57 protein-coding genes and 1 pseudogene (1 of these 58 running past the window's edge) are annotated in these 57,671 nt (G+C 41.3%); 28 read left to right on the forward strand and 30 right to left on the reverse strand.

What is annotated here, in order from left to right; genetic code table 11:
• Positions 1 to 201: 201 nt before the first annotated feature.
• The gene (locus LGZ99_RS04415; RefSeq protein ID WP_081858264.1) at positions 202 to 2,058 is read right to left on the reverse strand and encodes a M60 family metallopeptidase; all 1,857 of its coding nucleotides are present in this window, start codon (positions 2,056 to 2,058) and stop codon (positions 202 to 204) included.
• 695 nt (positions 2,059 to 2,753) lie between these two features.
• Between LGZ99_RS04415 and LGZ99_RS04420 the strand changes: the two genes are divergently transcribed.
• Together LGZ99_RS04420 and LGZ99_RS04425 are read left to right on the forward strand one after the other, a co-directional pair.
• Entirely contained in the window at positions 2,754 to 3,083 is a 330-nt protein-coding gene (locus LGZ99_RS04420) for a hypothetical protein (RefSeq protein ID WP_036837249.1), read from the forward strand.
• Between the two features lie 220 nt (positions 3,084 to 3,303).
• Complete coding sequence (locus LGZ99_RS04425) at positions 3,304 to 3,618, forward strand: hypothetical protein (RefSeq protein WP_021323700.1); 315 nt, start codon at positions 3,304 to 3,306, stop codon at positions 3,616 to 3,618.
• A 124-nt stretch (positions 3,619 to 3,742) separates the two neighbouring features.
• Here the strand turns inward: LGZ99_RS04425 and LGZ99_RS04430 are convergent, their stop codons facing one another.
• From LGZ99_RS04430 to LGZ99_RS04455, 6 genes are all read right to left on the reverse strand, one after another.
• Positions 3,743 to 4,183, reverse strand: coding sequence for an OsmC family protein (locus tag LGZ99_RS04430; RefSeq protein WP_023045747.1), 441 nt, complete (start codon positions 4,181 to 4,183; stop codon positions 3,743 to 3,745).
• A gap of 120 nt (positions 4,184 to 4,303) precedes the next feature.
• Positions 4,304 to 4,738, reverse strand: a complete 435-nt coding sequence (locus tag LGZ99_RS04435; RefSeq protein WP_036837260.1) for a DUF29 domain-containing protein — start codon at positions 4,736 to 4,738, stop codon at positions 4,304 to 4,306.
• A 102-nt stretch (positions 4,739 to 4,840) separates the two neighbouring features.
• Positions 4,841 to 6,049 carry a tyrosine transporter TyrP gene (tyrP, locus tag LGZ99_RS04440; protein WP_036837247.1) on the reverse strand — a complete coding sequence of 403 codons (1,209 nt, stop codon included), beginning with the start codon at positions 6,047 to 6,049 and terminating at the stop codon, positions 4,841 to 4,843.
• 44 nt (positions 6,050 to 6,093) lie between these two features.
• Positions 6,094 to 8,004 (reverse strand): pyridoxal phosphate-dependent decarboxylase family protein, encoded by a 1,911-nt coding sequence (locus LGZ99_RS04445; protein ID WP_262978888.1) that lies wholly within the window; start codon positions 8,002 to 8,004, stop codon positions 6,094 to 6,096.
• A gap of 454 nt (positions 8,005 to 8,458) precedes the next feature.
• A complete protein-coding gene (locus tag LGZ99_RS04450) occupies positions 8,459 to 9,475 on the reverse strand; it encodes an NAD(P)H-quinone oxidoreductase (protein ID WP_262978889.1) in 1,017 nt (338 codons plus the stop codon).
• Between the two features lie 164 nt (positions 9,476 to 9,639).
• Positions 9,640 to 10,572 (reverse strand): LysR family transcriptional regulator, encoded by a 933-nt coding sequence (locus LGZ99_RS04455; protein WP_021323706.1) that lies wholly within the window; start codon positions 10,570 to 10,572, stop codon positions 9,640 to 9,642.
• A 109-nt stretch (positions 10,573 to 10,681) separates the two neighbouring features.
• Here LGZ99_RS04455 and LGZ99_RS04460 point away from each other — a divergent pair, with 109 nt between their 5' ends.
• The 11 genes from LGZ99_RS04460 (at position 10,682) to LGZ99_RS04515 (ending at position 20,723) form a co-directional block, all read left to right on the forward strand.
• Complete coding sequence (locus LGZ99_RS04460) at positions 10,682 to 11,788, forward strand: muconate/chloromuconate family cycloisomerase (protein ID WP_023045751.1); 1,107 nt, start codon at positions 10,682 to 10,684, stop codon at positions 11,786 to 11,788.
• Positions 11,789 to 11,812: 24 nt separating this feature from the next.
• Entirely contained in the window at positions 11,813 to 12,103 is a 291-nt protein-coding gene (gene catC / locus LGZ99_RS04465; protein WP_023045752.1) for a muconolactone Delta-isomerase, read from the forward strand.
• Between the two features lie 129 nt (positions 12,104 to 12,232).
• On the forward strand, positions 12,233 to 13,153 hold the full coding sequence (catA, locus tag LGZ99_RS04470) for a catechol 1,2-dioxygenase (RefSeq protein ID WP_036837243.1): 921 nt from the start codon (positions 12,233 to 12,235) through the stop codon (positions 13,151 to 13,153).
• A gap of 80 nt (positions 13,154 to 13,233) precedes the next feature.
• Entirely contained in the window at positions 13,234 to 14,616 is a 1,383-nt protein-coding gene (gene benA, locus LGZ99_RS04475) for a benzoate 1,2-dioxygenase large subunit (RefSeq protein WP_021323709.1), read from the forward strand.
• Entirely contained in the window at positions 14,613 to 15,113 is a 501-nt protein-coding gene (gene benB, locus LGZ99_RS04480; RefSeq protein WP_036837242.1) for a benzoate 1,2-dioxygenase small subunit, read from the forward strand. The genes benA and benB overlap by 4 nt, the downstream gene beginning before the upstream one ends.
• 72 nt (positions 15,114 to 15,185) lie before the next feature.
• A complete protein-coding gene (gene benC, locus LGZ99_RS04485) occupies positions 15,186 to 16,202 on the forward strand; it encodes a benzoate 1,2-dioxygenase electron transfer component BenC (RefSeq protein WP_023045753.1) in 1,017 nt (338 codons plus the stop codon).
• 25 nt (positions 16,203 to 16,227) lie between these two features.
• The gene (gene benD, locus LGZ99_RS04490; protein WP_262978890.1) at positions 16,228 to 17,013 is read left to right on the forward strand and encodes a benzoate diol dehydrogenase BenD; all 786 of its coding nucleotides are present in this window, start codon (positions 16,228 to 16,230) and stop codon (positions 17,011 to 17,013) included.
• A 28-nt stretch (positions 17,014 to 17,041) separates the two neighbouring features.
• Positions 17,042 to 17,713, forward strand: coding sequence for a 3-oxoacid CoA-transferase subunit A (locus LGZ99_RS04495; RefSeq protein WP_262978891.1), 672 nt, complete (start codon positions 17,042 to 17,044; stop codon positions 17,711 to 17,713).
• 18 nt (positions 17,714 to 17,731) lie between these two features.
• Positions 17,732 to 18,385, forward strand: a complete 654-nt coding sequence (locus tag LGZ99_RS04500) for a 3-oxoacid CoA-transferase subunit B (RefSeq protein ID WP_036837237.1) — start codon at positions 17,732 to 17,734, stop codon at positions 18,383 to 18,385.
• Positions 18,386 to 18,405: 20 nt separating this feature from the next.
• Complete coding sequence (locus tag LGZ99_RS24655) at positions 18,406 to 19,806, forward strand: acetyl-CoA C-acyltransferase (RefSeq protein ID WP_315903461.1); 1,401 nt, start codon at positions 18,406 to 18,408, stop codon at positions 19,804 to 19,806.
• Positions 19,807 to 20,036: 230 nt separating this feature from the next.
• Complete coding sequence (locus LGZ99_RS04515) at positions 20,037 to 20,723, forward strand: hypothetical protein (RefSeq protein WP_262978892.1); 687 nt, start codon at positions 20,037 to 20,039, stop codon at positions 20,721 to 20,723.
• A gap of 46 nt (positions 20,724 to 20,769) precedes the next feature.
• Here LGZ99_RS04515 and LGZ99_RS04520 read toward each other — a convergent pair whose 3' ends face one another.
• The 6 genes from LGZ99_RS04520 to LGZ99_RS04545 form a co-directional block, all read right to left on the reverse strand.
• Positions 20,770 to 21,540, reverse strand: a complete 771-nt coding sequence (locus LGZ99_RS04520) for a glucose 1-dehydrogenase (RefSeq protein ID WP_021323719.1) — start codon at positions 21,538 to 21,540, stop codon at positions 20,770 to 20,772.
• A gap of 142 nt (positions 21,541 to 21,682) precedes the next feature.
• Positions 21,683 to 21,826: a CopG family ribbon-helix-helix protein gene (locus LGZ99_RS04525; protein ID WP_235184649.1), complete on the reverse strand. Its 144-nt coding sequence runs from the start codon at positions 21,824 to 21,826 to the stop codon at positions 21,683 to 21,685.
• Between the two features lie 206 nt (positions 21,827 to 22,032).
• Positions 22,033 to 23,523: a M60 family metallopeptidase gene (locus LGZ99_RS04530; protein WP_051769162.1), complete on the reverse strand. Its 1,491-nt coding sequence runs from the start codon at positions 23,521 to 23,523 to the stop codon at positions 22,033 to 22,035.
• Between the two features lie 325 nt (positions 23,524 to 23,848).
• Entirely contained in the window at positions 23,849 to 24,349 is a 501-nt protein-coding gene (locus LGZ99_RS04535; RefSeq protein ID WP_036837231.1) for a GNAT family N-acetyltransferase, read from the reverse strand.
• Complete coding sequence (locus tag LGZ99_RS04540) at positions 24,346 to 24,633, reverse strand: type II toxin-antitoxin system TacA family antitoxin (RefSeq protein ID WP_036837230.1); 288 nt, start codon at positions 24,631 to 24,633, stop codon at positions 24,346 to 24,348. Before LGZ99_RS04540 ends, LGZ99_RS04535 begins: the two co-directional genes overlap by 4 nt.
• A gap of 83 nt (positions 24,634 to 24,716) precedes the next feature.
• Positions 24,717 to 27,107: a DMSO/selenate family reductase complex A subunit gene (locus tag LGZ99_RS04545; protein ID WP_081858263.1), complete on the reverse strand. Its 2,391-nt coding sequence runs from the start codon at positions 27,105 to 27,107 to the stop codon at positions 24,717 to 24,719.
• A gap of 207 nt (positions 27,108 to 27,314) precedes the next feature.
• Here LGZ99_RS04545 and LGZ99_RS04550 point away from each other — a divergent pair, with 207 nt between their 5' ends.
• A complete protein-coding gene (locus tag LGZ99_RS04550) occupies positions 27,315 to 27,527 on the forward strand; it encodes a hypothetical protein (protein WP_036837227.1) in 213 nt (70 codons plus the stop codon).
• 178 nt (positions 27,528 to 27,705) lie between these two features.
• Positions 27,706 to 29,313 (forward strand): ABC transporter substrate-binding protein, encoded by a 1,608-nt coding sequence (locus LGZ99_RS04555; protein ID WP_036837225.1) that lies wholly within the window; start codon positions 27,706 to 27,708, stop codon positions 29,311 to 29,313.
• 137 nt (positions 29,314 to 29,450) lie between these two features.
• On the opposite strand, the gene LGZ99_RS04560 is transcribed toward LGZ99_RS04555, so the two are convergent.
• A complete protein-coding gene (locus tag LGZ99_RS04560) occupies positions 29,451 to 29,690 on the reverse strand; it encodes a hypothetical protein (RefSeq protein ID WP_021323724.1) in 240 nt (79 codons plus the stop codon).
• Positions 29,691 to 30,029: 339 nt separating this feature from the next.
• Positions 30,030 to 31,274, reverse strand: coding sequence for a hypothetical protein (locus tag LGZ99_RS04565; RefSeq protein WP_036837223.1), 1,245 nt, complete (start codon positions 31,272 to 31,274; stop codon positions 30,030 to 30,032).
• Between the two features lie 576 nt (positions 31,275 to 31,850).
• Here LGZ99_RS04565 and LGZ99_RS04570 point away from each other — a divergent pair.
• Positions 31,851 to 32,450: a lytic polysaccharide monooxygenase gene (locus LGZ99_RS04570; protein ID WP_021323726.1), complete on the forward strand. Its 600-nt coding sequence runs from the start codon at positions 31,851 to 31,853 to the stop codon at positions 32,448 to 32,450.
• A gap of 120 nt (positions 32,451 to 32,570) precedes the next feature.
• On the opposite strand, the gene LGZ99_RS04575 is transcribed toward LGZ99_RS04570, so the two are convergent.
• The 8 genes from LGZ99_RS04575 to LGZ99_RS04610 form a co-directional block, all read right to left on the reverse strand.
• Positions 32,571 to 33,737, reverse strand: coding sequence for a glutathionylspermidine synthase family protein (locus LGZ99_RS04575; protein ID WP_036837222.1), 1,167 nt, complete (start codon positions 33,735 to 33,737; stop codon positions 32,571 to 32,573).
• Between the two features lie 52 nt (positions 33,738 to 33,789).
• The gene (locus LGZ99_RS04580; protein WP_036837221.1) at positions 33,790 to 34,707 is read right to left on the reverse strand and encodes a DUF1190 domain-containing protein; all 918 of its coding nucleotides are present in this window, start codon (positions 34,705 to 34,707) and stop codon (positions 33,790 to 33,792) included.
• A gap of 12 nt (positions 34,708 to 34,719) precedes the next feature.
• On the reverse strand, positions 34,720 to 35,157 hold the full coding sequence (locus LGZ99_RS04585; RefSeq protein WP_023045766.1) for a DUF350 domain-containing protein: 438 nt from the start codon (positions 35,155 to 35,157) through the stop codon (positions 34,720 to 34,722).
• The gene (locus tag LGZ99_RS04590; protein WP_081858261.1) at positions 35,158 to 35,820 is read right to left on the reverse strand and encodes a YjfK family protein; all 663 of its coding nucleotides are present in this window, start codon (positions 35,818 to 35,820) and stop codon (positions 35,158 to 35,160) included. It abuts the gene before it with no gap.
• A gap of 72 nt (positions 35,821 to 35,892) precedes the next feature.
• The gene (locus tag LGZ99_RS04595; protein ID WP_036837220.1) at positions 35,893 to 36,579 is read right to left on the reverse strand and encodes a PspA/IM30 family protein; all 687 of its coding nucleotides are present in this window, start codon (positions 36,577 to 36,579) and stop codon (positions 35,893 to 35,895) included.
• A 19-nt stretch (positions 36,580 to 36,598) separates the two neighbouring features.
• Complete coding sequence (locus tag LGZ99_RS04600; RefSeq protein ID WP_200875267.1) at positions 36,599 to 36,985, reverse strand: DUF2170 family protein; 387 nt, start codon at positions 36,983 to 36,985, stop codon at positions 36,599 to 36,601.
• Positions 36,986 to 37,162: 177 nt separating this feature from the next.
• Positions 37,163 to 37,780, reverse strand: a complete 618-nt coding sequence (locus LGZ99_RS04605) for a LysE/ArgO family amino acid transporter (protein ID WP_021323731.1) — start codon at positions 37,778 to 37,780, stop codon at positions 37,163 to 37,165.
• Entirely contained in the window at positions 37,764 to 38,912 is a 1,149-nt protein-coding gene (locus tag LGZ99_RS04610; protein WP_081858260.1) for a radical SAM protein, read from the reverse strand. Before LGZ99_RS04610 ends, LGZ99_RS04605 begins: the two co-directional genes overlap by 17 nt.
• 772 nt (positions 38,913 to 39,684) lie before the next feature.
• Here LGZ99_RS04610 and LGZ99_RS04615 point away from each other — a divergent pair.
• Positions 39,685 to 40,371, forward strand: coding sequence for a hypothetical protein (locus LGZ99_RS04615; protein ID WP_262978893.1), 687 nt, complete (start codon positions 39,685 to 39,687; stop codon positions 40,369 to 40,371).
• 532 nt (positions 40,372 to 40,903) lie between these two features.
• Positions 40,904 to 42,127, forward strand: coding sequence for a hypothetical protein (locus tag LGZ99_RS04620; RefSeq protein WP_036837197.1), 1,224 nt, complete (start codon positions 40,904 to 40,906; stop codon positions 42,125 to 42,127).
• 231 nt (positions 42,128 to 42,358) lie between these two features.
• Here LGZ99_RS04620 and LGZ99_RS04625 read toward each other — a convergent pair whose 3' ends face one another.
• Complete coding sequence (locus LGZ99_RS04625) at positions 42,359 to 42,673, reverse strand: type II TA system antitoxin, ParD family (protein WP_200875266.1); 315 nt, start codon at positions 42,671 to 42,673, stop codon at positions 42,359 to 42,361.
• Between the two features lie 137 nt (positions 42,674 to 42,810).
• Here LGZ99_RS04625 and tus point away from each other — a divergent pair, with 137 nt between their 5' ends.
• The gene (tus, locus tag LGZ99_RS04630) at positions 42,811 to 43,737 is read left to right on the forward strand and encodes a DNA replication terminus site-binding protein (RefSeq protein ID WP_036837193.1); all 927 of its coding nucleotides are present in this window, start codon (positions 42,811 to 42,813) and stop codon (positions 43,735 to 43,737) included.
• A 165-nt stretch (positions 43,738 to 43,902) separates the two neighbouring features.
• Here tus and LGZ99_RS04635 read toward each other — a convergent pair whose 3' ends face one another.
• Together LGZ99_RS04635 and fumC are read right to left on the reverse strand one after the other, a co-directional pair.
• Positions 43,903 to 44,148, reverse strand: a complete 246-nt coding sequence (locus LGZ99_RS04635) for a type II toxin-antitoxin system Phd/YefM family antitoxin (protein ID WP_036837191.1) — start codon at positions 44,146 to 44,148, stop codon at positions 43,903 to 43,905.
• 172 nt (positions 44,149 to 44,320) lie between these two features.
• Entirely contained in the window at positions 44,321 to 45,715 is a 1,395-nt protein-coding gene (gene fumC / locus LGZ99_RS04640) for a class II fumarate hydratase (RefSeq protein ID WP_036837189.1), read from the reverse strand.
• A 179-nt stretch (positions 45,716 to 45,894) separates the two neighbouring features.
• On the opposite strand from fumC, the gene manA reads away from it, so the two are divergent.
• From manA to LGZ99_RS04660, 4 genes are all read left to right on the forward strand, one after another.
• Complete coding sequence (gene manA, locus LGZ99_RS04645; RefSeq protein ID WP_023045774.1) at positions 45,895 to 47,070, forward strand: mannose-6-phosphate isomerase; 1,176 nt, start codon at positions 45,895 to 45,897, stop codon at positions 47,068 to 47,070.
• A gap of 134 nt (positions 47,071 to 47,204) precedes the next feature.
• Positions 47,205 to 48,740, forward strand: a complete 1,536-nt coding sequence (locus LGZ99_RS04650) for a YdgA family protein (RefSeq protein ID WP_262978894.1) — start codon at positions 47,205 to 47,207, stop codon at positions 48,738 to 48,740.
• Positions 48,741 to 48,817: 77 nt separating this feature from the next.
• Positions 48,818 to 49,819, forward strand: coding sequence for an adenosine deaminase (gene add, locus LGZ99_RS04655; protein ID WP_023045775.1), 1,002 nt, complete (start codon positions 48,818 to 48,820; stop codon positions 49,817 to 49,819).
• A gap of 195 nt (positions 49,820 to 50,014) precedes the next feature.
• A complete protein-coding gene (locus tag LGZ99_RS04660) occupies positions 50,015 to 50,446 on the forward strand; it encodes a hypothetical protein (protein ID WP_262978895.1) in 432 nt (143 codons plus the stop codon).
• A 69-nt stretch (positions 50,447 to 50,515) separates the two neighbouring features.
• Here the strand turns inward: LGZ99_RS04660 and LGZ99_RS04665 are convergent.
• A pseudogene (locus LGZ99_RS04665) lies at positions 50,516 to 50,671 on the reverse strand (bile acid:sodium symporter); the annotation flags it as partial.
• A gap of 376 nt (positions 50,672 to 51,047) precedes the next feature.
• Here LGZ99_RS04665 and LGZ99_RS04670 point away from each other — a divergent pair.
• On the forward strand, positions 51,048 to 51,317 hold the full coding sequence (locus LGZ99_RS04670) for a CCDC90 family protein (protein ID WP_023045779.1): 270 nt from the start codon (positions 51,048 to 51,050) through the stop codon (positions 51,315 to 51,317).
• A 120-nt stretch (positions 51,318 to 51,437) separates the two neighbouring features.
• On the opposite strand, the gene LGZ99_RS04675 is transcribed toward LGZ99_RS04670, so the two are convergent.
• From LGZ99_RS04675 to LGZ99_RS04685, 3 genes are all read right to left on the reverse strand, one after another.
• A complete protein-coding gene (locus LGZ99_RS04675; RefSeq protein WP_262978896.1) occupies positions 51,438 to 52,415 on the reverse strand; it encodes a bile acid:sodium symporter family protein in 978 nt (325 codons plus the stop codon).
• A 104-nt stretch (positions 52,416 to 52,519) separates the two neighbouring features.
• A complete protein-coding gene (locus tag LGZ99_RS04680) occupies positions 52,520 to 53,167 on the reverse strand; it encodes a Qnr family pentapeptide repeat protein (protein ID WP_023045781.1) in 648 nt (215 codons plus the stop codon).
• Positions 53,164 to 54,201, reverse strand: a complete 1,038-nt coding sequence (locus tag LGZ99_RS04685; RefSeq protein ID WP_262978897.1) for an oxidoreductase — start codon at positions 54,199 to 54,201, stop codon at positions 53,164 to 53,166. The genes LGZ99_RS04680 and LGZ99_RS04685 overlap by 4 nt, the downstream gene beginning before the upstream one ends.
• Positions 54,202 to 54,362: 161 nt before the next feature.
• Here LGZ99_RS04685 and LGZ99_RS04690 point away from each other — a divergent pair, with 161 nt between their 5' ends.
• The 4 genes from LGZ99_RS04690 to rsxC all read left to right on the forward strand — a co-directional run.
• On the forward strand, positions 54,363 to 54,803 hold the full coding sequence (locus tag LGZ99_RS04690; protein ID WP_021325411.1) for a DUF2569 domain-containing protein: 441 nt from the start codon (positions 54,363 to 54,365) through the stop codon (positions 54,801 to 54,803).
• A gap of 106 nt (positions 54,804 to 54,909) precedes the next feature.
• Complete coding sequence (gene rsxA, locus LGZ99_RS04695; protein WP_011146612.1) at positions 54,910 to 55,491, forward strand: electron transport complex subunit RsxA; 582 nt, start codon at positions 54,910 to 54,912, stop codon at positions 55,489 to 55,491.
• Positions 55,491 to 56,123 carry an electron transport complex subunit RsxB gene (gene rsxB / locus LGZ99_RS04700; RefSeq protein ID WP_036837183.1) on the forward strand — a complete coding sequence of 211 codons (633 nt, stop codon included), beginning with the start codon at positions 55,491 to 55,493 and terminating at the stop codon, positions 56,121 to 56,123. Before rsxA ends, rsxB begins: the two co-directional genes overlap by 1 nt.
• Positions 56,116 to 57,671, forward strand: partial view of an electron transport complex subunit RsxC gene (gene rsxC / locus LGZ99_RS04705; RefSeq protein WP_036837182.1) — the 5' portion only. The gene runs 457 nt beyond the window's last position; the window shows 1,556 of its 2,013 coding nt (coding positions 1–1,556); it begins with the start codon at positions 56,116 to 56,118; the stop codon falls past the right edge of the window. Before rsxB ends, rsxC begins: the two co-directional genes overlap by 8 nt.

Here is a 57,671-nt window from a genome sequence, read left to right on the forward strand (position 1 = left end):
GGTAAATTCACCAAGTGTATTTATATGATTATTTAGGGAATTCATAAACGCCCGGTGGGCCGTCGCTGGCGCATGGATGAAACGTATAGCGACAGAGCCATCTTACATCCCCAACGTCAGTTCCCCACTCCGCTGAAGAACTTCCGGCTTCCAGCCGGAAGTTCTTCAGCGACTAAATCCGATTTATGCACCAACGCTAAGTTAATGCGCAAGGTCTGTATATGGCTGTATATCGGTTAGGGCCATCGGTGGGTATGGCAAACCAAGTGCATTGACAGCCTGCCAGATTGCGATATCAGCACCAGTGGTTTTAAGTACTCCCCAATCGGCAAAGAACTCCGTAAGGTTATAATTGGAGACAACCGATGCGCTTAAAATAAAACCTTTTAAGTCAGACGACAAAGAGGAGGTGGCCCTAATGTAGCGGTCCCATGAAGGTAAAAACTGAGGCCCCAATCCCAAACGAAGTTGTTCAAAAATAGACATCGGATCGGGAGCGTTTGTCTCGAAGTCCTTCTGTTCACGTGGACGTGCCAACCATTGTTTCGTGGCGGGCCATCGGGTCGGAAGTTCATATGTATACTCGTTCGGCGTTACACGAGCAACGGCTAAAGAATAGAGGTTTACGCTGATTTCCCCAAACCCTTTGCAGTTATTCACGCGGTTTTGATGATGATGCCCATATTCGTGTAATGTCACCCACCGGTTAGCGGCTAATCCTCCAACAAGAGCTTCAGCATTATAGCCTTCGCCATTTGAGTATGGAATTGAAATATAGCCAGTGGTCGCATGAGGATTAGCATTCGCCGCGCCTTCGACAGCATAAATCAGAAGATTTGATCTAGTATTGATGGACGAGGATCCATCAAGCCCGCTAATCTCGTCCTCCACCTGAAGAACACGCTCGTGCGATGTTACCACTTTTGCAGGGTCTGCTTTCGATAAGTTCTTTAATGCTGTGGTTTTAAAAGCAACAATCACAGCATAGTCACCAACCCATTCAACTTCTGGAGCGGTAGTCCTATGCAACATCTGCTCCCATGAAGCAGAAGATGTAACGCCATGGATATAATAGGCAATAGGTATTGCTCCCGCGCCCAAAATTACTCGGGACGGACTGTCAAATCTTGTATTCAAATTACGTATGTGAATAATACCTCCTAACATATCTTTAATAACGTTTTTTCCCCGCACAAGACGTGTAGCGCGCATAGATTCAGACTGATTAGAAGGATTACCCCTATCAGCCAAGCCTTGCGTACCGACAAGCAAGGTCAGATAGTCAACATTTCCAGAAACCCAAATTTCTATCTCTTGATTTGCAGGAGCGAAATAGCCGGTCGGTTGATAGTCGGCTTTTTGCATCGATAAACTATATTTTTGTTGATCTTGCGCTCCACTCATTTTGGACTGGATCAGCACTGACCGAGAATGTGGGAAGCCCAAGGTTGAATCAACGACCTGAGAAATGATGTCTCCGCTTCGTATTCGAATACGCATGGTATTCGAATTGATACGATAATTTTCTGGTATGCTAGGGTTGCTGAGGTTGCCATATTGATCGGCATCGCCTATTGATGCCCAAACACTATTTGACCATTGAGCCTCCCAACGGGCATTCGGAAGTGTCCCCGCCCCATTAATGCTCACTCTATTATCTGTATTGAGATTTGAAGAGAGGCTGGTTATTGATGGACGTACCGGGTATGTATTCACTGTTTCTGGGAAACCTGTCACACGAATCTTAATGTAGCTCGGATTTATGCAATAATAATTTGGCACTGCAGGATTGTTGAAGATCCCGCTACGGTCGACATTGCCAATTGAGGCCCAAACACCATTTGGCCATTGAGCCTCAATTTGAGCATTCGGGTAGTTTTCGACAACGGCCCACACGGCAATTTGGGTAAATGAAACCGCATCCACCCCCACTTGAGAGAATGGTATTGCTGCGGTTACATGCTGCTTTTCATAAACTAATGCAGTGTCACAGCAAGAGCATCGCGTAGTCGTGCTCAACAAGGTAGCAGGTATATTGTTATCATTTTCATTTTTCATAAGAATAACCCCTATTTATAATTTTATACTACAAATATAATTTTGCTACTATCACGTGGCGTATAATATTAATATCTGACACTGAGCGAAGGGCTCTGTCGCATTAAGAAGAGATCGGGTAACCTACACGCTTTTGCAGAGTGAGTTGCCTGTGTCTTTAATTAAAGTCTGAAGTCCAACGGTACGAAAAATTACTCTAATGAACAACATTTTCCAGAACCGTCAGCCTATTATCTGGGGGAATAAAACCATGCCCTTTGCGGCTGACACATTAATATACTTTAATCAAAATTAAGAAAGTATGTTGCAGAGTAAAATAAATATAGTATTAAACGAAAATTAGTCAAGATTATCACCTTTCATAAAACATAAAATCTTCAATATAATTTATTTTTCTAGAATTTATATCATATCATTAACCTAAAAATATCATTTCAATAAACAAAGTAATTATTGTTACAGTATTAAAGATACTATTTTAATTTCACAAGGATATAATTTTTATTTAATATGTTTTTTTACAATTGCAAACTTAGGTAAATCTGCCAACAATGTTAATATTAACGAGAAAATATTATTATATTATTTATCAAGAAGAGTTGCTTTTATTTTAACAAAAGCTTGATGCAAAGACTATTTTCATAACCTACACTTCAAATACACCCAGCTTTTTAATTATTAATCAGGAGTAAATTTTGAGAAAAATTATATCCATGCTATTTATCTGTATTGGCATGATTAGCGCCCCTGCATTCTCAGCGGAGACAAATAGCGGTGTTGTCAGAGTTGCAGAGATTAAGGCTGATTGGAAAGTCGATACAAATAACCCTTTACTTTATTATTATACATTTAACGGGGTTTTAGCCAGTAATTGTGGAAAACCAGGTTATCTGTGGGCAAAATCAAGCGATGAAAATATTAATAAACTCTTGAATCAGGCTTATACACAGAGTTTAGATATTAAAGTTGGAGTAGAAAGTGGAAGCTGTATTATCACAACAGTTTATATTATCAGACCACGATAAAGAGTAGGATAAGTAAGAAGTAACCTGTCTCTATAATAAAACCCTCTATTCTAAAAAAGAGGGTTTTTAAAGTTAATTTCAATAAGGTTAACGAAAAAGCATTATTATATTATTTATTAAAACAAATATCTTTTATATTGGCAGTAAATTGGTGCAAAGATTATTCGCATAATCTACACTTCAAAACACCAAATTCTTTATTATTATCCAGGAGTTGAACATGAAAAAATTAATATCTATGCTATTTATTTTCATTGGTATGATTAGTGCCCCGGCATTTTCAGCAGAAACGAATAGTGGCGTTGTTAGAGTTGCAGAAATTAAAGCCGATTGGGACAATCCTGCACATTATCTTTATACATTCAGCGGAAGTTTAGTCGGTAATTGTGGAAAACCAGGTTATATTTGGTCAGGCTCAAGCTCTGAAAACATTAATAAACTATTAAGCCAAGCTTATACACAGGGTTTAAATATTAAAGTTGGTATAGAGAATGTCAGTTGTAATATAACTACCGTTTACGTTATTAAACAATAGAAATTAACTATCACATTATTATCAACAGCATAAAGAGTTAAAAAATCCTCCACTTCATAGTAGAGGATTTTTAAATTAGCTTAAACAACCTTTCCTCTGTATAATTATTTCAACACGAAGCCTATTATTCACAATATATTTCAGTGGCGAAACTTGGCGTATTCTCAATGGTGTCATGAACCGGGCAAGTTTTGTTAATAAAATCGACAAAAGCGTGAATTTCTTCTTCGCTATTATCGGCTTTAATATAAAATTTTGTTACTATTTTAGAAAAACCTAATTTCGCTTGTTTATTTCTACCAGTGAAACCATCAGTATCAAGCTCGCCTTCCAGATCAATGTGAATATCAATTAAATTAATTTTATGCAGTTTAGCAAAAGCTTTTGCTACGATACATTTACAAGCCCCCAAGGAACAGAGCAGAGCCTCAACAGGATTCATCCCTTGGTCAGTGCCGCCTAAATGACGCGGTTCATCTAAACAAAAGGAGAAATCTTTTGATGTACATTCAACTTTCAATCCAGCTACAGATTTTGCTGTGGCAGTAAATAGTTCTTTCGCCATGATCCAACTCCTTATAATCAACATTCGTTTTTCTTAAGGTCAAACACTGATTGTTATCATAACTTTTAATTTTTCTTTTTTGTTTTTAAAATGCTTATCTTGCTTTCAACATCACAAATCTTAATCAGGGTAAAACTCAGAAGACAGAATTTGGGAAATACTCCAAATACATACATCAGGAAACACATCCAACCCCGTTTCATTCATTGCTGAGGCAACGGCTTTCGACCAAACAACATCAATCCAATCTGAATCGCTTAATTTCGTCTTTAAACTGGGTGATTCTTTTAAGCCATAAAGAATTTCTTTTCTTTGCGCTTTAATTGTTCTTTCCCAACTTGTTCCTCTATAACTTGGTTGATATTTCCATTTCAGTAAATGAGCAATTAATACTCCCATGCGGCTAGCCAACTCACGCTGCTCACTCTTACCCACGTCTTCGATCTCCTCAGCAATGTTGACTATGTCAATCTCAGAAAATTTACCGGCACGCAATAATGCCGCCTGCTCATTTGCCCAGGCGACTACATCAGTTTCGTAACGTGTATGATTCATAACTGCCCCCACTAATAGGCCTGCCATACAGATAATTCATATGGCAGTTTGTCAGAGAATACATTCTGGGTCAAAAAAGAACTTATCTTCAAAGCAGAATGTTCATCCCACTTTCGGCAGCATCCCACTCACAAGCGCGATCTGAATTGCTATCACTGCAACACCACAGGCAAATATCAGCGCCAATACTGGTTTACCGCCTAATACCCGATACCGGCGTTCATTGTGCTGGCGAGATTTAAATGCCAGCAGGCTGGGTAATACCAGCGCCAAAATGGATAAAGCAACAGCGGCATATCCCAAAGCCATCACAAAACCTTTTGGATAAAACAGAGCAAAAACCAATGGTGGAATGAAAGTCAGCAAACCGGTCTGCATACGTCCTGTTATATTATTTTTGCGTTTAAACAGATCACCCAGAAAATCAAACAGACCAAGTGCAACACCAAGAAATGAGGTAGTGAGCGACAGATTAGCAAACATTTGTACTGAAATTTCCGTTTTCGGTGAAGCAACAACTTCACGAATACTGTGTAATAAGCCATTCAGTCCTGAGTTTTCAGCTAAAATACCAACAAACGTGACGGAATTGATGCTGCCCAGCGTCGCTAATTGCCAGAAAATATAAGCGAGTAGCGGAATAGCGCTACCGATAATAAACACCCAGCGTAATTTACGTATATCTCCACCCATATATTTGACAATGCTGGGAATACTGCCGTGAAAACCAAACGAGGTGAAAATCACAGGAATTGAGGATAACACTAATCCTTGTTGTAATGGCATAGTCAATAAGTTGGTATGCTGAACATGCGGCATCATCAGCCCCAGCATTAATATCAGGAAAATAATTTTTGCACTGAAAAGTACCCGGTTAACCATATCTACTGAACTGGTACCAATGCAAACAATTCCACCGCCAATCACAGTAAACAGTGCAACACCGATTGAAGCAGGCCAGGATAAATCAAACCACTTATTGAGGTTGGTTGTCAGTAATTCCCCTGCACCACTGATATATGCTGATGTCAGCGCATACATCAGAAACATCATACTGAAACCTGCTAATATTTTACCGCCACTGCCAAGATAACGTTGAGCCAGTGTTCCCAACCCCGTATCTGGAGACTCATACTGATAAACTTCAACCATCAATAATGCGGTATAACTCATCAAAACCCACAACCCAACCAGCATGATAAAACTTATACCAAATCCTACACCGGCGGTCGCCAATGGCATCGCCAGCATTCCAGCACCAATCGTAGTCCCGGCTATGATAAAGGTACTTCCAAGAGTACGGTTTTTCATATTTTTTCCCTTCAAATAAACAGCAAATGTTTAATAATAGAAAATCAGGCATCTTTCTTTTTTTCTTCTTCATCAACAACCTGAGTTAGTTTTTTAATAAAAATCTTCTGGAGCCGTTCCCAATACTCGTCAAAATCATCAGTGTTACGCAAACAATGGGTCATGACCGCGGCACGTAACAGATAAAGGCTGTGAACTTTCTCCCATTCTTCCCGGCTGAAACCACAGTTTTCAACATAATGCCAGGGAGTATCACCATATTCTCCATGATCAAGGGAGGTGGAAGAGGTCAGAAAATCATTAGTGTAAGTACGGCCAGAAGCATATGAGCAAAGCTCATACATGCGTTTATTAAGGCGGTTGTGATGCCCAAGATCGTCATTGCCTTGCTCTTTAAAAGTAAAATTGACCATATGGAAATCAGGATGCGGCATGGCATGAATTTCAAAACGACGTTTACCAACAACAAGGGGTTCTGCCATTAAAAGTTTTTTAATCATCCAATTGGCTGCCACAATGCCTGAAGCAATCACTTTGCCATAGCCGCTGATATTCAGTGGAACCAATCGGTGTGCAGCCCAAATTGCGGCGGCGCTAGCCCCGGCTTTTGAACCCTCCATAATAGAAGCGCCGAGCACCACATGCTGGTTAGCGGATTGCGCCTCAACGTCTTCAAACACATAAGCAGCACGGTAGGAAATCAAGTCAACAATACGCTTATCTTTCATACATACCGCACCGGCTGCATATTGAATAAAGCCAACTTTATGCGGGTCTACGGTAATCGAATCAGCCTGACACATTGCCCTGAAACTTTGATAAAGTTCAGGCTTAGGCCAAATAATATCTTCAGGAATAATGTCTAATTCACGATAACGGCAGATAAGTTCATCATATTCCATCAACTCACCCTGCCCGTTAAGAAACATTGCGCTGGCATACCCCGCATAAGCAGCATCAAGATGCAGATAAAATGAGACACCATAACGCTCTTCACACTCTTTGCGTAACGCAATAACTTCATCAACCCGATCAATAGCACCGACCTCAGTGGTTCCAACGACGCTCACCATAGCCAAAATCGGTTGGCCCTGCTCTATCAGGCTGAATGTGATTTCACGCATTTTTTCAACATCAGTACGATAGTTTTCATCTACCGGCAGTGAAACAATATGTTCTTGACCTATTCCCAGCACATCCATCGCTTTCATCCATGAATAATGCTTCGACTGCGGAACCAGAACTTTGCCAAGCATTTCTGGCTTTACCCCGATACCACGGCAAGAAAGTTCACGAACTTCTTCGAAAATACCACGCCGTTTTAATTCATCAGTCAGATCCAGAATATCTGATGACGACATATTCAACAGTTGTTGTTCTGATTTATTCTCGACCAGATCACAAGATTGCGGGTGTTTTGCAATGGCAAGCGGCATGGTTTTTAAATTACGCGCAACCCATAACCCCTCATAGTTGGCAACGGTTCCACCGGATGTGATATGTCCCCAGGCCCGGCGGGTGTCATAGCCAAACATCCGGCACAAATCCAACCCTGCTTCAATTTCCAGCTCAGTTGTTGTCGGAGATGACTCGTGAGCACAGTTGTTCGGGTTGTACATCATCGCCATGACATAGGCGAGATTAGAAACCATTAAAGTATCAGCATTGATATGCCCCATATAACGGGGAGAAAACCAGGGAACAGAGGTGTTTTTCAATTTTGCAGAGAGCTGGTTCAGAATCCCCTCCGTTCTATAAAGGGTTTCTCTGTAATCAGGTTCATAGCGATCTACTGAAGTTACCAAGGCGGGATCTTCCGGATGAAAATCAGAACGCCAGTGCATATGCTCACTTACGGCATATTCCATCATTTCTCTAAAAAAAACCGCATTTTCTGATTTAGGGCCTAAAAACAACGCATCAATGTTTAAGTGCGAAGTAAACTGCTTAGTCATAATCACATACCCTTTTCAAACTAACAAAAACGACTGTCAGCAACAGAGCGATTTCAATTTTCTTTATTTGTTAATGAAATCACTATCATTCTCTGATAAGCAGACAGAACTTTTATGTCACCTGACTTACCAAAAGCTGGTCGTACCTCAGTAATCTAGACATTAAAAAAACCATCAGGTGAAATTGATTAGTCATTAACATATCTATAACCGATCATTTGTTAATAGATATAGTCCATATTTGTTAAAATATTAATAATAATGTTAAATATAAATTCTGATTTTGTGCGCGAGGACAAATAACGGATAAAAACCAATCAGAAAACAGAGGGAAATAATAGCTTATTAGATATTAAGCTTATTAATCATAAGGATTTTTTCTAACATGAAGTTGTTAATAGACAAAATACAGGGCTACAGGTTGAAAATAGCCCTGATTTAAGCAGAAATATTTTCAAGACGATACATTTACCAACATCACTTTGCCGATAGCATCACCGGCTTCCATCATACGATGTGCATCAGCGGCATCTTTCAGATCAAATACTTTACAAATTAATGGGCTGACTTTTCCTGATTTCAGCAGTGGCCAGACATGTTTTTCCAATTCCCTGGCTATCTCTGCTTTTTCCTCCACACTGCGTGAACGTAATGTAGAACCCGTATGAGTCAGACGCTTTTGCATTAAAGGCATCAGATTAAGGTTTTCAGGATTTCCTTTCATCATACCAATCTGAATAATTCGCCCAAACTTAGCAGCGACTTTATAGTTCTTATTGACATAATCACCACCGATTAAATCAACAACCATATCGACGCCGTGATTACCCGTTATTTTCAGTACCCGATCAACAAAATCTTCTTTTCGATAATTAATAACAAAGTCAGCGCCTAAGCTGTGTGCAACTTTAGCCTTCTCATCCGAGCCAACCGTTGTAATCACTTTGGCGCCAAAGGCTTTTGCTAACATAATAGTGACACTCCCTATCCCGGAAGTTCCCCCATGAATCAGCAAACTTTCTCCCTGTTTCAACTTGCCAGCCTGGAAAACATTAGCCCAGACCGTAAAAAAGTTTTCCGGCAATGCCGCCGCCTGCACAAAATCCAATCCATATATAGGTAAAGCAATGGAATCATGTACCAGGCAATATTCAGCATAACCACCGCCGGCAACAAGAGCGCAAACTTTATCGCCAATATTCCAGCGTTCACAACCTTTACCTCTGGCAACAATTTCTCCTGCAATCTCTAAGCCGGGTAATGGGGAAGCATCAGGTGGTGGTGGATAAGAACCCATTCGCTGAAGTATATCAGGCCGGTTAACACCCGCCGCAGCCACTTTAACGAGCAAGTAGCCTTTTTCTAATCGTGGTAATGGCGTTTGAACCAGATGCAATTTTTCCGGGCCGCCAGGCTTAACAATACTGATCGCTAACATATATTGGGGTAATGAATTGATTTGGCTGTGCATACATACCTCTTATTTCTTCTGACGATCCTTTATTATGGGTTTCGTTTAATATGATAAGTGGGATTTGAAGTGCCGTAGGACAAAAAACCCATTAAACCATGACCATAACAGAAAACTGTTACATGACAAATATGTGAACAACTCAGAATAAGTTATTACCAGCATTATTGTCGGTTATCTGTTCGTTTTTTCTCTCGAGTATTAGTAGGAGAGCATGTTCCATAGACTTGATTCAGGCAGTCAAACAGTATTTGTATATCTTCGCTGGTATCCATCGCTCGCGTGGCAACAAAAATAGGGCTAACAGCATCATGATCTAAAATCGGAATATAATTTAAGAGCGGAAACTGAATGGTATTGGCACTTTCAGGAATAATACAAAGCCCTTCACCGGCGGCCACCATCCCTAAAGCCAATTGAATTTCCCGAACTTCATTCATATTTTTAGGTACAAGGCTATGCTCTGAAAAAATATTCAGTACTTGTGTAGAGAAATTCGGCTTTGGAGTGTTTGGGTAAACAAATATATTTTCATCAACAAAATCAGATAAATATACTCCACCAGTGCGTTGAGCTAAAGGATGGCTAGAATGCACCGCAACAACCAATCTCTCCTTACACAATAGAATTCGTCGTACAGCGGGATCGCTAATATGTAATCGCCCAAATCCGACATCAATTCGCCCCCCTTTTAATGCGGGGATCTGTTCAGTAGTACTCAGTTCAACCAATTTAATATGTAAATGGGGTTGTTGCTGTCGATATAAATAAATGGTTCTTGGCAATAATTCATAAAGTAATGATCCAACAAACCCGATAGTCAGGCTTCTTTCTATTAGCCCAATTCGCTTCGTCATGCTTTTGATTTCTTCAGCATTCGATAACAGTTTCACCGCATGTTGATAGAAGAACTGTCCTGCTTGCGTGGTCTGCAAAGGACGACTTCCTCGTTCAAAGAGCTGAACTTCCAATTCTCTCTCAAGATTTTGTATCTGCCGACTAAGTGGCGGCTGGGCAATAAACAGCTTTTCTGCTGCTTTGGTGAAACTTTGTTCTTCCGCAACTGCAACAAAGTAGCGTAAATGTCTGAGCTCCATAGAATTTCCATACCTTTAAGGTATACAAAAATGCAAATTCAGTCTTAGACACAGTTTAGTCATTCTTTTAAGGTATGCGCAAGAGATAAACAACAAAGTTATAGCAACAATGTATAAATCAATAGAAACCATACTTGTGGATATTCCCACCATCCGCCCACATCAACTGTCTGTCACTACCTTGCGTGTCCAAACATTGGTATTAGTCAAAATCACCACCGCTGATGGCATTGTTGGTTGGGGTGAAGCCAGCACCATCGGTGGACTCAATTATGGCGATGAAAGCCCTGAAAGTGTCAAAACCAATATTGATACTTACTTTGCTCCTTTAATCATCTCGATTAAAGATTTAAACATTGCCCAAACTTTAAAGTTGCTCCGTAAAAATATTAACGGCAACCGCTTTGCCAAGTGCGCCATTCAAACAGCCCTTTTAGACATTCAGGCAAAATGTCTCGGTGTACCGTTAAGTGAGATTTTAGGTGGGCGTTTGCATGATAGCTTACCGGTACTCTGGACACTGGCTTCCGGCGATACTAAAAAAGATATCAATGAAGCCCAAAAAATGATCGAACTGAAACGCCACAACACTTTCAAGCTCAAAATCGGTTCGCGTCCTTTGCAACAAGATGTTGACCATGTCATTGCCATTAAAAAGGCGCTGGGTGCCGACATCAGTATCCGTGTCGATGTTAACCGAGCATGGTCAGAACTGGAATGTCTCCACGGCATCCAGCAGTTGCAAGATGCAAGGATCGATCTGATTGAACAACCCTGCGCCATCCAAAATACCGATGCCCTCGCCCGCTTAACGGCGCGTTTTGATGTTGCCATTATGGCAGATGAAGCGTTAACAGGCCCAGATAGTGCCTACCGTTTAGCCAAAGACCATTGCGCCAATGTGTTCGCAGTCAAAATTGAACAATCTGGCGGTCTTATTGAAGCCTGTGACGTCGCCAAAATTGCGTGTTTAGCCGGTATTGATCTCTATGGTGGCACCATGCTCGAGGGCCCTGTCGGCAGTATTGCCTCAGCTCACGCCTTCTCAACATTTGAAAATCTGGCGTTTGGTACCGAGCTATTTGGCCCGTTATTACTGACCGAAGAAATTCTCACAACCCCACTCCGTTATGAAAACTTTGCGTTGCATTTACCGACAATGCCGGGACTGGGGATTGAAATTGATGAAAATAAAATAGAACAGTTACGTCGTTAAGGCGACAAAATAAGGAGTCCACCCATGTTATTTCAAGTACGTATGGATGTACATATCCCACTTGATATGCCTACTGACAAGGCCAATGCAATCAAGGCTGTTGAAAAAGCCTATTCGCAAGAACTGCAACGTCAAGGGAAATGGCGTCATATCTGGCGGATCACCGGCCAGTATTCAAACAGCAGTATTTTTGATGTCGAAAGCAATGAAGAGTTACACAGCATTCTTCAGGAATTACCTCTGTATCCCTACATGAAAGTCGAAGTTATGGCCTTAAACCGCCATCCATCCTCTATTCGAGAGGATGATTCTTAGTATTGAATGTGAAGACAACATTCAAATAATAATTTAGAGAGTAAACAGGGAAATGGCCGTTAATCCAGCAAGTTAATAAACACACAACGACCATTACTTCAAATAAAAACATGCTTAAGGAGTTATAATATGAACCGCCAAGCAATTGATGCTCTTATAAAAAAAATGAATGTAGACACCGCCACTGGACCTGTCGATACGCGTGTTCAACAAGTCGTTATTCGTCTTCTTGAAGACTTATTTCAAGCCATTGAATACTTAGATCTAACACCATCTGAAATCTGGAAAGGTCTTGAATATATTACTGATGCAGGTAAAGCCAATGAGCTTGGGCTGTTAGCGGCAGGTTTAGGTCTGGAACATTATCTCGACTTACGTGCCGATGAAGTGGATGCCAAAGCCGGTATTAGTGGTGGTACACCGCGTACTATCGAAGGGCCTCTTTACGTTTTCGGAGCGCCTGAGTCTGTTGGTTTTGCGCGTATGGATGACGGTACTGAATCAGACAAAATCGATGCCTTAATTATTGAAGGCACTGTGACAGATAACAATGGCAATATCATTGAAAATGCCAAAGTCGAAGTCTGGCATGCCAACAGTTTGGGCAACTACTCATTCTTCGATAAGTCTCAGTCTGACTTTAACCTTCGCCGTACCATTTTGAGTGATGCGGATGGTAAATATGTTGCATTAACGACTATGCCAGTCGGCTATGGCTGCCCGCCAGAAGGAACCACTCAAGCTTTATTAAATAAGCTGGGACGTCATGGCAACCGCCCTTCACACGTGCACTATTTTGTCTCTGCACCGGGTTTCCGTAAGCTCACCACCCAATTCAATATTGAAGGTGACAAATACCTTTGGGATGACTTTGCCTTCGCAACCCGTGATGGCTTGGTTGCAACAGCCGTTGACGTGACAGATGCCACTGAAATCAAACGTTATGGTTTAGACAAGGCGTTCAAACACATCACATTTAATATTGAACTCGTTAAAGAAGTCGCTTCTGCACCGTCAACTGAAGTTGAACGCCGTCGCGCTAGCGCTTAATTCATTACATAAGTATACCGGGATATCAACATTTGCTGTTCCCGGTGATTTCCACACATTTGGAAAATCGGAGAACGGACATGCCAAGTATTCCTATTATTAATACCAGCCACCTTGACCGTATTGACGAATTATTTGTCGATAATATCGACACCGGTGAATTTAAACTTCATCGCTCAGTTTTTACTGACCAAACCTTATTTGACCTCGAGATGAAATATCTCTTTGAAGGCAATTGGGTGTACCTAGCACACGAGAGCCAAATTCCAAATAATAATGATTACTACACCTCCTATATTGGCCATCAACCGATTATTATTGCCCGCAACCGCAATGGTGAACTCAATGCCATGATCAATGCGTGTTCACACCGCGGTGCACAACTTTGCCGTTACAAACGCGGAAATAAAACAACCTATACTTGCCCTTTCCATGGTTGGACATTTAACAACTCTGGAAAATTGCTTAAGGTAAAAGATCCTAGCGAAGCGGGTTACCCAGACTGTTTTAATCAAGATGGCTCTCATGACCTGAAAAAAGTCGCTCGCTTTGAAAGCTATAAAGGTTTCTTATTTGGTAGTTTAAATCCGGATGTCCTTTCACTCGAAGAATTCTTAGGTGAAACCACTAAGATTATCGACATGATTGTGGATCAATCTGAGCATGGTTTAGAAATATTACGTGGTGCATCAACTTATACCTACGAAGGCAACTGGAAACTCACTGCCGAAAATGGGGCCGATGGCTATCACGTTTCTGCTGTTCACTGGAACTATGCAGCAACCACCCAACATCGTAAAGAAGTTCAAGCCGCCGACAATATTCGTGCCATGAGTGCCGGTTCATGGGGCAAACAAGGTGGTGGCTCTTACGGTTTCAAAAATGGTCACATGTTGCTCTGGACCCAATGGGCAAACCCTGAAGACCGACCAAACTTCCCTAAAGCAGATGAATACACCGAGAAATACGGTAAAGCCATGTCGAAATGGATGATTGAGCGTTCACGTAACTTATGCCTCTATCCCAATGTGTACTTTATGGATCAATTCGGTTCGCAAATTCGCGTACTTAGACCTCTTTCTGTCGATAAAACCGAAGTCACTATTTACTGTATTGCCCCTAAAGGCGAAGCGCCAGAAACCCGCGCACGTCGTATTCGACAATATGAAGATTTCTTCAATGTGTCGGGCATGGCAACACCTGACGACTTAGAAGAGTTCCGTGCTTGTCAGGTAGGTTATGCCGGTATTGCGCTTGAATGGAACGACATGTGCCGTGGCTCAAAACACTGGATTTATGGCCCTGATGATGCCGCCAATGAAATTGGTTTAAAACCCATACTCAGTGGCGTCAAAACAGAAGATGAGGGCTTATATCTTGCTCAGCATCAGTACTGGTTACAAGCTATGAAACAAGCCATTGCCACCGAAAAACAACTTGCGTCACAAGGAGAGACGGCATGAGTACTCAAGACAGAGTCACTTTAGAAAACATTGCCCAATTTCTCTACCGTGAAGCCCGTTTTTTAGATGACGAACAATGGGATGACTGGCTAACTTGCTATGCACCAGAAGCGAGTTTTTGGATGCCAGCATGGGATGACGACGATAAATTAACAATAGATCCACAATCTGAAATCTCACTAATTTACTACCCAAATCGTCAAGGTTTAGAAGATAGAGTGTTTCGGATCAAAACTGAACGCTCCTCTGCAACCATGCCAGATACCCGTACTTGTCACAATATTGCCAATATTGAGGTTATTGAACGCAATGGCGATCATATCACTGTGCGTTTCAACTGGAGCACGTTGAGCTTTCGCTATAAGACTAATTATAACCATTTTGGCATGTCGCGTTATGTGATTGATTTTTCGGGTAATGAACCAAAAATCCTCAGCAAATATGTTGTTCTGAAAAACGACTATATCAATCAAATCATTGATATATATCACCTTTAAGACATATCCCCCTTCGGTCAAGCCGGCCCTAGAGGGAGAGTAAAGTTTCAAACATTTTGTAGGATACATGCTATGTCAAATCACAATGTCGCACTTCAATTTGAAGATGGTGTTACGCGTTTTATTAGCGTATCACAAGGCGAAACCCTTTCTGATGCAGCCTATCGTCAAAAAATAAATATTCCTTTGGACTGCCGTGATGGTGCATGTGGAACTTGCCGTGCATTTTGTGAATCGGGCAATTATGACATGCCAGAAGAACTTTACATCGAAGACGCTTTAACGCCAGAGGAAGCAAAACAAGGCTATATTCTCGCCTGCCAATGTCGTCCTACTTCAGATGCGGTGTTCCAGATCCAGGCATCATCCGATGCCTGTAAAACAGAAATTCATTCCTTTCAAGGGACGTTGGCTCGCGTTGAAAATTTATCAGACTCTACCATCATTTTTGATATTCAGCTTGATGAAAGCCAACCCGATATTCACTTTTTGGCAGGCCAATATGTCAATGTTGGCATTCCGAACACCAGTGAAACACGTTCATATTCATTTAGTTCAAAACCTGGAAATAGCTTAACCCGCTTTGTGGTGCGTAACGTCCCTAACGGTAAAATGAGCCATTTTTTAAGTCAAAATGCTCAACCCGGCGACAAAATGACCTTCACGGGGCCATTCGGTAATTTCTATTTGCGTAATATCACTCGCCCTGTCCTCATGCTAGCCGGCGGTACGGGTATCGCGCCATTTATGTCAATGTTACAAGTACTTGAAGAAAAAGGCTCCGAGCAGCCAGTACGCCTCGTCTTTGGCGTCACCAATGATTTTGATTTGGTTGCTTTAGAAGAATTAAATGAATTGCAAGCCAAATTCCCGTGGTTTGAATACCGTACTGTGGTCGCCAACCCTGAAAGTAACCATGAACGTAAAAGTTATGTTACCGCGCATATTGAATCTGAGTGGCTCAACAACGGTGATGTAGATATTTATTTGTGCGGCCCGGTTCCTATGGTTGAAGCCGTACGTGGTTGGCTAGACAAAGAAAATATCAAACCCGTTAACTTCTTATTTGAGCGATTTTCATCCAATTAATTCCTATTGTGTGAGTGAACTATACATGTCAAACCTTCAAAGATTTAGCAAGAAAGTTGTTATTGTTACAGGCAGTGCTCAAGGAATTGGCCGAGGCGTCGCGTTACAAATGGCCGCTGAAGGCGCACAACTTGTTATGGCGGATCGCTCTGAATACGTTGAAGACGTTCTCGCTGAGATCAAAGCCTCTGGTGGCGATGCTATCACCATCAGAGCAGATCTTGAAACCTATGCCGGCGCACAAGCTGTTGTGGCTAAAGCCCTTGAATACTATGGCCGAGTTGATGTCCTGATTAACAATGTCGGCGGTGCCATCTGGATGAAGCCTTTTGAAGAGTTCTCTGAAGAAGAAATAATCAAGGAAGTTAACCGTTCACTCTTTCCAACCTTATGGTGTTGCCGTGCGGTGCTACCTCAAATGATTAAGCAGCAATTCGGCGCCATTGTGAATGTCTCTTCCATTGCAACCTGTGGTATCAACCGTATTCCCTATTCCGCTTCTAAAGGTGGAGTCAATGCCATGACTACATCCCTCGCTTTTGAACATGCTAAAGATGGTATTCGCGTGAATGCCATCGCAACGGGTGGCACAGAAGCGCCACCGCGAAAAGTTCCGCGTAATGCCAATCTGCTAAGTCAAAGTGAGCAAGCTTGGATGCAGAAGGTGGTAGACCAAACAATCGATAGAACCTTTATGGGCCGCTACGGCACCATCGAGGAACAAGTCAAAGCAATCGTATTTTTAGCTTCGGATGAAGCTTCATATATCACAGGTAGTGTGATCCCTGTTGGCGGTGGCGATCAGGGCTAAACCGCGATTTATGTTTGTAGGATAAATTATGATCGATAAAACAACTGCTTCCCTTACCGAAGCCTTGTCTCAAATAAAAGATGGTTCGACCGTCATGATTGGTGGTTTTGGTACAGCCGGACAACCTACTGAACTGATTGATGGACTCATTGAACTGGGTATCAAAGACCTCATCATTGTCAATAATAATGCCGGCAATGGCGACTATGGTCTGGCGAAACTCCTGAAGACTGGTGCAGTTAAAAAAATTATCTGCTCTTTCCCTCGCCAGCCTGATTCTTGGGTGTTTGATGAGTTATATCACGCGGGCAAAATCGAGCTAGAACTAGTACCACAAGGCAATCTTGCATGCCGTATTCAAGCTGCGGGGATCGGGCTAGGTGCGGTGTTTACACCAACTGGTTTTGGCACATTGCTCGCTGAAGGTAAAGAAACCCGCCATATCAATGGCAAAGACTATGTTCTTGAATATCCGATTAAAGCCAACTTTGCCTTGATCAAGGCCTACCAAGGAGATCGCTGGGGTAATTTAATCTACCGTAAATCTGCCCGTAACTTTGGGCCGATCATGGCGATGGCAGCCGATGTCACCATTGCACAGGTCTATGAAGTGGTGCCGCTGGGGAAATTAGATCCTGAGCACATCATTACCCCAGGTATTTTTGTCCAACACATTGTACAAGTACAGCCCGCACAGTAAGGCAATAAGGAGAAAATTATGAGCTATCAAAAACTTAACCGAGACCAAATTGCCCAGCGTGTGGCACAGGACATTCCCGATGGCGCTTATGTCAACCTAGGCATTGGCTTGCCAACCAAAATCGCCAGTTATTTACCCTCTGACAAAGATGTCTTTCTCCATTCAGAAAATGGACTACTGGCATTTGGACCTCCACCCGCTAAAGGTGAAGAAGATCCTGAACTCATTAATGCCGGAAAAGAGTTTGTCACCATGCTAGAAGGCGGTAGTTTTTTCCATCATAGCGACTCGTTTGCCATGATGCGTGGGGGTCACTTAGACATTTGTGTTTTAGGTGCCTTTCAGGTTGCCGCTAATGGTGATTTAGCCAACTGGCATACCGGTGCAGCGGATTCTATTCCTGCTGTAGGTGGTGCAATGGATTTGGCCGTTGGCGCAAAGAAAGTCTTTGTGACGACAGATCATGTCACCAAACAGGGTGAGCCGAAAATCGTCGCTGAACTGACTTATCCAGTGACGGGTAAGCACTGTGTAGACCGTATTTATACCGATCTGTGTGTGATTGATGTGACAACTGAAGGTCTGAAAGTGATTGAGAAAGTCGACGGTTTGTCATTTGATACGTTGCAAGGCTTTACGGGTGCAGCGCTTATTGATGCAACACAGGGATAATATTAAAAAGGAAAACACAAATGAAAAACGCATATATTATTGATGCTATCCGTACCCCGTTTGGTCGTTATGCAGGCGGGCTTGCACCAATGCGCACTGATGATTTAGGTGCAGTACCAATCAAAGCATTAATGCAACGAAACCCAAACGTTGTATGGGAACAAGTCGATGATGTGATCTATGGCTGTGCCAACCAAGCTGGCGAAGACAACCGCAATGTTGGGCGTATGTCTGCGCTGTTAGCTGGCTTACCTTATCAAGTCCCTGCCACCACCGTTAATCGTTTATGTGGCTCATCCTTAGATGCTATTGCCATCGCTGCTCGTGCCATTAAGGCTGGTGAAGCTAACCTAATTATTGCAGGTGGTGTAGAAAGTATGAGCCGTGCACCGTATGTCATGGGAAAATCTGACAGTGCTTTCGGTCGTAACCAGAAAATTGAAGACACCACGATGGGTTGGCGTTTTATCAATCCGAAACTCAAAGAGCTGTATGGTGTAGACACCATGCCACAGACCGCCGAGAACGTTGCAGAGCAATTTAACGTAAGCCGTGCAGATCAAGATCAGTTTGCCTTAGCGAGCCAACAACGCACCGCAAATGCGCAAGCTAAAGGCTTTTTTAACCAAGAAATCGTGCCGATTGAAATTATGCAGCGTAAAGGGGATCCCCTAGTTATTGATACCGATGAACACCCACGCACATCAACCACACTTGAAGCGCTAGCTAAACTGAAACCCGTCGTCAAAGCCGATGGTAGTGTCACCGCAGGGAACGCTTCAGGCATTAACGATGGCGCAGCCGCTATGTTGATTGCATCGGATGAAGCCATTCAAGCCTATAATCTAAAACCACGCGCCAAAATCATCGCGTCGACGGCGGTGGGTATCGAGCCACGTATTATGGGGTGTGGTATTTCCATGGGAGGGTTAACGGGTCAATGGCTTGCCATTCATTACCCTGAGCGCTTTAGTCAGGTGATAGTCGCCAATACCGCCGCTAAAATCGGTCAAGAACAGGTATGGCTCGACCGCGCTAACTCAGTCCGTGAACAAGGTTTACAGCCCATCGCAGCAACAGCAGCATCGCGATGGTTTACAGAATCCTTTATCCAGAGTCATCCTTCGATTGTCAGTAACCTAAGCAACGACTTAAGTGCGGGCAGCGCAATGGGTTATGCCAATTGTTGCGAGGCTTTGGCTAAAGCGGATGTCCGTGAGCAGTTAAAGGACATCACCATTCCGGTGTTAGTCATTGCCGGAACGCAAGATCCGGTGACCACGGTAGCAGATGGTCAATTTATGCAGCAGCATATTCCACAAGCTCGGCTTGTAGAAATTAATGCATCGCATATTTCAAATATTGAACAGCCGGATATTTTTAACCAAATAGTAATTAGTTTTATTCAGCAACACAAATAAAGCAAGTATTTATCTCTGATTGAGTTATACTTTAATTGTTTTAGAAATTTACTTTTAAATAACTGGGTATTACAGCCGTACATTATTTTATAAACAAATAATATACTTACGATGAAAGCAACACCCATCACTGGCAGGTGCATGTAAAAGAAATCGGTGACAAAACTTCCACATTTTACAACTTCATGTATGCTGGATTCTTAAAATCGAAAAATGCCATTGAGGTGCGAATGGAGACAATAGCCGAAGGATCCAATAACCGGGTAATAAAACTGACAAGTGGGTTTGACCAATCTGAACTTATCAAAGCACGCGTCACCAACCTTGCTGATCATTTTATTGATGTACTTAGAAGAAAAGATCCGGATAGTATTCCTCTATTATTAACTCTGCCTGACGATGAGTTTTGGGCGGAAATCAAAGGACGTGCCAACTATATTGAAATAGTGGAAACGGCCACTCTGGAAAAGAAAAAACATGAGGAGTTTATCGAGAGCAGAAACGCTTTTCTTGCCTGTCTTGGAGAATTCGGAGGAGTCTACAAGTCCAGTAAAGTTGCTGACATATTAGGAGTGACCCGCCCCACAGTAAATAAGTATGGTGAGAATCATAAACTCATTGTATTAAACTGGGGAGTTGAAAATTTATATCCTGTTTTCCAGTTTTCGGTAAATAAAAAAACCAGCGATAAAGGATACTTAAAAGGCGTTCCAGAAATATTGGCTAATATAGGAAAAATAAGTGACGTCAGGAAATGCCATTTTTTCATCCATAAAATCAATACATTTGATCTTGATATGAGTATAAACGAATCCACAACAGTACTGGATATCCTCAGAAATGGCGCCTCCAATAGTGAAATTGCTCAATTGGTAAGACTGGCGCAGATCTTCGGCTCTTCTGACACAAAAGCCTGAGCAAGTGTTATTTACGCTATGGTGTGAAATCTGAGCCAATAAACGGTCACAACACGACTGTTTGCCCACCATCGACAAGTAGCGACACCCCCGTCACGAACGACGCAAGATCCGAGCCTAACCACACCACCGCATTCCCAACCTCTTCCGGCTCACCCAGCCGCCGGAGTGGCATCCGTTCACGCAACACATCAAACGTTTTGGCAACTTCAGGCGAAGAAAGAGGAAGCGCTGTATTGATCAACCCTGGGCATACCGCATTGACGCGAATACCCGATGGTCCAAAGGCATCAGCCAACGCAGCGACCATCATATTTACGCCCGCTTTGCTGGTGGAATAAGCCGTCGTGAGTTGACCCGTCCTAATGGATCCCATACTCGACGTTGCCACGATACTCCCACGTTTGCCCAGTTTCATCATCTGTTCAGCTGCCGCCTGTGCACCGAATAGAACGCCATCAAGATTGACAGTAAGCAACTTGTGAAAATCGTCCGAACTAATTTGTGGGCCATCAGTAGCTAACGCGATTCCGGCGTTGCAAGCCATCAGATCAACACCACCGAACGGCGTAGAAACATCAACCAACGAGTCCATATCACTTCGCGAGGTGACATCACACCGATGAAATATCACTTCCACCCCCATCGAACGAAGGCGCTGGGCCACCGGTGTACCTCCTTCACGAGGTTGATCTGTGATGTCACCGATGATCACGGTCGCTGCGCCATGACGGGCAGCCGCCAAAGCAATACCCGCTCCGATACCACTTGCCCCGCCAGTGACAATCACAACCTTACCTTCCAGCATACGGTCCATGACATTCCTCATTATGTTGTTGTGTTACCAAGATACGGTGTGATATCAACCGTTGTTTTATGGTAACAAAGCTACCTCTTATGAGATTGTTCCGGCAATGATTGGAAGAGGTGTTTCGGTGAGATAATTTTGGTTTTATAAGTTATGTCTCACTTTTCTTGAGCAGTCTTTCGCGTTGAGCTTCACGCATTATCCAATGAGCTGAACGATGTCCTACTTCTGCCAAATACTGGATCCGGCTTTTCAAGTTATCGTTAAGTTTTACTGAGGTTGCTATTTTTTCCACCTTAATATTAAAAGGTAATACCTTTAATTACTATATCATGACATCTCCGCGTTGCTATTAATTCACATTGAACATCATGACTTAATTGACACCCATTAATCCGTTCGATAAATAATAAAAACTTCCATGTCTATTCTAACGTTGATAATACAGTGATTTTCTTATGTTAGAGTCCTTGTAATTCATTATGCTCGATTCAACATAGGCTATGATTTATTGTAAATAACATATTTATTGCTATTAAATATCACTTCAATTTCAATCAAATCTCCTGGAATAAATTTATGGGAAACTTTCACGTGCAAGCCATCTTCATCTACATTTGCACTGCAATAAAATGATTTCCCCTCTTTTATTTCCGCAAGATATTTACCATTCTTTTTAATTACATATTGATAAGGTGTATACCAGTCACGATCAAGCGTGAACTCAAATTCACTTTCGCTTAATAACGCCCTATTTACGCTCTTCATAAGATAAGCCAATTCAGGAATATATTCCCTGTATGGCATATCTATTGTAATTAAATTTTTATCATCATTTTCCCATATGTTTTTCTCTAACGGAGGGAGGGTCTTTAATATTTCTAATGTCTTCTCATTAGATGTAATTCCCCATTTATCAAAAAACTTTGACAGATTGATATTAGTCAATTGAGATGATGAAATTATAAATTGCTGTTTCTTATCATTATTATTGATAGGAATTGACTCCATCATTCTATATACCTGGTGGAGCTGAGGGTAAAACCCATTACCAAATGCCAATCTTAACTGCCATAACATTCCCAGCTTTATATTAATATCTTGAATGTCGAAAACTCTTCTTTCAGTTGCTAAATATGCTTTGATTTTAGGATAATATTTATCCAACTGATTTGCTCTACCATAAATTCCTTCTTGGGAGGCTAAAGAATACAAATTTACTGTCACCTCCATCATTCCTGTTCCACCACTCCAGGTATATGGGGATTGCTGTCTTTGATGCCCACTTTCATGCCAAACTCCCCAACCATTATTGGTAGTTAATAATCGTTGAAGAGCAGCATCTCCGCTAAACCCCATATGCCCACTCGTCGAGAACATATAAAAGCGGTTCGCTTCTACATATAATAATTTATTTGGATCTACTTTATAATCTGCTTTTCCATTTTCTAATATTCCCGATATATCGTCCTGAAAACGAATAAAATCATCATAGTATTTCATTAATGCACTTGGATCCGTCAGATATTTCTTGGCACTATTATATTTTACAACAATTATTGTCCTTTCACTACTAAGTTGAACAATAGGTGCATCAGAATATAAATCCATTATATTCGTCCACTCTGTATTATTATTTTCATTCAACTTAAATGTCGGAATCTTCTTTAACTCTGATTGAACGGTAACCTTGACATAACCATTATTATTATTGTTGGTGAAACTGAGTAAACCTTCACTTTTTGATATAAATTTATTGAGTCCGTTATTTAGTAAGTGTTTTTTAGGTTTATTAAGTTCAGGGACACCAATCACTGCATTTACGGCACCATGTGTTTCTCCTTCAATATTTATAATCACCTGCTGGCCGGGAATAACATAGAGCCCTGTTGGTTGTAATTCACTGTGTGCAATAGATCTTCGTTGTGATTTTTTATATTCATCAGCAAAACCCTGACCGTGTAAAATCATCTCTTTATTGTTTTTTATCATTTTGTTTTTACCTTCTGATTGAAGATGAAATATGTTTCATGGAATATAAACCAACTTCACTATGAAGTAATAATTTATTTTTTCATAATAACATTGCGGATGATTTTTATAGCTTCCATAAAAACAACATCATTTATCAAAAAATGAGTCTGACTTATACGAATACATATTTCACGAAGATTCACACATGCCATATTGATGACAAGCGTTAATAGGATATTAAATAGAATGGATTTGCCAACTACTGAATTGTTGCTGGCAAGAGTGACATGTTTGAAAATAATAAAAATGGGAATTGATTATTCCAAATCCCTTTTCAATATGTTCAAACGGATTTAAGTGGGAGGAACAATCGGTGGCTTCCTGAACTGAGCAGCGAGAAGCCGAATTGTTCATAGAAACGCTGCGCTTGCTCGTCTATAGCATCGACTACCATGGCATAGATTGCGATTTCCTCGCTGATAGCCAATATTCGCTTGATAGCATCAGCCAGTAACATGCTACCCACACCACGCCCCTGAGCCGCCTGATTTACAGCCAACCTGCCAAGTAACGCTGCCGGCACAGGATGCCTGGGCAATTTACGGGAAAGATGCTGCGGCAGGTCACTTAACTCAATCGCCAAGGTGGAGAGTGTGTAGTAACCCACAATAGTATTTGGATGTTTTGCCACCGTCGCCACGAACACCCGGCTGATGCGGCGCGTCACATCCTGACGCGCCTGCTTTCGAATGTATTCGTCCAATGAAGCAACTCTGCAACAGAAACCCGCTCTGTCGTGGCTACTGCCTAGCGGTTCTATAATCAGTTTTGAATAATCGATCATTTGTGGCTGACACGCTGATTATGTTCAGCCAATGCGGCTGCCAGTTTGTTGTTGAAGTGGATCGGCTTGACCAGCGCATTAAAGAATGTTTCAGAGTCTTGATTGTTCAAGTTCATGACTTCATGCTCATGAATGGTTTTTTCTGCATGTGCCAATGCACAGGTCAAGATGAAATTGCTGACCGTCTTACCTTCGAAGCTTGCGGCACGTTCCAGCGCCTTTTTAGCACCGGGCTTGAGCCGAAGGTTAATCCGGTCCTGTTTAATATCTATCACTGTATTCATGGTAAATGCCCTCTGTGGATATAAATGACATCCTTAATGTACGTCAAAATGGTGCTTTTATCAATGGAGGATATTCTATAAATTCATTCATGCTTTTTTACCTCAACCAATAAAGTTAGATGAGAGTTTCCATGTGCAAGTGCTGTTTTACGGGATGATGTCAACACATTGACACAACCACCCCAATCAACACCATTTTTATCCGGTTGCCACCATGCACCGGTTGGCATTGCTACCACACCGGGAATAATACGTTGGGTAACCTCAGCAGGAACCATAGAAATACCACGATCATTAAATACACGGACTAAATCCCCCGGTTCAATATTGCGTTTCTGCGCATCCAGAGGGTGAATCCATAATTTCTGGGTTTGAACTTCCTGTACCCAAGGGTTTGAATATTGGGTTGAATTGGAACGGTTTTTCCCTTTCCAGGTAATTAATTGCAATGGATATTTTTCGGTTAATTTATCCTCCGGCCCTTCAAATGCAGGTACATAATGTGACAGTGCCGGGATTTCAGGATTTTGCATGTCATACAGACGTTTAGAAAATATCTCTATTTTTCCTGATGGTGTTGGGAATGGATGATTTTCCGGATCACGAATATTGTCTTCAAAAGCCACGTAAGGCGGTATTTTGAAAAGATGTTTATGCGTACTTTGTAATTCTTCAAAAGTTGGCAAATTTGCTTCCGGCATTACCTGACGATTAGATTCCATAATATGGGCTATCCACTCTTTTTCGTCACGACCTTCACTGAACTCGCGTTCAACACCCAATTTTGCTGCAACTTCGCGTATCCATTCATAATCAGAACGCCGTTCGAATGCAGGTTCAATCAGCTTTGATGACAGAATGAAATAACTGCCGGTACCCCAAGGATAAGCTATATTCCAGCGTTCCATAAAACTGGTTTCCGGCAATAAGATATCTGCATATCGGGCACTGGGCGCCAGGTAAAGATCACTGGAGACAATGAACTCAATTTTAGATTCATCTGCCAATATTTTGACTGCCTGGTTGATATCTGGGTTTTGATTTGCAAGATAATTACCCGCAAGTGAGAATAACACACTGATATTGGTGTTTAATTTATCTGCATTAACCAAACCCTCCTCCGGGGTAACTTTACTGGCATCATCGGAGGCCTGAACCCAATTCATAACGGAGATTTTTTCTTTTACCGGGTTTTTACCAAGATCAAGCCCGTACAGATACTTATTCCCCGCAACACCGCCGAAACCTGCGGCCCACCCGCCTTTTTTACCCACATTACCGGTTATTGTGGCTAAAATTGTTGAGCCACGTGCGACACGTTCACCACAGATATGACGTTGTGGCCCCCATCCCTGCATCAGGGCTGCGGGTTTAGTGCTGGCGTATTCACGGGCAAGCTGACGAATTGTATTTGCCGGCACTTTAGTGATTTTTTCAGCCCATTCGGGTGTTTTTACAACGCCATCTTTAGCGCCTGTCAAATAAGCAACCAAAGATTCATTGGCAGGAACCCCCTCCGGCATATTGTTTTCATCAAAACCAATCGTATAACGATCAATAAACTCTTTATCGTGCAGATTTTCACTGACAATCACATACATCATTGCATCCATCATCGCGTTATCGGTTGTTGGAAGCAAAGGAATCCATTGGTCAGCCAGCGAGGAAGCCGAATCGGAATAACGGGGATCGACAACAATAAATTTGGTGCCGTTTTTCTTCATTTTTTGGAAATAGTGATTGGTGTGACCAAAAATAGTTTCAGCCGGATTATGGCCCCAAAGAATCACTAATGGCGTATCTTCCAGGGTATCCAATGTACTGCCTGAAGTTGCCACACCATAGGTATAAGGTGTCGCTGCCGCTGTATTGCCCATACTCACGGAATGATAATATTGTAAATGCCCGCCGGTAATATTCAGTAAACGACGCAACATTTTATCGCCGGATGATACACCACCGATGACTGCGGTATTAACGCTGACATAGCGACAAGCCGGGCCATATTTCTCAGTAATGTGTTTCAGCTTGTCTGCAATAATGGTTGTTGCCTCATCCCAGGAGATTCGCTCAAACCTCCCCTCTCCCCGCTTGCCAACCCGTTTCATCGGATATTTTAAGCGGTCAGGGTTATAAACAAATTTGCGATAACCCTTGCCACGAACGCAAGCCCGCATAACCGGCATAGCTTCATCAAGTTCATGATCCGGTCTGGTGGTTATCCGGGTGACTACCCCATCTTTAACATGGGCGCGGATATCACATCTTCCCCCGCAATCAAAGGTACTACAGGTTGGTACGACTTTTGTTTCGCCGGTATCGATAACGCTAACTGGCAGAGATTCTTGGGTTTTTTTCTCCTCTGCAACCGTTGTGCGGGCAGAAACAAAAGGGACAGAGATAAGTGCTGCACTGGCCTGAACAAAACGACGACGGCTGACCACTAACTCATCACTTATTTTTTTATTTTTCATATTAGCCTCCACATTGCATTTCATGAGTATGATGCATGTTATGCAGGAAAAACGGGGCGAATTTTGATAGCACTCAAGTATAAATATAGTTTAGTTCACATTTTCTTGGAAAATTTTACTAAATCTGGTTAACCCGTTAGTGCTGAAACGAATAAAAGTATAAAACATGGTTACAACATATTTAACTATAATTGGGAATAGGTCGAAATGAAGCCAGCATTACCAGACGCCGTTGCATCTTTAAAAATCACCTTGCCGGTAATAGAGGGATTTATAAAAGCAATTTCCACTTTACCACTGACGTTGGCCGCCAATAATGGGAGCTTATTACTTAAATCTCACAATATTGATGAAGTTCTGATAAATATTTTATACAAATACTCAATTGTAGTTATCTCTCTCACTTCAAACTTATGGTGAGAACAAATAGGATATTCAATAGAATAAGTCTGCCAACGACTGAATGACTACCAGAGGATTCTATAACAATAAACATATCTCCGTATCTGGACAGGATTATTTCCGTAAGAATCAATACCAAACGTTGATTAATCAGCAATATCAATTTAAAAAATGAGATATTATTGGAGAGAGAATAATGAAAAGAGTAATAAAAAACATATTTTTATTCACTGGTTTTATAGTTGGCAATTTAACATTATCTCACGCAGCGACTATTCCAGAAAATACAATGTTGGCAGTTAAGCAAGATATCGTTCGTAATAATGGTTCAGAACCTGCGTCTCTTGATGTCCATAAAGTTGAAAATGATGTTGAATTTAATATTATTCATGACTTTTTCAGTGGGTTAGTCAGCACAGGCAATGACGGAAAAATCAATCCTGATTTAGCGACTCGTTGGGAAACTAAAGATAATAAAGTTTGGTTATTTCATCTACGAGAAGGCATAAAATGGTCTGATGGCTCACCTATTACTGCCCATGATGTTGTTTTTAGTTGGCGACGTTTAGTTGACCCACAAATTGCGTCGCCATACGGCAGTTATCTTGGAAACATGCATATAATCAATGCTAAAGATATTGTTTCCGGCAAGAAAAAAACCGATGAATTAGGTGTTAAAGCATTGAATAATTTGACAGTGGAAGTCATATTAGAACGGCCCGTATCCTATTTTTTACAGATGCTGGCTTATCCTGTTATGGTGCCTGTCAGCCAAAAGGCGGTTGAAAAATATGGTGATAAATGGACTCACCCAGATGTATTTGTTAGTAGTGGGCCATTTAAATTATCTGAATGGGTGGTTAATGAAAAAGTCGTTGGCGTCAGGAATTCTCAATATTGGGACAATGCACATACTGTTATTAATAAAGTGACTTATCTTCCCATCGCATCGGAAACAGCAGACGTGAATCGTTATCTGGCCGGAGAGATAGATATAACCAAGAATATCCCCTCAGTTTTATTTCAATCTTTAAAAACTAAATTAGGCAACCAGGTTCACATTACACCCGCATTAGGGGTTTATTATTACGATCTTAATAACCAAAGAGCACCTTTTAATGATGTCAGGGTAAGACAAGCATTAAATTTGGCTTTAGATAAAGAGATCATAGCAAACAAAGTCTTAGGACAAGGCCAAGAACCTGCCTATAACCATACCCCACCCAATACCGGAGGAATGAATTTGGAGCAGCCTGATTATGCATTATGGACGCAGCAGGCAAGAATTGAAAAAGCCAGGCAGTTATTAAATGAAGCCGGTTATAATAGAGATAACCCATTGAAATTTAAACTTCTTTATAATACATCAGAGGAGCATAAAAGAATTGCGATTGCCGCGACTTCAATGTGGAAAAAAAATCTGGGTGTAGATATTGTTTTGCAGAATCAAGAACGAAAAGCATTGTTGGATGTCATTCATCAAGGTAATTTTGAGATGGTGAGATATGCACGGATTGCTGATTATAATAATCCTGCATCGTTTTTAAATAATTTTGTGACTAATAGCTCTAATAATACTTTCTTATATAGCAATGAAACTTATGATGATTTGATAAATAAAGCCAAAGCAACAAATGATCGAAAATATTTTCAGCAAGCAGAAAATATTCTGGCAAAAGATGTACCCTCAATTCCCGTTTATTACTACATTGGTACCAGATTAGTAAAACCTTATATTGGTGGATATTATCTGAGTCCACTCGGTTTTGTGTCGTCGAAAGATCTCTATGTTATTAAGCATTAGCAGAATATTATTATCATATTTAAATGGATATTACGGTTTTAAACAGTTTGATTTGTTTTAGACCGTAATATATTGGCAAGCCATAATAGTTTAATATGAAAATTACAATATATTTAAATTGTAAATTACGTATAATCTTAGTTTAAAATTATATAATTAATATCTGAGCTATATTTACCTAGCATTTCTCTGCACAAATAATCCAAAGCATCATCATCTAAATCACCATCATATTCAATCATAATTATTCCATGATCATCATAGGGATCATCCCAGTTCGCCAGATTAAGATATTCATTAATATAAGATTTAATTTCCTTCTTAATAGATGGAGTTGATGTGCTGACAAATATATCAATCATTATCACTTTTGACATAATTTCACCCTGCAATATTCATTTAGAATACAGTTGTGTATTACTTAAATCTGTTTAAAATTCAACTGGCTTTCAATTGATTAATGTAACCCCTATGTTTGCGAGAAAAAAATATTTCTCTAATTAAACAATAGCAGAACTATAATAATTATATCGAGCCATCAATTATTGAATATTCCACCAAATATCTAATATGGGAACAGAATGGTACTGTTCCCATCTATTACTTATTTCCATCCAAACAGTTAATACATGTTATTTACTTCAATGTATCGTTAAATGTTACAGGATCATCACGATAAGCGTTGAGTTTATTTCTAACCCAAGGGTCAGGGTTACCTACTGTTGAGACAATACCGATAGTTTCAGCACATTCTGGTCACCAGAACTTATCGTGATAGAGCCAGGCACAGAAACGACATAAACTGTTTTCGAGACGATAAAATTGCTGGCTTCAACAGTGTAGGTACTTGGCTTGACAGAAACCGGCCACGTTGAACTTCCTGATATCATCTGGATTTGTTGTTCATATTCCATCTCTTCAGATGATAATCGGATTGGTAATCCACCTTGCAACACATCACTGGTTTCTATTGTCACCGTTAATTCAGGGAAATCAGTTGTATCTACATTATCTATTGTGACTAAATTGGCAGTGTATCTGACATCCATTAGTTCATTTTGTAATTCCACCGGAAGAACATCAAAGGTGTATACCTGGTTATTGAGGTTTACAGTGTCAATAACAATATTAACGACTCCGCTACTGTTTAATTTGCGTAACTGGGTGGTTTCATTCACTTTAGTAAAGAAATTAGCAATTATGTCACCGTGTATCGCATCTAATACCGTAACGTTCAATATCTCATGTTCAAGCCCTGGAATATCATCAACGGTAAAATTAATGGAGCAGTAGTATTCAACTTGACCAAAGTCGATCGACGCCTCTGCTGTTTCGCCTGTAATAACCTCTATCGTAGCCGGAGTAATTAACACCGGAGCCACCACAGTTAAATCTGCATTTTCCACATCTGGAGCACTCAATGAATAGTCACCAGCCAGGATGCTTTCCAGCTGAGTTGTGCCCATTACCATATTTACTGATACTGAATACCCGCCTGCGGTAGTAAACAACACAGTAGGTTGAAGGTTATCCAATGCAGAATCAGGTGATGCTGCACAGGTAATATTAACCGTGCCATTGATCTCTGGTGCACTGTCTACGGCAAAAACAAAGGAATCAAGATATTTATTGGGATCTGTTGTCAGATCGCCATTAACACCAATGGTTATTGAATCTGAATCAATAAATACATATGGATTTGGAAAGGTTATTGTTACCGTTACAGAAGATGTATTGGCATCAATAGAGACATTTTGAACGTCAACACTCCAATTTTGCCATTCAGAAAATGACAGATTTATATAGGTTGACGATATTGAAGCCGGAGAAAGAAAGTTAAAACTTAGATAGTTATCAATATGAACCTGGTATCCGGTATCATAATGTAAGTTATTGACAGTAATGGAACCATAATACGGTGTAGCACCAGGATCCACGACAGCATTATATAAAATACTCACTATAACCTCTGCTATATATCAAAATTGAAATAATATCCCTTGGAGTTGTAGGGACTGCTTTTCCCCAATAGAAAGCGGATGAGTTAGCTTTCTGAGTAGAAATTGATAATTCAATTTATCCTGATGAAGTTAAATTAAAAATAGAGAATTAATATAGTAGAAAATTTAACTTTACTAAATTAATATCTTTTTTATATATTTTTACGATATGATTTAATATTTTCATCAATCTATATCGATAGTTTTTACCATTCAGGTTATCTGCATAAGAATAGACCTCCAAAAACACATCACCATAACTATAAGTAAGTGTTTTTAAATTAATAAATGCTATCAAAACGCACAGGTTGTTTATAGCATAAACTATGTCAAATAAATTAAGAAAATCATATCCTTTTATATTACAAAAAATAATGACAGGCACATTTTAGACAAAACTTCAATAGCTTAATGTAATTAGATTGTTAATCAATTTATGAAATGGATAATCATATTATATTCACCTAAAATGAATGATTAAGTCCCGGGGCTTTATTTGTCATAGATAAATCATCCTATCTGATGGAGGACACTATTATGTATAAACATAAAGTGAGAAATATGACTTTAGCCACTACGATAATTGCAGCTTTATTTAATGGTGCCTGGGCTCATGGTTATATTGATAGTCCAGGAAGTCGAGCATTCCTTTGTTCTGCTCAGGGAAATAAACAAAATACGGATTGTGGGCTGGTTAAATATGAGCCTCAATCTCTTGAAGCTAAAAAAGGCTTCCCACAAGCAGGTCCCGAAGATGGTCACATTGCCAGTGCTGGTATTGGTCACTTTGGTGAGTTGGATGCCCAAACAGAAGATCGCTGGAAAAAAATCCCTATTACTACCGGTAATATTGAGTTCAAATGGGAAATTGTCATTCAACACAAAACTGCAAGCTGGGAATATTTTATTACCAAACCAAACTGGGATCCCAATAAGCCTTTAACCAGAGAGCAATTTAATAGCACACCTTTCTGTTTTGAGGATTACCAGGAGAAAATGCCAGGGAATCAAGTTATTAATAAATGTACCTTACCAGAAGGATATCAAGGTTATCACGTTATACTGGGTGTCTGGACCATTGCAGATACCCTTAACGCATTTTACCAAGTCATTGATACAACAATTAATCCTGCCTGATATTTAGTACATATTATATAATAATTTGGGAACAGCATGGCGCTGTTCCTTTTAATTGTTCCTCTGGTTGTTTTATGGCGATAGGCTGATTTGTATTAATTTTGAGATAAGGGACTGTCATCAGCCTAAAATAATATGAGGCACACATAACGATGTGTCCTTTGTTATTCGGCCAACATCTTCCCTCACCGATAAACCAGCCGGTCTGTCATTAATGAGCCAACTGCCGATAAGAACATGATTATCACCGAACTTTGGTAACGGGCTATATTGTTGCACGATGTAACCTTCTTCCCCATAAGGCCCACCGACTTTCTCAATCACCTTGCCATTCTTGTGAATACTGATGTTCGAACCTTCGCGGCTAAATATTGGCTTTATTACATAATGCGTCAAGCGTTTAGCTTTCGGGTCATCAGCAAAGTAAGATTCAAGCAGGTTTGGGTGCCCTGGGAACATTTCCCAAAGCAGCGGTAAAATTGATTTATTCGAGGTAATACACTTCCACATTGGCTCAAACCAGTTAACGCCAGCGGTTGCCAAGTGTTGAGCATACTCTTCGCGAAACATAAACTCCCACGGGTACAGCTTGAATATAGAGTCGATGATCTTGCTATTGTTGTCGGTAAACTTACCGCATTCACTCAGACCAATATCTTCAACATAGACAAATTCTGTATGAATGCCGGCATCTTTGGCGCAATCAGCCATGTACTCGACCGTACCCCGGTCTTCTTCTGTATCCTTACAACATGCAAAGTGAAGCGTATTGAATGGCAGGAACGGTTTAAGCTCATAGAAGCGATTCACAAGTAATTCTTGTAATAAGTTGAACTGGTCCGCAGAGCGTGGCACTTCTCCACGGTCAACTTTGTCTTCCAGCCACAACCAGCTAAAGAAGCCAAGTTCATAGATCGAGGTCGGTGTATCTGAGTTGAATTCTAATAATTTCGCCGGATTTTTACCGTCGTAGGCAAAATCGAGTCGGCTATACAGGCTCGGATCCTGGCGCTCCCAAGATTCACGAACCAACGACCACATTGTTTCTGGAATTTGGAATTTAGCCATCAACTTGTCGCTGTTAACCACTCGCTCTACTGCTTGAAGACCCAGTTGGTGGATTTCCTCTGTTGGATCTTCAATGTGCTCCTCAATCTGCCTGAGAGTGAACTGATAGTAACGGTCTTCCGTCCAGTACGGTTCATCATCAATTGTGTGGAAACCAAAACCAAATTCTTTGGCGCGCACTTTCCAATCATGGCGTGGTGTCGTTGGGATCTGTAGCATGACTTTGACCTCCCGATACTTCTTGTTATCCTGAATTAGCTGTCAAAGCTGGTTAACCACCCCAGCTTGATCTGGCTGAGGATGTTGAGCCAAAACCACCTTTAGACTTGGTAGTTACGATGGGTTTATTGTAGTCAGGGAGCCGGGTGAAACCGTCCTTAGCGCGAGTTGAAGAGCTGATACCAGCACCACCGTAATAGCCTGTTGCAGATTGTTGTTCCCTCTCACGATTTAGGCGTTCTCTATACATTCTTTCCCTATACACACTATCTCTGTCTCTATTCTTGAGCAATTCAGAAGCAATATAAGCAGTCCCTATAGTGCTTAGCGTCGAGTTCATACCCGCAGAAGCATTTGCTGTCCCCGGAGAGATTTCTTGCTTAGTTGGCAGGCGGACGGTTGCCAATGGATGCAAATAACGCGGGTTCATCTCGAACTGGATATTGTCCATATCTGAGTAAGAACCAATCACCTTGCCATCAGCGAAAAACAGACTGCCGTACAGGTCGCTATAGCTTGATGTTGAAGTGAATATGGGTTGGTAGAATACATTGCGGTATTTGTCAGCAATGTTGTACTCATTGAAATACTCAGGCTTTACATCCGCCATCATGAAGGCAGCCATCTTTGGCCGGTAACCAAGCTTGCCCGGCATTTCGTCACACTCACCGTATTCAAGCTTGCACATTGCTTCTTGTCTGAACTTCTGCGATGTCCGATCTGCTTCACGCAATGCTGCCTTATACGTGGCTTCACATTCAGCAGCAATCGTATTCTGTGGATCATTCTGACAAGCCGCTAAATCCTTATAAAGCTTGATTGACAGTCCATCCGTCGATTGACCGCAGCCCACTAGCGAACCAATACTGAGCGCCAGCGAAGTCAGTGAAAAGGTACGCCAATATTTACGTTTGTTTTCAATGTTGATGCCTGTGCTGCGCATTCTGCGCCTTTTGTTCTCGTTCGTCATACAGCCTCTGGATTAGTAAGTCATGCAAGCTGCGTTTAGAAGACCAACAGAGATTGAAACTGCTGCCAGAACTACGGCGGCTGGGATCTCATTGTTCTCAATGCGGGATACAATTTTCGGCATCATGAATACGCGAACCATGAAGAAACCGGCAATCTGCGCCAGTAGTGCAACAACACCCCACATCACGAAATCAATAACGCCTATAGAGTTGCTTGCTGCACTCGCAATGGCGATGGTATAACCTACCAGAGCGCCGCCTAGAGATACTGCGGCGGCCGTATTTTTTTCTTCTTTGATCAACTTCCATTCATCCTGTGGAGTAACCATGACATAGATGAATTTGAATACAATGAAGAAAACAAGCGCCAAACCAAAACACAAGCCAAAGTTGGTTACACTATCAATAAATTGAGTTAAAGCTTGTTCTTCATCTGCGAGTGTAATCATTTATGCTACCACTTTAAAATCTGTTTGATTAAGTTGAATACCGGTGCTTTTTACCATCAGCCGGTCTAAGTTGTTGCCTACAATCTTTTCTTCGCCCGCAATCAACAGCTCCTCTGTTCTGTTATCTGAAACTTGGCGAGTGTAAACCATCATGAATTGGTCAGTTTCAGTAATGGTGCCGTTCTTATGGTAGGTTTTCTCAGTAACAACGACAGGTTTCGTGTTGTCCCACAACCGGGAAAACTTGGTACCGTCGAGGTCATATTGTCCATTCGGTGTGACAATACCGCTTTTAATCAGCGCATCCCACTGAGTTTGGGCGTCGATCGGCTTGGTTTCGTAGAAGTACCAAAGGCTCACCTCTTTCACCCCATCATCGCTTTCGTTTTCTTGAAGCACCTGGAGGTAGCCTTCATCATCGGTGTAGTAACGAACCAAACGTACATTATCGCCAAGATCGACAACACCGACAGAGCATATAAGCTGAGTTGAAGCAGCGTTTTCGATGGTAAGGTCAAACTCGATCAGTTTTAGTATCAACGGGTCTATCTCAAGTGCGCCGCCAATACGCAAACCCAATACTTCTGGTACCTTCGGACCAACAGACGCAATTTCTTTGCTGTTGAATGCTCTCTTAAACGCCTTAGCGATTTTGGAAAACATAGAAACATCCTTTAAATTTACAGAGGAAGACCCCGCTTAAGGAGCAGGATCTTGACTAACAAACCTGGGAGATTACTTGCCAAGAATGCGGGCAAGTTCATCTTCTGCGGACGCGGAGCTTGAAGTAATGCCAGCCTCTTTAAGCCTTTTGTCCAAATCGTTTGAAGTAGCGCTATCGTGAAGCTCTTGTTGGGCCTCGAACTTAGCCGACTTTTCAGCCTGACGCGCTTTGATACGTTCAAGCGAATCAAGCGCAGTAGATGTTTTTGACGACGCGCCAACTACAGAGTTGTGGGTTGCAGCCTGTGCTTTCTGTACTTGTTCAGTGGCCTTAACAAGGTCAACCTGATTCTCAAGCTGAGACACTTTTTCTTTAGCTTCTTGCACAGTACGGCGGTGGGTAGCTTCAGCCGTCTTGAAAGCATCCAGCTGTGATTGCCCTGTTTCCAGTTCGCTACGCAGGCTTGCAACTTTCTGAGCACATTCCAGCGCAAGCCCATTGTCACCTTTATTGGCAGCGGAGCGAGCGTGCCCTTCATATTCGGTGATGCTGGCTGTGATAGCTGAAACCTTTTGCTCTGCCATTTTGCGCTTGGCGATAATACTGATCAAACTGTCATCAGCACGGCGGATTTCTGCTTTAGCCTCACGAATTTCCTGATCAAGAATGGTTAATGCATTCTCGTCAGCTACCGCTTCTACCGCGTTATTTACAGTGCCTTTGATTGCTTTGAAAAGCTTTTTCCATACACTACTCATCGATATTTACCTTATACTGTTATTTCAGAAACTCAGAATATGCATCAAGAAGTTCATTGATGTTGGCGAACAACATAGAGACTTCAATGACAACACTCTCCACTTTTGATTCCGAAGACAGAGCGCCAAAAGCGGTATAATAAGATTGACCATCTACTTCGGTAATTCCAACAGAGGTCAGAGGGATCATCTTATGCGTTTCTAAAATGAATTTATTTAAGGCGGCAGTATCCGAAACATGCTCTTCCGCGAATATTAACGCTTCTACTGTGATTTGTTTTCCACAAATTGCCAGATGCGCCTTAACACCATCTTCATTAGTGATAACAAGGCACTCACCTGTTGGCTCTACAGTCCAGTTATTATCAGACTTTTTAAGAGCGGTAATGACTTGATTTAATTCCAAGCTATCTACTCCAATAGTTTGCGTGATTTTCCAGTAACACGCCATATGTTACGTTCAAGTGATTATAAACTTAGCACTTAATCACATTAATTCTAACAACTATTATACTTAAATAAATAGTAGATCACTTAAGGGATTCAATTTAGTTTGGTTTGAGAAATCTGAACTTTTGTCAACTCAACCACCGAAAGTACGCAATGTCAGCCAACAAGCCGTAATGAACAGGATGACAGCAACAACACATTCCATAATGCAACGCTGCCAGGGTTTCGATATGCAGGCCGAGAACCAGCGGGAGCTATAGGCCAGACCGTAGAACCATATGGCCGAGGCCGCAAGCGCGCCAGCTACGAACAAAATCCGATGATTGGCAGGATAAGGCGCTGCTGTTGATCCCAGGATAACAACAGTTTCCAGCAGAGCTAAAGGATTAAGAAACGAAAGACCAAGCCCGCGTTTCACCATGTCGAAGGGACGGGTATTTTGTTGCTCGCCAAGGGAAACAATCGCCCCACCCTCATTCATAGCCCGGCGCCCCGCCTGAAACGTCAGAAATAGCAGGAACATTACTGTGAGTAACGTCAAAGCCACCGTAATTCCCCGGTTTAACGCAATGATACTTCCAACACCCAACGCACCTGTGATAATCAGGATTACATCACAAATCACGAAAACTGAAGCGAGCAAACCAACACGGTCGTTCAACAAGCCAACCCGGAGGATTTCCATGTTTTGTGGGCCAATCGAAACAACAAGCCCTAAGCAAAGAATAAAACCATTAACTAACGCTAACATAATCTTTCCAAAGTATTGTTTCTATATCACCCGGTATATCCAGATTTGCAGGAAAATCGGGATAACGGATCGTTTTGCCATCGCGTTCAAAAATTGCTATCCCCAAATCAGTGTCGTAGTGTGTTATGTCTTCCCTGCGCACTTTTCCTACTTTAGTATCCATGACAAATCGCGTGGAATTTATCCAAGATGGGCTACGCCAATTCAATTCGTTGATGATGTTTATCAAACGAGCCAAATTTATGCGAAATGGTGCCGAAAAATTAATTGGATCAGGGATGAAAACAGAGAGGTTTCTAATTCCGAGGCGATCTAGTGTTTCAAGATGCCTTCTCAAGATTTCTGGATGATCATTTATTTGCCGAAGTATAGGAAATTGATTATAGCATGGTATCCCCGCTCTCTGAATACGCTTAATCATCTTTCGAACGACGTCACAGAGTTCATACGGGTGTGTCAGATGAAATACAAGACGTACCCCGGCAGATGCTAGAAGTTTTAATTTCTCATCACTTTTAAAGACTTGGGGGGAATAGCTGATTGTTTTTGTGTGGATTCGGATTGATCTCACTTGTTTATGGGATTTTATCGTAGAAAAGATGCTTTTTAATAACTCCGTAGGAAGTGTCATCGGGTCACCACCAGATAGAATCACCTCCTCTACATCAGGATGCGTACTGAGATAGGAATCCAATTCCAATATCGCCTTATCAAAAATTTTCTTTCCGGTTTCGTGTTGTTCAGAAAGAACATCTTGGCGAAAACAATATTGGCAATGTGATGCACATGTTGAGGTAGGCATGAATAACATTCGGTTCCGATACTTCTGGATAATGTTGCCAAGAGCATCGTCAGGCATATTTTCGCGGTCATCGACAAAATCAGCTACCTCACCAGGTGCGCGCACCAATAAACGTTCTTTCGTTGGATAAACCATCCGATGAAGCGGGCCTTCAGTATGGCCGAGTGCGGTAATTTCCTCGTCAATTTTTCGCTGAAAGAACCTGGTTACCTTAATCGGTAAAAGATGATCGCGAGCATTCAGCAATCTGAACGCTTCATTAATTTTTAACTGTTGCGTTGGGCTTGTTCGTAAATGCCCAGTGTCCTCTTTGATTATTAAATTGTTCATAATATCGACCTCAAAACAACATTGACACAGTAAATTAACTTGCTGGTAAGTCGCGGTGATGCCTTTAAGCATAGGATAAGGAATATTATTGCACTATTAACACCATCACAATTATTAATTAAATTTATGTTTTTGTCAGAATATTCTGGAGTAAACCTTAGAATATGACTTCTCTTTTCCTGATTAAAATTTCTTTACCTACGTTTATGCTCTGTTCTGATTGAAATATCATGGATGCTATCAGTCGAGATTATAATCATTCTAACTATGCACCATATTGAATATTATATAATTAATATTTTTATGAAGTTTAATATAAAAATCATAACTGAATTAAATTCCCAGGTGGATTCACATAATAAGTGCAACATAATATTCAGGTCTCTGAAAAAACCGTTAGGCTAATTTGTTAATAAATATCGTATACAATTTTACCTTTTTGGATTAATTTTTTAGTGAGATTATCAGCAAACGCCTTTACATTAAATAATGCCTGTACTATAAATTTCTCAGATATATAAAATTCATCGAATATAGTATCTGAAATAAAATATTTGATATGTATTTATTTCGACGCTATTGATAGTAAATTAGCAACTCAAAAAATCATTGAATATTTCTTGAAAATTAAATAATTGAAGCTAGAATATTTATATAGCCTACCTCATTGACTTTGACTTCCACGGTCTGTTTGGATGTTGGAAGTGAAGCATAATTATGAAAGTATATTCGGCATTTCCCTTTACAAGACGATGTTAAAACGGAGAAAAAAATGACTTTAGACACTAATAAATTACAATCCAAATTGTATGACTGTATAGCCAAATCGGATTATAATAACGCACAAGAAATTCTTAATTCTTTTAATTCTGAAAATTTACTCATCAAAAGAGTTATAAATTCACTATTGATAGCATCTAATCCTAATATATTATCATTCGCATATTTTCTTTGGCGAACAGGCAACTCTCTTTCTGTAACTGAATTCTTTCCTAAAGAATTTGTAAATATCCTAGATGGGGGATTTAAAACAATAACCAATCAAAGATACGATGTTCCTTTGAAGCTTGGTACCGGCACTGATGGTGATGGCGATCACACAGCTTATGGCGGCACAGCAGACACAGATCGCCTCTCTTGGAAATTTGTACCATCTGAATATGGCAATGTTATTTTTTTCACTATTTATAATAAAGCATACAATGTCCCTCTAAAGCTTGGTACCGGCACTGATGGTGATGGCGATCACACAGCTTATGGCGGTGCAGCAGACACAGATCGCTGTTCTTGGCTACTTGTGCCAAGACAGTATGATAACAACACTCTTTTCACTATTTATAATAAAGCATACAATGTCCCTCTAAAGCTTGGTACCGGCACTGATAGTGATGGTGATCACACAGCTTATGGTGGTGCAGCAGATACAGAACGCTGCTCTTGGCAAATTAATTCCATATAATTTGAACTGTAAATCTAAGAACTACGATAAAATATCGGATAAAAGCACAGCTTCGATTATTTTTTACCTAAAAATAACAGGCACCGGACTATTAGAACTCCTGTTTCGATAGTCCTACTTCTCTAATTATTATTTTTTCTGCTTGCAACGACTGAGCTTTCGTCAACTTTTGAATATTCAGATTTTATTTCTAACTTGATATAAAGCCTGCGAGATACTGTTCAACCACCGAAAGTACGCAATGTCAGCCAACAAGCCGTAATGAACAGGATGACAGAAACAACAATTTCTTTACCTACTTTTATGCTCTGTTCTGACTGAAATATCAGGGATGCTATCAGTCGGGATTATAATCATTCTAACTATGCACTATATTGAATATTCTATAATTAATATCTTTATGAAGTTTAATATAAAAATCATAACTGAATTAAATTCTCAAGGAGTTAAATCATAAGCCTTGCTTATAAACCAAATATTAATATAATGAAAAACAAGAATGTATTTTATAACCAAAAATAAGGTAACTAAAATGACAATATCATTGGAAAATAATATAGATGTACAAGACAATAATATTAAATTACACCTTTTGACTTTAGAAGCGTTAGATATGATTAAAAAGAAAAATTTTAATCAGTCAGATTCTGTGTCTCCACAAGGTGTTGTATCCAGTGTATTAAGTATTTTATTAAAACTGACGTACAAAAAACTGACAGAACCTAAAGAAGTCGATGTCATTGGAATTATTCAAGATACATTAATTAAATATACTAGTGAATGGTTAGAAGCAGAGTATCAAGCCGTAAGAAAAGATGCGGAAAGTTTACAAGATGCCATCTCATCTTATCAAAAAAATCCCACAGATGAAGCAAGACAATTAATTGTGGTTCGTAATGAGATCGCGATAGCGGATATGCGTCGTTTGTGTATTCTCAGCATTAGTACAGCGAAAAAGAACAGTATTCCTCTCTTATCCAGCATTTGTGCCCTTTCCTGTTTATTATATTTCTTTACATTAAGAGATACCTTGGTTAATGGATCGGAATGGGGTTATTCACTTCATGATCTTCAAAAATACAGCAAAGCAATAGCCGAACAAGCAGATATTATGTTTAACGATATTCTAATTGCCGCTCTTAATAACTATAACAGTGAAGATTTTTATGAGCCGGAGACACAGGCAAAGCGTTCAATAATATATTGGACAAGTGACTATACTAATATTCAATCCCATTTAACTTTTGGCGCACAACGAAAATCTTCGCGTGTCTGTTTAGATCCAAGTGACACAGATAATTTATTTATCGACCATAACTACAATAATATTTTTCTCGGCGATGTATTTTTGAATGGTAGTAGGTCATCTAGAAATGGTGGCTATAATTATCTTTCAGCAACAGAACCGCAAACATATGAGAGTGGCCCGACTCAAATTACCTTACAGGTTAAATCGGCAGGACGGTATCGTTTACGAATGTATTATGCCTATATGTCAGATTCATTCAATTTTGATTCGGCAATTCAAATGAAGCTAGAACAATCAAACAGCACTATTTTCGATCAAAATATCAAATTCTTTACCGAAAAAGTTTTAACACCTTATAAATCAGGTTCAAACTACGGACCGGTTGTATATCGGACAACTGAGGTTGATTTAAAGGCTGGGCCTCTATTGTTAACATTACATGAAGAAGAAGGTAAACGTCTATCTGGTTATGGGTTAATTCAGCATATCGAATTTTTAGGACTATAATATTGCATGAGATTGTTACCGAGGCCTTGGTAACAATCTCCTTTATTTCTTGCTGCTCTTGCCAAATAGCATACAGTATAGACTTTTAGAATGGGGTAGTGACCGGGTAGCTGGTCACTACCCCAAGTTGTCGGCTTGGCACTGGGCATTCCTATTGCTCTCATTTCGGCCTTTTGCATAGTAACTCTTTGCTCGTTGAACAACCCCAAACAGCAACAAAAACAAGTTTTGTTACTGACCGGCGTTATTGAGCATCGCCCCATTGCTTGCGGGTGTAACGGACGATGCCGCCGCAGTGAGAACGTAGCCGGTCAGTTCTTCATCGAGAATTTCACTGATGCTCTTGGTAGACACATTGCCAGCAAGTCCCTCGTGGATGCGGGTGCCGAGCAGGGTTTTCAGCTCCTTCCATGCCTGATTGGCATCAACATCGCCGGGAAACAGCCTTTCCAGCACGTATTGCTTGATGGTCTTGCCCTGCAAGGCAGCCAGTGCTTTCAAGCTTTGGTGCTGCTGGTCTGTTATGTCGATGGTTAGGCGACTCATGGGATAATCTCCAAAATTACACATTCCCACATTAGCACAATATATATGCTAATGGAGTAAACAGTTGTAAAGGAGCTTGAATTTTGCACTTTTTGTTCTATAATTAAAAGCATGTTGTAACTAATTTTGTTATTCATATGAGTAAATACTTATCAATTGAAGATTTGAATCGTTGTTTTCAAAAGCAAGAGAATAAATTGAGACAACTGCATGAACTCCTTCACAGCTATTCTTTATTAACCGCTCATGTGTTTGTTCTGCCTGATGTCAAAAAAGGTAGCGAACATGATCCAATAACAGAAATAACCGTTGATGAAATTTCAGGTAATGAAGCATTAAATTTAAGTTTAAGCCATTATCAGAAGTTATTTATACATCACAATAATCAAAATATTAGCAGCAAAGCGGCTGTTCGCTTGCCGGGTGTATTATGTTTTTCTGTGAATCAACAGCAATACCACTCTGCTTTAAATCTGATTGAGGAGATTAATAAGTTAAAAGCAGAACTTGAACACATCGTCACGGTGCAATCAGGTGTGAATAAAGAGCAGCGGTTTGAGTTTGTTCATAATCAGTTACATGGGTTGATTACACTAAACGCTTACAGAACAATCACTCCCCTTCTCAATCCTGATTCAGTGCGTTTTGGTTGGGCAAATAAAAACATCATTAATAAAGTCACAAAAAACCAAATTTTGGCGCGTTTGGAGAAAAGTTATCACTCAGGGCGTGCTGTTTCCCCCTATTCCCGGGAACAATGGGCAGAATTTGTTGCCAAAGAAATTACTGATATAAAAAAATTGCCGGATGATGTGATTTTAAAAATAAAACGTCCAGTGAAAGTGCAACCTATTGCACGGGTCTGGTATACAGAGCAACAAAAGCAAGTGCAATATGCCTGCCCTCTTCCATTAATTGCGTTTTATGTTAACTATGGCGAATACCCGCCAAAGATCGGCGAATTACCTGATTATGATGCCGATGCAATAGTGCATCGCTATAAACCCAAAGCTAAGCCATTGGAGTTGGTTATTCCAAGACTGCATTTGTATCGTGAGATTTAATGCATGACTGTTATTTGACCGCATTAGTCATTTGTCATAAAAAAATGACTAATGCGGTGCTTATGTTATGAGGCCGTTAATCAGTTACATACCTCAATCTTAATATACTTACCAGCATGTTTGATGATTTTTTCATCTGCCGTAATAAAAGTCATTTTTTCCAATTTAGTCTGTGAGACTAGCTTCGAACAAACGGGTAATTGTCTCATCCTCGCTATCGAAATCCGCAGGGCAAGAGAATTGTCCAGCAAGAGAGCCCAGTTTGCGTTTAGGCTCTTCTTCCCTGTAAGGCATGACTTTGGCTATAACTTTACCGTTGCGCGCAATAAGGAATGGCTCCCCGGTTGTTGCCACACTGTTTAACAGTTTGGACAGATGTGTCTTAGCTTCGTAGATATTGATTTTTTCCATCAGCGATGGCCTCATTTTTAAACCTAAAGTCATCAGATACAGAAAATGGCGCGCTGGATGTCATCAATCTCATAGGCAGAATTGAACATGGAGTTATATCGTGATCCTATACCGGCTCATACGGAAATGAAAACCGGAACACAAGGCTCCGGTTCAAATAGCTAAACAGCGATTATTTCAAGCTGCCAACCATATCTTCAGGACGAACCCACTCATCAAACTCAGCGTCTGTCAGATAACCCAATTTCATTGCGGATTGTTTCAGTGTCAGCCCTTCTTTATGCGCTTTCTTGGCAATTTCCGCTGCTTTGTCATAACCGATATGGGTATTCAGCGCCGTGACCAGCATCAGCGATTCATTCAGCAACTGCGTAATACGATCGCGGTTAGGCTCGATACCTACAGCGCAATGTTCATTGAAGCTGCGCATACCATCAGCCAGCAGACGAACAGATTGCAGGAAGTTATCAATGACCATCGGGCGGAACACGTTCAGTTCAAAGTTGCCAGATGCACCACCAATATTGATAGCAACATCATTACCCATCACCTGGGCGCAAAGCATCGTGACCGCTTCACACTGAGTCGGGTTAACTTTACCTGGCATGATTGAACTGCCTGGTTCGTTTTCAGGAATTGAAATTTCACCAATGCCGCAGCGAGGGCCGGAAGCCAGCCAGCGAACATCATTGGCAATTTTCATCATGGATGCAGCCAGACCTTTCAATGCACCGTGAGAATGGACCAGAGCATCACAGGTAGCCAGCGCTTCAAATTTATTTGGTGCAGTAACAAATGGATGGCTGGTCAATTCAGCCAGCTTTTTAGCAACACGCACAGCATATTCAGGATGGGTATTCAGACCGGTACCGACAGCCGTTCCGCCCAATGCCAGTTCACAAACATGTGGAATACTGTCTTCGATGTGCTTTAGATTATGTGTCAGCATGGCCACCCAACCAGAAATTTCCTGGCCAAGGGTCAATGGCGTCGCGTCTTGCAAGTGAGTACGACCAATTTTGACAATATCCTTATAAGCTTCAGCTTTATCAGCCAATGTTTTTTGTAATACTTTCAGCTCAGGGATAAGGTGCTCACGCAGTGCAATAACAGCGGCAACATGCATTGCTGTTGGGAAAACGTCGTTCGAACTCTGGCTCTTATTCACATCATCATTAGGATGAATAAGGCGTTCACCGCCCCGCACCCCGCCAAGGATTTCGCTACCACGGTTCGCCAACACTTCGTTCATGTTCATGTTACTTTGTGTTCCGGAACCGGTCTGCCAGATAGCAAGAGGAAACTCTGTCGGATGTTTACCTTCCAGCACTTCTTTCGCAGCAGCGATAATTGCGTCACCCCGTTCTTTCGCCAGAAGGCCCAAATCCATATTCACACTGGCCGCAGCCTGTTTGGTCAACGCAAGAGCATGGATCAATGCAACAGGCATTTTCTCCTGCGAAATGCGGAAATGCTCCAGTGAACGTTGAGTTTGCGCTCCCCATAATTGGTCAGCAGGTACTTCGATAGGCCCCATTGAGTCTTTTTCAATGCGAGTGGCTGCCATTATTACTATCTCCTTAACACACAGAATAATCGAATATGCATAACCAGCCTTTGCAGATAAACTGATTGGCATTCCACTATCATGCCACATATTAGTTCCTGATTATGCCGACCAAGTCGTGTTTATTGTATTGTGGCCTGAAGGAAATAGATTGATTTTTTAAAAAGAGAGCAACGACCATGTTGAAGATGATAAATCAAATCCAACACTATTCATGGGGGAGTAAAACCGCCCTGACTCATATTTATGGTGTTGAAAATCCAGATGATCTGCCAATGGCTGAATTATGGATGGGCACCCACCCTAAAAGCAGTTCGATTGTGGCAGATCCTGAAACTGGAAAACCAGTTGCTTTAAATAAATTAATAGCCAGTGATCCGGAAAAATATCTGGGGAAAAAGGTTTCGGACAGATTTCACCGTTTACCGTTCCTATTTAAAGTGTTGTGTGCAGCTCAACCTCTCTCTATTCAGGTTCATCCTGATAAAGCATCCGCCGAAGAAGGTTTTACCAAAGAGAATAGCGCCGGTATTCCACTGGACTCACCTGAAAGAAATTACAAAGATGATAACCATAAGCCCGAATTGGTTTATGCCCTGACGCCTTTTCGGGCCATGAATGGGTTCCGTCCATTAAACGAAATTGCACAGTTATTGGAAGTTGTTACCGCCGCACATCCCAAAATTCAGTTCTTTATTCAGAAACCAGATGAACAGAATCTGGCTTTTTTATTTTCCCAATTACTTCATATGAGAGGCAAACAAAAGCAGCTGGCGCTGGGTGTATTAAAATCAGCATTAAACAGCCGTATTGGCGAACCGTGGGATACCATTAAAAAAATGACGGAGTTTTATCCTGACGACAATGGCCTGTTTACCCCACTTTTACTCAATGTTATTGAACTTGAACCCGGTCAGGCGATGTTTTTATGCGCCCGCACGCCTCACGCTTATCTGGAAGGTGTCGCTCTTGAGGTTATGGCAAATTCAGATAATGTCCTACGAGCGGGTTTGACCAATAAACATATGGATATTCCTGAGTTAATGGCAAACCTTGATTTTGTATCAAAACCAATAAACACATTATTAACCCTGCCAAAACAGCAAAAAAAAGTGCAAAACTTCCCTGTTCCTGTTAATGATTTCGCATTTTCTGTTTATTCTTTATCAAAACAGCCAATTATTCTTGAAAATGATTCAGCATCGATTGTTTTTTGTATTGAAGGTCAAACAGTTATACAATCTGGTGAACACCAATTAAACATTTTCCCAGGTGAGTCAGTATTTATTTCTGCGGCAGAAAAAGCGGTGATTATTCACGGCGATGGTTTCACCGCCCGGGTTTTTAATCAATAATGCGGATCTGGGTTTAAAGCTTAATTCATAGGCTGTTAAACGCGACGTAAATTCCAAGCGGTGTTAACGGCCATTTTTATACAAGAGAGTACATATTACCTGCGAAATATGTACTGAAAGGATGGATTTACATTATGAAAAAATCGTTAGTGGCAGTAGGCGTTATTGTTGCCTTGGGTGCAGCTTGGACTGGGGCTTCATGGTATACAGGTAAACAAATCGAACAACGTATCGGCCAATCAGTTTCCCACGCCAATGCTGAATTGGAAAAAGCATTCCCTGAAACGGGTCTGGTACTACAGAGTAAAGATTTCCATCGCGGGATATTCAGTTCTGATGTGCGACTTGTCTTAACGGTTAAAGATGGCGTTAAAAATGCAGAAATCAAGCCAGGTGAAGAGATTTCAATTAAGTCTGTGATTGATCACGGCCCTTTCCCACTGGCACAAGTGAAGAAATTGACACTTATTCCTAGCATGGCTTCCGTTCATTCCGAACTGGAAAATAACGAAGCGCTAAAACCACTATTCGAAGTGACTAAGGGAAAATCCCTGTTTACTGCTGATTCCCGTGTTAGTTATAGCGGTTCTGTTATTTCCGATGTGGATATTATCCCCGTCGATTTTGAACAAAATGGAGCTAAATTCAATTTTTCCGGTGCCAAATTGACCTCAGATCTCAGCCGTGATCTGAAAGAGGTATCACTGGCAATAAAGAGTGACCAACTGACGATCAATAAAAACAACGAAAATTTTGTTGTTAAAGGGATTGATTTGGACCTGTCCAACAAAAAAGGCAAATTTGATATCTATATTGGCGATCAAAACATCAACATTCGGGAAATCAGCCTGAAAGGGATCGGCAATGAAGATATGGTTCTTTCCGGTGTTAAGATCAATTCAAACATCAGTGAAGACGAAACTAATCTGAAAGGGAAAGTCACTTATAGCTTAGATAGCCTCAAACTGAAAAATACCGATTTCGGTTCAGGGAAATTTGCTATTACCGCGGATCGTCTGGATGGTGAATCTGTCCGTAAATTCACCCAAGCATACAATGATGCTACAGCTAAATCCCTCACGTCTGGCGATCTCTCTTCCGATGCGGCAAACGCGGCCATCATTGACGCCGTTTTTTCTAACTTTCCTATCCTGCTGAAAAACAATCCACAATTTGGTATCGAACCCCTGACCTGGAAAAATGCCAAAGGTGAAAGCAGCATCAGTTACAAAGTAAGCCTGAAAAACTTACCAAAAGATAAAAGCAACTTATCTGCAATGAAAACCGAAGACGCTATCCGCACGTTAATTCAGGATATGTCTTTGAATGTCACCTTACCAAAACCTATGATGACTGAGTTCGCCACTCAGGCAATGATGATGAATGGTATGGATAAAGCGAAAGCTGAGGATAAGGCGGCAAAACAGATAGAACAGTTTGAACAATTCGGCCAACTGTTTAAAATCACCACTGTTGATAAAGATGCCATCAGCATTAAGTTTAACTATGCAGACGGTAATGTCGAAATGAACGGTAAGAAAATGCCCTTACATCAGTTCATGTCTGAATACAATTTAGCCGACCCTTCTGACGATGAAGCAACGCCAGAAAGCGACACTCACAACAGTAAAAAGGTACAAATAGAAGGTACTGTGAAGCCTGCGCAATAAAACAGCTATAAACACTTTTGTTAAATTGCCAGTCAACCAATTTGACTGGCTTTTTTATATAAAAAAGGACTTGGAATATGATTGATATACAGCTCCCGCTAACAGATTTACATCGCCATCTTGACGGAAATATTCGTCCAGCGACCATTTTAGATCTCGCCCGCCAGCATAATATCCAACTTCCGGCTAATAATCTGGCATCACTGCTCCCGCACGTACAAATTATTAGCAATGAACCCGATCTCGTCAGCTTTTTGCAAAAACTGGATTGGGGAGTGGCGGTGCTGGCTGATTTGGATGCCTGTCGTCGTGTTGCTATTGAGAATATTGAAGATGCTATCAATGCCGGGCTGGATTATGCCGAGCTACGTTTTTCCCCTTATTACATGGCAATGAAGCATCAATTGCCGGTTGAAGGGGTTGTTGAAGCGGTTATTGATGGTATCCATTCTGCCTGTCAAAATAATGATATCGATATTCGTCTTATCGGTATTCTGAGCAGAACGTTTGGTGAACAAGCCTGTACTCAGGAACTGGCTGGTCTGCTGGCTCACCACCAGCATATTACTGCACTGGATCTGGCGGGTGATGAATTAGGTTTCCCCGGCCATCTTTTCCAATCTCATTTTACCCAAGCCCGTGATACCGGCTGGCAAATAACTGTCCATGCCGGCGAAGCGGCTGGCGCTGAAAGTATTTGGCAGGCTATTCGTGAATTAGGTGCAACGCGGATTGGTCATGGTGTAAAAGCGATTACTGATCCGGCTCTGATGGATTATTTGGTTGAGAACCGTATCGGTATTGAATCCTGTTTGACATCTAATCTTCAAACAAGCACTGTTAATTCTTTATTGGACCATCCACTAAAACAATTCCTGGAAAAAGGTATTCTTGCTTCTATCAATACGGATGATCCAGCCGTTGAAGGTATTGAGATCCGCCATGAATATGAAGTAGCTGCACCTGCCGCGGGTTTATCTGTCGCTCAAATCCGTCAGGCTCAAATTAATGGGCTGGAAATCGCTTTTATCAGTGATGCAGAAAAACAGGCATTACGAATGAAAGCAGCAAGTCGTTAAATTTAAACTTCTTTCTCAGGAATGGGAAACCCATTCCTGATTATATTTTTCACTTGAACTATATAAGATGTAAAAGCTTTTCTACAGGGCAAAATGTTATTGTTACTTGGGATTAGTAAGAATATACTATTAATATCCCTATTTAATTTTTAAGTGGGGCTATATGTGGCTTTTAAATATGACAGGTTCGAAATTATGAAAAATCTATTTATTATGATGATGTTCCTCTCCGCAATAGCCGGATGTTCCGATAAAAACAATCGAAATAGGCTAATTCAAACGAAAGAAGGGTTAAAATTTGAATTTTTATCCGGTGAAAAATTTATCTTAACTCAAGCGTGTACAGATCAAATTGATTATTTAGGATCACATGATGGAATGAATGATGAGTTATCAGTCGTAGTGAAAAAAGATAAACCATGTTTTCCTCGATTTAATGCTCTAATCAATAAAAACATTGGAACCCAAATGACAGTATCATTCAACGGTATTCCTATGTACACAACGACTATTCAAACCTCTTTACCTCCTTCGTTTAGAATGGGGGCAAATGATAAAAAACAAGCCATTAGTATTGTGAACACATTAAAGAATTATATAGGTTGCCCTAAGTCGTTTTCAAAATAGTAAAGCATAGGGAACTTCTCAATCCAATTTTTGCGATCTGATGAAAGTGCTTTGCCAACTATTTACATTCTATTCCCGTCTTAACCTCCGGGCATAACGTTGTGCTAATACCGCACACACCATCAATTGAATTTGATGAAAAATCATCAATGGCAACAACATTACGCCAACCGTCGCCGCCGGGAACAAAACATTCGCCATCGGCACACCATTAGCCAATTGTTGGCTTTCATTTTTACTCAGCAGATTTTACAAGAGTAATTAGTAAGCATGTAGTAATAATCTTTGGATATCAAGAGGATGGAAGATGGCTTATAGCCGACCCTAATGAAGAAGAGGTTAAGTACTTCACTCCCGAGGAATTACAAGAAATGGGTATTTTTCTTGCAGAAGTTTTCTACTCAACGCCTCCACCCTTTCAATAAGGGAAGAACTCAAGAATTAGCAGGCCTGCTGTCTCACCACCAGCATATTACCGCACTGGATCTGGTAGATGATGGTGAATCTCATTTACTATCGTGTTGCATTTATGTCCTTATGGTCTTATTTTTACTTTAAAAGTAATTAATCGACTGTCTTAATTGTTTTAGAGGATGAAAGAATGACTTCACTTACAATGAATATACTTACAGCAGTTAAAGCACTCAAAGCATCGGGTTTTAACGATGAGCAGTCTGAAAAAATCGTTGAAGTTATTGCAGAATTGCAAAACACAAGTGCCGCCACCAAAGTAGATCTGACAGCTGCTACCGAAAGCATTAAAACCGATATTAATACTATAAAAACAGATTTAGATTGGATGAAGAAACTGATATTAGCTGTTGGCGTTACTGTTGTTATCGCGGCATTGAAATATATCTTTATCGGTTAATGTATTATGAGATTAATTTAATAGAGAATTATACTGCCCGTCAGCGGATGCTTTATGTAATTTAAAAACTTTACAGAACAAAAGATGGCGGGAGTATGTGAAGGACAGTCCTTTACATATCTATTCCCGTCTTAACCTCCGGGCATAACGTTGTGCTAATACCGCACACACCATCAATTGAATCTGATGAAAAATCATCAATGGCAACAACATTACGCCAACCGTCGCCGCCGGGAACAAAACATTCGCCATCGGCACACCATTAGCCAAGCTCTTTTTCGAACCACAAAAAACAATAGTAATTTCGTCTTCTTTATTAAAACCTAACCAACGGGCAGCATAAGTATTAATAACCAACACAACCGCCAGCACAATACAGCAAACCACGCCAATCATCAGGAGTGAATAACCATCAATCTTATGCCAAATGCCTTCTACCACAGCTTCACTAAAAGCCACATAAACTACCAGAAGAATTGATGACCGGTCTGTTATATTAACCAGTTTTTTATGTCTCTCCACCCAACGTGCAATCAATGGCCGTGACAAATGTCCAATAATAAAGGGAACCATCAATTGAAGCACAATGGATTTTATTGCTTCCAATGTATCAGAGCTGCCTTCACCTTGTGTATGGATCATCAACCCAACTAATATTGGCGATAAAAACACCCCCAAAATACTGGATGCCGAAGCACTGCAAATAGCAGCAGCAACATTACCACCTGCAACAGAAGTAAAAGCAATAGCGGATTGAACAGTGGCTGGTAATGCACAAAGGTAAAGAAATCCCCAATAAACTGTCGATGTCATGATCTCAGGAACCAGCAAATTCAACCCCAATCCTATAATCGGGAATAAAACAAAAGTGCTGAGAAAGACCACTAAATGAAGCCGCCAATGCCCCATGCCGGCAATAATGGCTTGTCGGGATAATTTAGCCCCATGCATAAAGAACAGCAAAGCAATAGCAGCCGTCGTTAACCGTTGAAACCAGACTTTAGCTTCCCCCTCACAAGGCAAGAATGTCGCAATAACAACGACCGTCACTAATATCATCAAAAAAGGATCTATTTTTAACTTTTGCCACCAAGTCATTAGTTATTTTCCTTGCTTTGAAATATTTAGCCTGGTAAACAAGGCTAAATATTAAGAATTAAATAGCTGAACATAGACAGATTCTTAAGAAATTCTGTGGGAATTTATTCCATCACCACAATACCAAGCCGTTCCATCAACTCCGACGCTTGATAGGTATCGATTCTCACCCCCTCCAGATCGATGCTACGGATGTCGAGTTCACCCAGCATTGAGTTAGTTAGATTACAATGGGTGAAATTTGCTGCACGCCAATCAAACGCGGCAAACTCACCACCAGAAAGATCGGAACCACTGAAATTTGCACCAAGAATATTCGCACCATTCCAACGGTTTTCCCATAATTCACACTTCTCAAGAATAACCTTAGAAAAGTTGGCGTAGCTCAAGTTACTTTTGGTTATGTACGCACTACAAAACCAGACACGAGAACTAATCATATTCATAAAACTGGTTCCACGAAAGTCTGAACCTTGAGCCCTGCATTCCTTGATCTCTATACCAAATGCGTTAGCATTCCCGAAATTAGCCATTGACAGATCGCAGCTTTTAAAGCTGGCATCCTTTAGCACAGCACGGCTGAAGTTACACCCCATCTGACTTTCCTGATCATAAAACTGACAACCGATAAACTGCGTTTCGCTTAGATCGGCCCCTGAAAAATCACAATTAAGGAATTTACCATTTTCAATTACCTCTCCGGTAAACCGGTTACGTCCAATCTTTTCATCACACAGTATTAATGTTTTCATATAATGACTGTTCGTTGTTGTTTTGCAGATTCGGTACCGGCTTCAATTAATTTCATGATTTGAATGGCTTCACTTGCCGTTACCGGATTGGGTTTGCCTATCGTAATGGCATCACGTATCGCAGCATAATAAGCAGAATAATTACCGGGCAACGTCGGGATATATTCAGTCACTAATTCATCTTCACGTGACAACGTCACAACTCCATCACGAATATCATATCCCCAATCGGCATGTGGCGGCCTTTCACCGACTTTCAATCGCTCTTCCTGAGGATCAAGGCCATATTTCACATAGCTGCCTTCCATACCATGCAGCGTATAAACCGCAGACTCAGCCGCCGCCAACGTTGTTGCGTGAAGAACCACTTTGATATCCGGATAATTCAGCAATACATGAAAATAATCCACCGCTTCGGCGTTTGGGCGGATCATCCCCAAATCAGCGGTAATGGATTGTGGTTTACCAAACAGTTGAACCGCCTGATCAAGTAAGTGGGGACCTAAATCATACCAAATGCCGCTTCCCTCTCCTGCCGCCTCACGCCATCTTTGACGTACAACCGGACGATAACGGTCAAAATGGCATTCGAAATATCTCAATTTGCCGAGACGATTTTCTCTAATCAAAGATTTTATTGTCAGAAAACCAGAATCCCAACGGCGGTTATGAAATACCGAAAGTAATAATCCCGCCTGTTCTGCTTGTTGCTTTAAAGATTCAGCCTGTTCAACCGTGATGGTAAAGGGTTTATCCACCACAACATGTTTACCGGCTGCCAGCGCCTTCTGCGCCAAAGGGTAATGAGTGTCATTAGGCGTAGGAATAACTATCAAATCAATTTCAGGATCATTGAAAAGATCCTCAGGGTGGGATACGACCGCAATATTTGACCAGTCTGATTTCACTTTTTCAGCGTTACTACTGGAAATAGCAACCAATCTAACACCGGCAGTCCCGGCAATTAATGGTGCATGGAAGGTTTTGCTGGCATAACCATAACCCACCAACCCAACCTTTAACAGATCACTCATAACAGGCCCTCAAACTTACTATTAATATGCTGCAATTCAACATCAGTAAAAAATATCATCGGTGATTACCGTTGCGCAAATTATCTCTGAACTAATCTATTCACTAACCAGGCAGAATCGCCTACTATTTCTTTTTCACATAGCTTGAATGAGAATAGCTTATGTATAAAACTAATGATTACCACAGAATTAATGGCTGGATTCTGGCCCCGACGGCTTATCTGATCATGACCTTTCTCAGTGCCAGTGTAATGCTCGCTTTATATATTATGACTTTTTTCAGTCAGAACCTTTCGTTGAGTAGCGGGAATAATCACTTTACTTTAATGTGGTTTCTTTCTGTTGCCATTACGGCGGTAATGTGGTGTTTCACCCTATGGGTATTGAAATTGCTTTTCCGCCGATCAAAAAGATTCCCACAAGCCTTTATTATCTGGCTGATTGTCACCGTATTAATCGCATTGAAAACGTTCACCTTCTCCCCCATTCCTGATCAAATTGCGCTACGGGCACTAGCATGGCCACTATTAGCCGCCGCTATTTTTGTCCCCTACATTAAGCGTTCTTACCGGGTCAAAATGACTTTCACACAAGATCGATAACCGCAATTTCCTTCGATTGTTATCATAACAATAGATTGCCCCACAGTAAGGTGCGGGCATTTTTATAATTTTATAAAAAATAAACGACTTTATTTCAGGCACAGCAATGACTGACTACTTCCTTTTATTTGTCGGAACCGTATTGGTTAACAATTTCGTTCTGGTGAAATTTCTCGGCTTATGCCCTTTCATGGGTGTGTCTAAAAAGCTGGAAACCGCCATCGGAATGGGATTTGCGACCACATTCGTTATGACATTGGCCTCAGTATGTTCATGGCTGGTGAATACCTTTATTTTACTGCCACTGGACTTAATCTATCTGCGTACCCTGAGTTTCATTCTTGTTATTGCCGTTGTGGTGCAATTCACAGAACTCGTTGTACGTAAAACCAGCCCGACGCTATACCGGTTACTGGGTATTTTCCTGCCGTTGATTACAACTAACTGTGCTGTGCTGGGTGTGGCGCTGCTGAATATCAATCAATCACACGATTTTCTACAATCCGCTATCTATGGATTCGGCGCTGCCGCGGGTTTTTCTCTGGTGATGGTACTGTTTGCCGCTATTCGTGAACGCCTGGCTGTTGCCGATGTACCCGCACCTTTCAAAGGTTCATCTATCGGTCTGATTACCGCAGGATTAATGTCCCTGGCTTTTATGGGTTTTAGTGGTTTGGTGAAGTTCTGATGATATCGTTATGGATTGCTATTGGTGCGCTAAGTGCACTAGGGTTAATTTTTGGGTTAATCCTGGGTTTTGCTGCCCGTCGTTTTCAAGTGGAAGAAGATCCTATCGTTGAAAACATTGATGATATTTTGCCTCAAAGCCAGTGTGGACAATGTGGTTATCCTGGCTGCCGCCCTTATGCCGAAGCAGTGGCGAATAATGGCGAAATGATTAACAAATGCGCGCCTGGCGGCGAACAAGTCATGCTGAAAATCTCAGAGCTGCTTGGTATCGATCCACAACCACTGGATGGTGATGACAGCATAAAAAACCCTGTTCGCAAAGTCGCATTTGTTGATGAAGAGAATTGCATTGGCTGCACTAAATGTATTCAGGCATGCCCTGTAGACGCTATCGTTGGTGCAACCCGCGCCATGCATACCGTTGTTGAAGATTTATGTACCGGATGCGACCTGTGCGTTGCTCCTTGCCCGACAGACTGTATTACGATGATCCCTGTGGCAACAACTACTGCGAACTGGAAGTGGGATTTAAAAACCATTCCGGTAAAAAATATCACTGTTCAGTCATCCCAGGCAGCTTCCGTTAACAGTATCCCGGTTAAAAACATTGAGGTTGAACACCATGCTTAATTTGTTCAATTTACTCAACAAAAACAAAATCTGGGATTTTGAAGGTGGTATTCACCCACCTGAAATGAAGTTGCAATCCAGCCAGACCCCATTGCGCATTGCGCCACTGCCGGACGAGTTAATCATTCCGCTGCAACAACATTTGGGTACCGAAGGCGAATTGCTGGTTAAAGCCGGTGATAAAGTGCTTAAAGGCCAACCTCTGACGTTTGGCACTGGCCGTACCGTACCGGTTCATGCATCAACGTCCGGCACTATCATTGCCATTGAACCGTGCATAACAGCGCACCCATCCGGGTTGAAAGAGTTGTGTGTCCGTTTGCTCCCTAATGGTGCAGATCAATGGTGCAAACGCGTTCAGACACCTGATTATCAATCACTTGACACAGACACAATCCTTAACCGCATCCATCAGGCAGGTATCGCTGGTTTAGGTGGCGCTGGCTTTCCTACCGCCGCCAAACTGCAAAGTGGCCGGCATGGTATCAAGACGTTGATCATCAATGCCGCAGAATGCGAGCCTTATATTACCGCTGATGACCGTTTAATGCAGGAACATGCGGACGAACTTATTGAAGGCATTCGTATTCTGGAACATCTGCTTAAACCGGAGCAGATTCTGATAGGTATCGAAGATAATAAACCAGAAGCAATAAAAGCACTGAGAACCGCGCTAAACGGCGATAAATCTATTATCGTCCGGGTTATTCCGACCAAATACCCTTCCGGGGGCGCGAAACAGCTGACCAAGATTTTGACCGGTAAAGAAGTGCCTTCCGGTGGCCGTTCCTCTGCTATCGGCGTTCTGATGCAAAACGTCGGGACTGTAGTTGCGATCAAACGAGCCATTATTGACGGTGAACCTTTGATTGAACGTGTCGTCACCCTTACCGGCGAAGCAGTCGCTTCACCGGGTAACTTTTGGGCGCGACTCGGTACTCCAGTACAATTTCTTCTCCAATTAGCCGATTTTCAACCACAATCAGAACAGATGGTGATTATGGGTGGCCCTCTGATGGGATTCACTCTGCCTGACTTGAATGCACCGATTGTAAAAATCAGTAACTGTATTCTGGCGCCATCACATCAGGAAATGGATTCGAATACAGCGGAAGAGGCTTGTATCCGTTGTGGGTTATGTGTGGAAGCCTGCCCTGCCAATTTATTGCCACAACAGCTCTATTGGTTCAGCCGTGGACAAGAGCATGAGAAAGCCAGAGATCACAACCTGTTCGACTGTATTGAATGTGGCGCCTGTGCTTATGTCTGCCCGAGTAATATTCCTCTGGTGCAATATTACCGCCAGGAGAAAGCTGAAATTCGGGCTTTGGATCAGGAGAACCTCCGTTCAGCCGAAGCCAAAATTCGTTTCGAAGCTAAACAAGCTCGTATGGAACGGGAGAAACTGGCCCGTGAAGGACGACATAAAAAAGCCGCTGTCCAGATCGATAATACAGATAAAAGTGCTGTGCAAGCCGCGCTCTCTCGTGTGAAGGAAAAACAGGCTGACGCTGGCAAAGTTGTTTCTATAGAACCGGGACAAGCGCC

This window comes from Photorhabdus temperata, from assembly GCF_025384845.1.
Taxonomy (GTDB): domain Bacteria; phylum Pseudomonadota; class Gammaproteobacteria; order Enterobacterales; family Enterobacteriaceae; genus Photorhabdus; species Photorhabdus temperata.

Bases quoted from the DNA above. Each gene is read 5' to 3' on its own strand.
- LGZ99_RS04415 (WP_081858264.1), bottom strand. From the start codon at position 2,058: ATGAAAAATGAAAATGATAACAATATACCTGCTACCTTGTTGAGCACG.
- LGZ99_RS04425 (WP_021323700.1), top strand. From the start codon at position 3,304: ATGAAAAAATTAATATCTATGCTATTTATTTTCATTGGTATGATTAGT.
- LGZ99_RS04430 (WP_023045747.1), bottom strand. From the start codon at position 4,183: ATGGCGAAAGAACTATTTACTGCCACAGCAAAATCTGTAGCTGGATTG.
- LGZ99_RS04435 (WP_036837260.1), bottom strand. From the start codon at position 4,738: ATGAATCATACACGTTACGAAACTGATGTAGTCGCCTGGGCAAATGAG.
- tyrP (WP_036837247.1), bottom strand. From the start codon at position 6,049: ATGAAAAACCGTACTCTTGGAAGTACCTTTATCATAGCCGGGACTACG.
- LGZ99_RS04445 (WP_262978888.1), bottom strand. From the start codon at position 8,004: ATGACTAAGCAGTTTACTTCGCACTTAAACATTGATGCGTTGTTTTTA.
- LGZ99_RS04450 (WP_262978889.1), bottom strand. From the start codon at position 9,475: ATGCACAGCCAAATCAATTCATTACCCCAATATATGTTAGCGATCAGT.
- LGZ99_RS04455 (WP_021323706.1), bottom strand. From the start codon at position 10,572: ATGGAGCTCAGACATTTACGCTACTTTGTTGCAGTTGCGGAAGAACAA.
- LGZ99_RS04460 (WP_023045751.1), top strand. From the start codon at position 10,682: ATGTATAAATCAATAGAAACCATACTTGTGGATATTCCCACCATCCGC.
- catC (WP_023045752.1), top strand. From the start codon at position 11,813: ATGTTATTTCAAGTACGTATGGATGTACATATCCCACTTGATATGCCT.
- catA (WP_036837243.1), top strand. From the start codon at position 12,233: ATGAACCGCCAAGCAATTGATGCTCTTATAAAAAAAATGAATGTAGAC.
- benA (WP_021323709.1), top strand. From the start codon at position 13,234: ATGCCAAGTATTCCTATTATTAATACCAGCCACCTTGACCGTATTGAC.
- benB (WP_036837242.1), top strand. From the start codon at position 14,613: ATGAGTACTCAAGACAGAGTCACTTTAGAAAACATTGCCCAATTTCTC.
- benC (WP_023045753.1), top strand. From the start codon at position 15,186: ATGTCAAATCACAATGTCGCACTTCAATTTGAAGATGGTGTTACGCGT.
- benD (WP_262978890.1), top strand. From the start codon at position 16,228: ATGTCAAACCTTCAAAGATTTAGCAAGAAAGTTGTTATTGTTACAGGC.
- LGZ99_RS04495 (WP_262978891.1), top strand. From the start codon at position 17,042: ATGATCGATAAAACAACTGCTTCCCTTACCGAAGCCTTGTCTCAAATA.
- LGZ99_RS04500 (WP_036837237.1), top strand. From the start codon at position 17,732: ATGAGCTATCAAAAACTTAACCGAGACCAAATTGCCCAGCGTGTGGCA.
- LGZ99_RS24655 (WP_315903461.1), top strand. From the start codon at position 18,406: ATGAAAAACGCATATATTATTGATGCTATCCGTACCCCGTTTGGTCGT.
- LGZ99_RS04515 (WP_262978892.1), top strand. From the start codon at position 20,037: ATGGAGACAATAGCCGAAGGATCCAATAACCGGGTAATAAAACTGACA.
- LGZ99_RS04520 (WP_021323719.1), bottom strand. From the start codon at position 21,540: ATGGACCGTATGCTGGAAGGTAAGGTTGTGATTGTCACTGGCGGGGCA.
- LGZ99_RS04530 (WP_051769162.1), bottom strand. From the start codon at position 23,523: ATGATAAAAAACAATAAAGAGATGATTTTACACGGTCAGGGTTTTGCT.
- LGZ99_RS04535 (WP_036837231.1), bottom strand. From the start codon at position 24,349: ATGATCGATTATTCAAAACTGATTATAGAACCGCTAGGCAGTAGCCAC.
- LGZ99_RS04540 (WP_036837230.1), bottom strand. From the start codon at position 24,633: ATGAATACAGTGATAGATATTAAACAGGACCGGATTAACCTTCGGCTC.
- LGZ99_RS04545 (WP_081858263.1), bottom strand. From the start codon at position 27,107: ATGAAAAATAAAAAAATAAGTGATGAGTTAGTGGTCAGCCGTCGTCGT.
- LGZ99_RS04550 (WP_036837227.1), top strand. From the start codon at position 27,315: ATGAAGCCAGCATTACCAGACGCCGTTGCATCTTTAAAAATCACCTTG.
- LGZ99_RS04555 (WP_036837225.1), top strand. From the start codon at position 27,706: ATGAAAAGAGTAATAAAAAACATATTTTTATTCACTGGTTTTATAGTT.
- LGZ99_RS04560 (WP_021323724.1), bottom strand. From the start codon at position 29,690: ATGTCAAAAGTGATAATGATTGATATATTTGTCAGCACATCAACTCCA.
- LGZ99_RS04570 (WP_021323726.1), top strand. From the start codon at position 31,851: ATGTATAAACATAAAGTGAGAAATATGACTTTAGCCACTACGATAATT.
- LGZ99_RS04575 (WP_036837222.1), bottom strand. From the start codon at position 33,737: ATGCTACAGATCCCAACGACACCACGCCATGATTGGAAAGTGCGCGCC.
- LGZ99_RS04580 (WP_036837221.1), bottom strand. From the start codon at position 34,707: ATGACGAACGAGAACAAAAGGCGCAGAATGCGCAGCACAGGCATCAAC.
- LGZ99_RS04585 (WP_023045766.1), bottom strand. From the start codon at position 35,157: ATGATTACACTCGCAGATGAAGAACAAGCTTTAACTCAATTTATTGAT.
- LGZ99_RS04590 (WP_081858261.1), bottom strand. From the start codon at position 35,820: ATGTTTTCCAAAATCGCTAAGGCGTTTAAGAGAGCATTCAACAGCAAA.
- LGZ99_RS04595 (WP_036837220.1), bottom strand. From the start codon at position 36,579: ATGAGTAGTGTATGGAAAAAGCTTTTCAAAGCAATCAAAGGCACTGTA.
- LGZ99_RS04605 (WP_021323731.1), bottom strand. From the start codon at position 37,780: ATGTTAGCGTTAGTTAATGGTTTTATTCTTTGCTTAGGGCTTGTTGTT.
- LGZ99_RS04610 (WP_081858260.1), bottom strand. From the start codon at position 38,912: ATGAACAATTTAATAATCAAAGAGGACACTGGGCATTTACGAACAAGC.
- LGZ99_RS04615 (WP_262978893.1), top strand. From the start codon at position 39,685: ATGACTTTAGACACTAATAAATTACAATCCAAATTGTATGACTGTATA.
- LGZ99_RS04620 (WP_036837197.1), top strand. From the start codon at position 40,904: ATGACAATATCATTGGAAAATAATATAGATGTACAAGACAATAATATT.
- LGZ99_RS04625 (WP_200875266.1), bottom strand. From the start codon at position 42,673: ATGAGTCGCCTAACCATCGACATAACAGACCAGCAGCACCAAAGCTTG.
- tus (WP_036837193.1), top strand. From the start codon at position 42,811: ATGAGTAAATACTTATCAATTGAAGATTTGAATCGTTGTTTTCAAAAG.
- LGZ99_RS04635 (WP_036837191.1), bottom strand. From the start codon at position 44,148: ATGGAAAAAATCAATATCTACGAAGCTAAGACACATCTGTCCAAACTG.
- fumC (WP_036837189.1), bottom strand. From the start codon at position 45,715: ATGGCAGCCACTCGCATTGAAAAAGACTCAATGGGGCCTATCGAAGTA.
- manA (WP_023045774.1), top strand. From the start codon at position 45,895: ATGTTGAAGATGATAAATCAAATCCAACACTATTCATGGGGGAGTAAA.
- LGZ99_RS04650 (WP_262978894.1), top strand. From the start codon at position 47,205: ATGAAAAAATCGTTAGTGGCAGTAGGCGTTATTGTTGCCTTGGGTGCA.
- add (WP_023045775.1), top strand. From the start codon at position 48,818: ATGATTGATATACAGCTCCCGCTAACAGATTTACATCGCCATCTTGAC.
- LGZ99_RS04660 (WP_262978895.1), top strand. From the start codon at position 50,015: ATGAAAAATCTATTTATTATGATGATGTTCCTCTCCGCAATAGCCGGA.
- LGZ99_RS04670 (WP_023045779.1), top strand. From the start codon at position 51,048: ATGACTTCACTTACAATGAATATACTTACAGCAGTTAAAGCACTCAAA.
- LGZ99_RS04675 (WP_262978896.1), bottom strand. From the start codon at position 52,415: ATGACTTGGTGGCAAAAGTTAAAAATAGATCCTTTTTTGATGATATTA.
- LGZ99_RS04680 (WP_023045781.1), bottom strand. From the start codon at position 53,167: ATGAAAACATTAATACTGTGTGATGAAAAGATTGGACGTAACCGGTTT.
- LGZ99_RS04685 (WP_262978897.1), bottom strand. From the start codon at position 54,201: ATGAGTGATCTGTTAAAGGTTGGGTTGGTGGGTTATGGTTATGCCAGC.
- LGZ99_RS04690 (WP_021325411.1), top strand. From the start codon at position 54,363: ATGTATAAAACTAATGATTACCACAGAATTAATGGCTGGATTCTGGCC.
- rsxA (WP_011146612.1), top strand. From the start codon at position 54,910: ATGACTGACTACTTCCTTTTATTTGTCGGAACCGTATTGGTTAACAAT.
- rsxB (WP_036837183.1), top strand. From the start codon at position 55,491: ATGATATCGTTATGGATTGCTATTGGTGCGCTAAGTGCACTAGGGTTA.